General features: G+C 44.2%; 55 protein-coding genes (1 of these 55 only partly in view). 20 read left to right on the forward strand and 35 right to left on the reverse strand.

From position 1 onward, the window contains the following. From aroG to OCV50_RS21620, 8 genes are all read right to left on the reverse strand, one after another. Positions 1-179, reverse strand: partial view of a 3-deoxy-7-phosphoheptulonate synthase AroG gene (gene aroG, locus OCV50_RS21585; RefSeq protein WP_150868654.1) — the 5' portion only. The gene continues 874 nt to the left of window position 1, outside the view; only the first 179 of its 1,053 coding nucleotides appear in the window; it begins with the start codon at positions 177-179; its stop codon lies off the left edge, out of view. A 293-nt stretch (positions 180-472) separates the two neighbouring features. After that, positions 473-688, reverse strand: coding sequence for a DUF3820 family protein (locus tag OCV50_RS21590; RefSeq protein WP_261904644.1), 216 nt, complete (start codon positions 686-688; stop codon positions 473-475). 18 nt (positions 689-706) lie between these two features. After that, positions 707-1,372, reverse strand: a complete 666-nt coding sequence (locus OCV50_RS21595) for a DUF3313 domain-containing protein (protein WP_239840318.1) — start codon at positions 1,370-1,372, stop codon at positions 707-709. 98 nt (positions 1,373-1,470) lie between these two features. Continuing rightward, positions 1,471-1,821, reverse strand: coding sequence for a helix-turn-helix domain-containing protein (locus OCV50_RS21600; protein WP_239840319.1), 351 nt, complete (start codon positions 1,819-1,821; stop codon positions 1,471-1,473). Positions 1,822-2,041: 220 nt separating this feature from the next. Then, a complete protein-coding gene (cyoE, locus tag OCV50_RS21605; RefSeq protein WP_261904645.1) occupies positions 2,042-2,965 on the reverse strand; it encodes a heme o synthase in 924 nt (307 codons plus the stop codon). Continuing rightward, positions 2,958-4,007, reverse strand: a complete 1,050-nt coding sequence (locus tag OCV50_RS21610) for a COX15/CtaA family protein (protein WP_261904646.1) — start codon at positions 4,005-4,007, stop codon at positions 2,958-2,960. The genes cyoE and OCV50_RS21610 overlap by 8 nt, the downstream gene beginning before the upstream one ends. 52 nt (positions 4,008-4,059) lie before the next feature. Further along, positions 4,060-4,632, reverse strand: a complete 573-nt coding sequence (locus OCV50_RS21615) for a hypothetical protein (RefSeq protein ID WP_261904647.1) — start codon at positions 4,630-4,632, stop codon at positions 4,060-4,062. Next, complete coding sequence (locus tag OCV50_RS21620; protein ID WP_315974655.1) at positions 4,622-5,485, reverse strand: SURF1 family protein; 864 nt, start codon at positions 5,483-5,485, stop codon at positions 4,622-4,624. The genes OCV50_RS21615 and OCV50_RS21620 overlap by 11 nt, the downstream gene beginning before the upstream one ends. Between OCV50_RS21620 and OCV50_RS21625 the strand changes: the two genes are divergently transcribed. Beyond that, entirely contained in the window at positions 5,484-5,714 is a 231-nt protein-coding gene (locus tag OCV50_RS21625; RefSeq protein ID WP_239840323.1) for a DUF2909 domain-containing protein, read from the forward strand. The two genes, OCV50_RS21620 and OCV50_RS21625, sit on opposite strands and share 2 nt — an antisense overlap. A 51-nt stretch (positions 5,715-5,765) precedes the next feature. On the opposite strand, the gene OCV50_RS21630 is transcribed toward OCV50_RS21625, so the two are convergent. The 4 genes from OCV50_RS21630 to coxB are packed head-to-tail and all read right to left on the reverse strand — an operon-like array spanning position 5,766 to position 10,155. Further along, positions 5,766-6,650 (reverse strand): cytochrome c oxidase subunit 3, encoded by an 885-nt coding sequence (locus OCV50_RS21630; RefSeq protein WP_261904648.1) that lies wholly within the window; start codon positions 6,648-6,650, stop codon positions 5,766-5,768. Between the two features lie 39 nt (positions 6,651-6,689). Further along, positions 6,690-7,295, reverse strand: a complete 606-nt coding sequence (locus tag OCV50_RS21635; RefSeq protein WP_261904649.1) for a cytochrome c oxidase assembly protein — start codon at positions 7,293-7,295, stop codon at positions 6,690-6,692. An 8-nt stretch (positions 7,296-7,303) separates the two neighbouring features. After that, on the reverse strand, positions 7,304-8,950 hold the full coding sequence (gene ctaD / locus OCV50_RS21640; RefSeq protein WP_239840326.1) for a cytochrome c oxidase subunit I: 1,647 nt from the start codon (positions 8,948-8,950) through the stop codon (positions 7,304-7,306). Then, positions 8,947-10,155, reverse strand: coding sequence for a cytochrome c oxidase subunit II (gene coxB, locus OCV50_RS21645; RefSeq protein ID WP_261904650.1), 1,209 nt, complete (start codon positions 10,153-10,155; stop codon positions 8,947-8,949). Before coxB ends, ctaD begins: the two co-directional genes overlap by 4 nt. A 398-nt stretch (positions 10,156-10,553) precedes the next feature. Here coxB and OCV50_RS21650 point away from each other — a divergent pair, with 398 nt between their 5' ends. Beyond that, the gene (locus OCV50_RS21650) at positions 10,554-12,260 is read left to right on the forward strand and encodes a phospho-sugar mutase (protein WP_261905250.1); all 1,707 of its coding nucleotides are present in this window, start codon (positions 10,554-10,556) and stop codon (positions 12,258-12,260) included. 46 nt (positions 12,261-12,306) lie between these two features. On the opposite strand, the gene OCV50_RS21655 is transcribed toward OCV50_RS21650, so the two are convergent. The 4 genes from OCV50_RS21655 to yegD all read right to left on the reverse strand — a co-directional run bounded on the left by OCV50_RS21655 (position 12,307) and on the right by yegD (position 17,014). After that, the gene (locus OCV50_RS21655) at positions 12,307-12,936 is read right to left on the reverse strand and encodes a LysE family translocator (protein WP_261904651.1); all 630 of its coding nucleotides are present in this window, start codon (positions 12,934-12,936) and stop codon (positions 12,307-12,309) included. A 271-nt stretch (positions 12,937-13,207) separates the two neighbouring features. After that, positions 13,208-13,840 carry a fumarylacetoacetate hydrolase family protein gene (locus tag OCV50_RS21660; RefSeq protein WP_261904652.1) on the reverse strand — a complete coding sequence of 211 codons (633 nt, stop codon included), beginning with the start codon at positions 13,838-13,840 and terminating at the stop codon, positions 13,208-13,210. Positions 13,841-14,098: 258 nt separating this feature from the next. After that, positions 14,099-15,160, reverse strand: a complete 1,062-nt coding sequence (locus OCV50_RS21665) for a porin (protein ID WP_261904653.1) — start codon at positions 15,158-15,160, stop codon at positions 14,099-14,101. A gap of 501 nt (positions 15,161-15,661) precedes the next feature. Further along, positions 15,662-17,014: a molecular chaperone gene (yegD, locus tag OCV50_RS21670; RefSeq protein ID WP_261904654.1), complete on the reverse strand. Its 1,353-nt coding sequence runs from the start codon at positions 17,012-17,014 to the stop codon at positions 15,662-15,664. Positions 17,015-17,150: 136 nt separating this feature from the next. Between yegD and OCV50_RS21675 the strand changes: the two genes are divergently transcribed. Continuing rightward, complete coding sequence (locus OCV50_RS21675; RefSeq protein ID WP_261904655.1) at positions 17,151-17,459, forward strand: DUF1289 domain-containing protein; 309 nt, start codon at positions 17,151-17,153, stop codon at positions 17,457-17,459. A 98-nt stretch (positions 17,460-17,557) separates the two neighbouring features. On the opposite strand, the gene OCV50_RS21680 is transcribed toward OCV50_RS21675, so the two are convergent. Continuing rightward, entirely contained in the window at positions 17,558-17,902 is a 345-nt protein-coding gene (locus OCV50_RS21680) for a HopJ type III effector protein (protein WP_239840333.1), read from the reverse strand. A 248-nt stretch (positions 17,903-18,150) separates the two neighbouring features. Between OCV50_RS21680 and OCV50_RS21685 the strand changes: the two genes are divergently transcribed. Further along, positions 18,151-18,810, forward strand: coding sequence for a PilZ domain-containing protein (locus OCV50_RS21685; protein ID WP_261904656.1), 660 nt, complete (start codon positions 18,151-18,153; stop codon positions 18,808-18,810). A 71-nt stretch (positions 18,811-18,881) separates the two neighbouring features. On the opposite strand, the gene luxQ is transcribed toward OCV50_RS21685, so the two are convergent. The 5 genes from luxQ to OCV50_RS21710 form a co-directional block, all read right to left on the reverse strand. Next, a complete protein-coding gene (gene luxQ, locus OCV50_RS21690; protein WP_261904657.1) occupies positions 18,882-21,464 on the reverse strand; it encodes a quorum-sensing autoinducer 2 sensor kinase/phosphatase LuxQ in 2,583 nt (860 codons plus the stop codon). Further along, positions 21,464-22,558 (reverse strand): autoinducer 2-binding periplasmic protein LuxP, encoded by a 1,095-nt coding sequence (locus OCV50_RS21695; RefSeq protein ID WP_261904658.1) that lies wholly within the window; start codon positions 22,556-22,558, stop codon positions 21,464-21,466. Before OCV50_RS21695 ends, luxQ begins: the two co-directional genes overlap by 1 nt. 249 nt (positions 22,559-22,807) lie before the next feature. Further along, a complete protein-coding gene (locus OCV50_RS21700; RefSeq protein WP_239840337.1) occupies positions 22,808-23,131 on the reverse strand; it encodes a GIY-YIG nuclease family protein in 324 nt (107 codons plus the stop codon). Beyond that, on the reverse strand, positions 23,132-23,785 hold the full coding sequence (locus OCV50_RS21705; RefSeq protein WP_261904659.1) for a YceH family protein: 654 nt from the start codon (positions 23,783-23,785) through the stop codon (positions 23,132-23,134). A 62-nt stretch (positions 23,786-23,847) separates the two neighbouring features. Beyond that, positions 23,848-24,048, reverse strand: a complete 201-nt coding sequence (locus OCV50_RS21710) for a hypothetical protein (RefSeq protein WP_261904660.1) — start codon at positions 24,046-24,048, stop codon at positions 23,848-23,850. A gap of 195 nt (positions 24,049-24,243) precedes the next feature. Here OCV50_RS21710 and OCV50_RS21715 point away from each other — a divergent pair, with 195 nt between their 5' ends. From OCV50_RS21715 to OCV50_RS21725, 3 genes are all read left to right on the forward strand, one after another. Then, positions 24,244-24,558: a DUF496 family protein gene (locus tag OCV50_RS21715; RefSeq protein ID WP_032550242.1), complete on the forward strand. Its 315-nt coding sequence runs from the start codon at positions 24,244-24,246 to the stop codon at positions 24,556-24,558. Positions 24,559-24,664: 106 nt separating this feature from the next. Next, positions 24,665-25,291, forward strand: coding sequence for a D-Ala-D-Ala carboxypeptidase family metallohydrolase (locus tag OCV50_RS21720; protein WP_261904661.1), 627 nt, complete (start codon positions 24,665-24,667; stop codon positions 25,289-25,291). Positions 25,292-25,445: 154 nt separating this feature from the next. Next, positions 25,446-25,682 carry a hypothetical protein gene (locus OCV50_RS21725; RefSeq protein WP_261904662.1) on the forward strand — a complete coding sequence of 79 codons (237 nt, stop codon included), beginning with the start codon at positions 25,446-25,448 and terminating at the stop codon, positions 25,680-25,682. A 59-nt stretch (positions 25,683-25,741) separates the two neighbouring features. On the opposite strand, the gene OCV50_RS21730 is transcribed toward OCV50_RS21725, so the two are convergent. Then, positions 25,742-28,309 (reverse strand): hybrid sensor histidine kinase/response regulator, encoded by a 2,568-nt coding sequence (locus OCV50_RS21730; protein WP_261905251.1) that lies wholly within the window; start codon positions 28,307-28,309, stop codon positions 25,742-25,744. A 794-nt stretch (positions 28,310-29,103) separates the two neighbouring features. On the opposite strand from OCV50_RS21730, the gene OCV50_RS21735 reads away from it, so the two are divergent. After that, complete coding sequence (locus OCV50_RS21735; protein WP_239840342.1) at positions 29,104-30,540, forward strand: glyceraldehyde-3-phosphate dehydrogenase; 1,437 nt, start codon at positions 29,104-29,106, stop codon at positions 30,538-30,540. A gap of 203 nt (positions 30,541-30,743) precedes the next feature. On the opposite strand, the gene OCV50_RS21740 is transcribed toward OCV50_RS21735, so the two are convergent. Both OCV50_RS21740 and hcp read right to left on the reverse strand, forming a co-directional pair. Then, entirely contained in the window at positions 30,744-31,793 is a 1,050-nt protein-coding gene (locus OCV50_RS21740; protein WP_261904663.1) for a hybrid-cluster NAD(P)-dependent oxidoreductase, read from the reverse strand. A gap of 93 nt (positions 31,794-31,886) precedes the next feature. Further along, the gene (hcp, locus tag OCV50_RS21745) at positions 31,887-33,548 is read right to left on the reverse strand and encodes a hydroxylamine reductase (protein WP_261904664.1); all 1,662 of its coding nucleotides are present in this window, start codon (positions 33,546-33,548) and stop codon (positions 31,887-31,889) included. Positions 33,549-33,826: 278 nt separating this feature from the next. Between hcp and OCV50_RS21750 the strand changes: the two genes are divergently transcribed. Together OCV50_RS21750 and OCV50_RS21755 are read left to right on the forward strand one after the other, a co-directional pair. Then, entirely contained in the window at positions 33,827-34,057 is a 231-nt protein-coding gene (locus OCV50_RS21750; protein WP_239840345.1) for a hypothetical protein, read from the forward strand. Between the two features lie 88 nt (positions 34,058-34,145). Further along, positions 34,146-35,333, forward strand: a complete 1,188-nt coding sequence (locus tag OCV50_RS21755) for an alpha/beta hydrolase (protein WP_261904665.1) — start codon at positions 34,146-34,148, stop codon at positions 35,331-35,333. Between the two features lie 84 nt (positions 35,334-35,417). On the opposite strand, the gene OCV50_RS21760 is transcribed toward OCV50_RS21755, so the two are convergent. The 3 genes from OCV50_RS21760 to OCV50_RS21770 form a co-directional block, all read right to left on the reverse strand. Beyond that, positions 35,418-36,032 carry a LysE family translocator gene (locus OCV50_RS21760; RefSeq protein ID WP_261904666.1) on the reverse strand — a complete coding sequence of 205 codons (615 nt, stop codon included), beginning with the start codon at positions 36,030-36,032 and terminating at the stop codon, positions 35,418-35,420. An 88-nt stretch (positions 36,033-36,120) separates the two neighbouring features. Further along, a complete protein-coding gene (locus OCV50_RS21765) occupies positions 36,121-37,068 on the reverse strand; it encodes a LysR family transcriptional regulator (RefSeq protein ID WP_261904667.1) in 948 nt (315 codons plus the stop codon). Between the two features lie 8 nt (positions 37,069-37,076). Next, positions 37,077-37,523, reverse strand: a complete 447-nt coding sequence (locus tag OCV50_RS21770; protein WP_239840349.1) for an Lrp/AsnC family transcriptional regulator — start codon at positions 37,521-37,523, stop codon at positions 37,077-37,079. A gap of 231 nt (positions 37,524-37,754) precedes the next feature. On the opposite strand from OCV50_RS21770, the gene yjeH reads away from it, so the two are divergent. Next, a complete protein-coding gene (gene yjeH, locus OCV50_RS21775) occupies positions 37,755-39,014 on the forward strand; it encodes an L-methionine/branched-chain amino acid transporter (RefSeq protein WP_261904668.1) in 1,260 nt (419 codons plus the stop codon). 34 nt (positions 39,015-39,048) lie between these two features. Here the strand turns inward: yjeH and pdxR are convergent, their stop codons facing one another. Beyond that, positions 39,049-40,503, reverse strand: a complete 1,455-nt coding sequence (gene pdxR, locus OCV50_RS21780) for a MocR-like pyridoxine biosynthesis transcription factor PdxR (protein WP_261904669.1) — start codon at positions 40,501-40,503, stop codon at positions 39,049-39,051. A gap of 90 nt (positions 40,504-40,593) precedes the next feature. On the opposite strand from pdxR, the gene OCV50_RS21785 reads away from it, so the two are divergent. After that, on the forward strand, positions 40,594-41,256 hold the full coding sequence (locus OCV50_RS21785) for a pyridoxamine 5'-phosphate oxidase family protein (RefSeq protein ID WP_261904670.1): 663 nt from the start codon (positions 40,594-40,596) through the stop codon (positions 41,254-41,256). Positions 41,257-41,274: 18 nt separating this feature from the next. Here the strand turns inward: OCV50_RS21785 and OCV50_RS21790 are convergent, their stop codons facing one another. Next, positions 41,275-42,282: an AraC family transcriptional regulator gene (locus OCV50_RS21790; protein WP_261904671.1), complete on the reverse strand. Its 1,008-nt coding sequence runs from the start codon at positions 42,280-42,282 to the stop codon at positions 41,275-41,277. 156 nt (positions 42,283-42,438) lie between these two features. On the opposite strand from OCV50_RS21790, the gene OCV50_RS21795 reads away from it, so the two are divergent. The 6 genes from OCV50_RS21795 to OCV50_RS21820 all read left to right on the forward strand — a co-directional run bounded on the left by OCV50_RS21795 (position 42,439) and on the right by OCV50_RS21820 (position 49,029). Next, on the forward strand, positions 42,439-42,789 hold the full coding sequence (locus tag OCV50_RS21795) for an MFS transporter (RefSeq protein WP_239840354.1): 351 nt from the start codon (positions 42,439-42,441) through the stop codon (positions 42,787-42,789). Next, entirely contained in the window at positions 42,783-44,006 is a 1,224-nt protein-coding gene (locus tag OCV50_RS21800; protein WP_261904672.1) for an HlyD family secretion protein, read from the forward strand. Before OCV50_RS21795 ends, OCV50_RS21800 begins: the two co-directional genes overlap by 7 nt. Before the next feature lie 606 nt (positions 44,007-44,612). Continuing rightward, on the forward strand, positions 44,613-45,851 hold the full coding sequence (gene codB, locus OCV50_RS21805) for a cytosine permease (protein ID WP_239840356.1): 1,239 nt from the start codon (positions 44,613-44,615) through the stop codon (positions 45,849-45,851). Between the two features lie 9 nt (positions 45,852-45,860). After that, positions 45,861-47,138 (forward strand): cytosine deaminase, encoded by a 1,278-nt coding sequence (locus OCV50_RS21810; protein ID WP_261904673.1) that lies wholly within the window; start codon positions 45,861-45,863, stop codon positions 47,136-47,138. Positions 47,139-47,494: 356 nt separating this feature from the next. Next, complete coding sequence (gene cspE / locus OCV50_RS21815) at positions 47,495-47,707, forward strand: transcription antiterminator/RNA stability regulator CspE (protein WP_004740083.1); 213 nt, start codon at positions 47,495-47,497, stop codon at positions 47,705-47,707. 305 nt (positions 47,708-48,012) lie between these two features. Beyond that, entirely contained in the window at positions 48,013-49,029 is a 1,017-nt protein-coding gene (locus tag OCV50_RS21820) for a GGDEF domain-containing protein (protein WP_239840358.1), read from the forward strand. Positions 49,030-49,228: 199 nt separating this feature from the next. Here OCV50_RS21820 and OCV50_RS21825 read toward each other — a convergent pair whose 3' ends face one another. Beyond that, positions 49,229-49,822 (reverse strand): aldolase/citrate lyase/malate synthase family protein, encoded by a 594-nt coding sequence (locus tag OCV50_RS21825; RefSeq protein WP_150897190.1) that lies wholly within the window; start codon positions 49,820-49,822, stop codon positions 49,229-49,231. Between the two features lie 170 nt (positions 49,823-49,992). Here OCV50_RS21825 and OCV50_RS21830 point away from each other — a divergent pair, with 170 nt between their 5' ends. Next, the gene (locus OCV50_RS21830) at positions 49,993-51,525 is read left to right on the forward strand and encodes a DUF3612 domain-containing protein (protein WP_261904674.1); all 1,533 of its coding nucleotides are present in this window, start codon (positions 49,993-49,995) and stop codon (positions 51,523-51,525) included. A gap of 530 nt (positions 51,526-52,055) precedes the next feature. On the opposite strand, the gene OCV50_RS21835 is transcribed toward OCV50_RS21830, so the two are convergent. Both OCV50_RS21835 and OCV50_RS21840 read right to left on the reverse strand, forming a co-directional pair. Then, positions 52,056-53,654, reverse strand: a complete 1,599-nt coding sequence (locus OCV50_RS21835; RefSeq protein WP_261904675.1) for a DEAD/DEAH box helicase — start codon at positions 53,652-53,654, stop codon at positions 52,056-52,058. Between the two features lie 150 nt (positions 53,655-53,804). Further along, positions 53,805-55,157, reverse strand: coding sequence for a sensor domain-containing diguanylate cyclase (locus tag OCV50_RS21840; RefSeq protein ID WP_261904676.1), 1,353 nt, complete (start codon positions 55,155-55,157; stop codon positions 53,805-53,807). Positions 55,158-55,469: 312 nt separating this feature from the next. Here OCV50_RS21840 and OCV50_RS21845 point away from each other — a divergent pair, with 312 nt between their 5' ends. Beyond that, entirely contained in the window at positions 55,470-56,615 is a 1,146-nt protein-coding gene (locus tag OCV50_RS21845; RefSeq protein WP_239840362.1) for a DUF3541 domain-containing protein, read from the forward strand. Between the two features lie 75 nt (positions 56,616-56,690). Here OCV50_RS21845 and OCV50_RS21850 read toward each other — a convergent pair whose 3' ends face one another. Together OCV50_RS21850 and OCV50_RS21855 are read right to left on the reverse strand one after the other, a co-directional pair. Continuing rightward, the gene (locus OCV50_RS21850; protein WP_261904677.1) at positions 56,691-57,305 is read right to left on the reverse strand and encodes a class I SAM-dependent methyltransferase; all 615 of its coding nucleotides are present in this window, start codon (positions 57,303-57,305) and stop codon (positions 56,691-56,693) included. Further along, positions 57,305-57,577, reverse strand: a complete 273-nt coding sequence (locus tag OCV50_RS21855; protein ID WP_239840364.1) for a hypothetical protein — start codon at positions 57,575-57,577, stop codon at positions 57,305-57,307. The genes OCV50_RS21850 and OCV50_RS21855 overlap by 1 nt, the downstream gene beginning before the upstream one ends. Positions 57,578-57,671: the final 94 nt, after the last annotated feature.

The raw sequence follows: 57,671 nt of genomic DNA on the forward strand, positions 1-57,671 counted from the left end.
CACGGACCAACGATCACAAGCAGGCGATCATCTTTATCTTCCAAAATATTATGAATCGCTTTACGGCTTTCAAAAGTTGTAGAAGAAGCAACTTCTGTCGCAGGAAACTTTTCTAGTACCGCAACAGGGGGTAATAACTCTTTTACTTTATTAATTCGTACATCATCTGTTTGAAACATTGCTTACTTCTTCCTATTTCTATCCTTGAGCCGAGTGTACATTTTGTGTGCACAATTTTTACATCGGCGCTTATCGTCTTGTTCCCTGTAACTTATCTAGGAAAAACGAGAGTTTCAATCACTAATTTAAAAAAAACGCAATTTTTTTTATGTTTTACATTAAAAACACTTCGTACAATTAATTTTACATCGCAATTAAGCAATTATTTTACAGACACTTAGAAGACAATCAGCTTTACTACCATCAATATTTGAATAAAAAAACAGCTGACATTTGCCAGCTATTTTACGCTTTACATTCTTTTCAGAGGCTTAACTACGCTGTCTAGCCCTTCAATTTTCAACGCCAAACAGAGCTTCAACAAGTCTCCAAGCTCCCCGTTAGGGAAACCTTTCTTGTCAAACCACAGCAAATATTCTTCCGGAAGGTCTATCAGCACTCGCCCTGTGTACTTTCCAAATGGCATCTGTACTCGAGCCAATTTCATCAAATTTTCTTTGTCTAGCATCATGCTGTCTTATTCAGATTATTCTCTGTTAGCTAGAGTAACACCTAAACGTTCAACCCAGTAATTAATCGCATCTTTAGCGTCATCAAGGGAGTCAATCATCGTTGAGAAATCTTTGTTTCCTGCTTGGCGATCAATAGCGGCAAACAGTGGCGTGCCATCTTGCGCATCACTGACCAACAACTCAATACTGGCACTCCCCACATTGGTGTGCTCACCAGTGGCCACCTTAGAGATCGTTGACATGGCTAAACCGAAAGGCAACACGCTGCTCGTCACTGCTAAGATAGGATTAGGCGTTTCGACATTGCTCAACGCGATACTAATCCTCAAGCTACGACCATTAGGCTCACTAACAACCGTTTTGTATTGGGAAATTCTTTCGGTCAAGCGCTCTAACATGTGATCCGTTAATTCTTGGACGTCATCAGAATCTATCGAACCCTCTTCGGTCAACACGAAGATTTGGTCAATCACTACTGAATCATACTCATCTAATTTGTTCTGTAGGCGATCTACATCGCGCAGACCAATGCGAGCCCATACTAGGTCGACACCGCCGTCTGGACCTGAGGTGAAGTCTTCATAAGAAGTGAATTTAGTGGCTTTTTGGATTGGGCCACCAGCACACCCAAAAAGAGTCATACTGATGGCAACCAGAAGGAAGTATTTTAGAAATCGCATATAAGCACTCGGTCATTAACTGAATCAACAAAGAATGCTATACCATATATAAAAGAAATGTCGAAAATTTATTAGTAATATACGATCAATTTCTAAAGTTAGTTGGTTTTCACCGTGTGTGCATATTCAACGACCACCTGATTACCTTCAATATAAGCATTTTGGATCTCACCATCGACGCTCATTCTGCTTTGTAAATAGACGATCTTAGGCCCTTCACTGCCCTCTTTTAACGATGGAAGAATGTTCTTAGGTTCAAGGTGTAGCAAACGACAGAACTGACTAACAAAAGACATCGTCAGTGGTGTTTCACCTCTTAGCATTCTTGAGAAGGCAAGTTGATTCATGCCTAACTTCTTAGAAAATTCCATTTGAGTCAGTCGCATGCGCGATTTTTGTGACATCCAAGTTTGATAGAGTGCATCCCTATCCAGATCAGTAAACTCCATGGGGGTCCCTTTGTATAATTCAGACCTATTAATTGTGCTAATTTCTATTGAAATAATGTCAACGTAAGGTTAGTGAAACCCAAAGGTTTGGTTTTGTTATGAACTCAGTTTTTTACGAGAGTATGCCGCCTCTGATTGTGTTATCAACGACAAAGTACCTCGTATACACGCAATAAATACATACAAGGCACTTCGCCATTAACTCCAATATTGTTGCAGTTTATAAAAGGTAGTGATCAAGCAATAGTGCAGCAAACAACACCATTAAGTGATAAATGGAAAACTTGAAAGTTTGCATCGCGCTGCTGGGGTTACTGCGATACTTAAGAACCCAAGCATGATAGATAAACCCACCATTTAGCAGTAGCGAAGCGCTAAGATAAATCCAACCGCTCATCCCCACCAGTACTGGCAAAATACACACTACGCTAAGAAGCAATGTATAGAGCAAAATGGATGTCTTGGTGTATTCAATCCCATGCGTCACAGGCAGCATAGGAATATTGACCTTTGCATACTCATCTCTTCGATGAATCGCCAATGCCCAAAAGTGTGGAGGTGTCCAAATGAAGATAATCATCACTAACAACCAAGCGTGAGAATGCAACTCATTAGTTACAGCCGTCCAGCCCAGTAAAGGCGGCATCGCACCAGCAATACCCGCGATAACAATGTTTTGAGGCGTCGCTCGCTTGAGGTACATGGTATAAACCACCGCATAACCTAACAAGCTCGCAAAAGTTAACCAAGCTGTGAGAGCATTTACCCACACCACCAAAGCAACAAAACCGATAACACCGATCGCTGCTGCAAAAAGAAACACGCGAGTGCTACTAAGCTCGCCAGAGGGTAATGGTCTTCGACTTGTCCGACTCATCTGCCCATCAATTCGTCTATCAATGAGGTGATTAAAGGCCGCTGCTGATCCAGCCATGAGACCAATGCCAATAAGCCCCACGAGCGTCTGTTGAATGGGCAGTCCGTTAGGCACCGCTAGACACATCCCTACCAGCGCCGTAAGTAACATCAGCGCAACGACCTTGGGCTTGGTGAGAGTCAGGTAGACTCTCCATGCGGCTTTTTCTCGAACAGTAGTGTTAGACGATGGTACAAATTGATTATGCGTATCCGTTCTACTAGCCATGCTTACCTCCGCCTAATGCGCTTCCCTTCAATAAAAAGTCTCTCGTTTGGCGCTGCCACACTAAGAAATTTGTCACGACTAAAGTCACCAATAACAGTGCCGCGACCAAGTTGTGCATCACTGCAACCGAAATAGGTAAGTGGAACCAGACATTACTAATGCCAAGCCCTACCTGACAGAACAGCACAAAAGCTAAAATAGCACCGAGTTTTCTTTGACCATGCCCAGCTTGAGACCAGAGTTGATAAACCGTGATTAATACAACCAATACGGCGGCCATAGCACCAAACCGATGCATAACATGAATCGTCAAACGCGCTGGGTACTCCAATACACCAAACTCATAATTGTCGTGACCACGTTGCCAAAGATCGAACGCCTTATCAAAATCTAGGTAGGCCAGCCAGTTACCCTCACAAATAGGCAGCTGAGTACAAACGAGTGCCGCGTAATTCGACGAAGTCCAACCCCCGAGCAAGATCTGACCTATCACCACAACCAAACTTATACTTGCCCAGAATCGCAACCAAAGAGATTTGAATGGTGCAAACCCCTGCCCAACCTTATTTAATCGACAGTGCAACAAGCTAAGCAAAGAGAGTAAAGTAAACCCTCCCATAAGGTGTGCCATCACAATAACAGGCATCAGTTTCAGCGTGACCGTCCACATTCCGAGCAGCGCTTGAAAAATAACCGTTGCGGCAATAAGTAGCGGCAATCCAATTGGAGTAACGCGTTTAGATATGCTCCAAGCGGTAATCGCAAAAATCAGCAACCCTAACGTTCCCGCAAAATAACGATGCACCATCTCTATCCAAGCTTTATCTGCCTCCAGAACACGCTCTGGGTATTCTAGGTTTGCGTTAGCAACAGCAGATTCGCTCGATGGAACGACGAGTTTGCCATAACATCCCGGCCAATCAGGACAACCTAAACCGGCATCAGATAGACGAGTATAAGCGCCCAATACAATCACAATAAGCGTTAGAATCAAGCTCACTTTAACTAGTAATAGCAATGGCCTAGGGGTTGAATTCATCATCAATATCGCTCTCCCTACCTGTTGTGAAACAACTCGCTCTTCTCTTTAGCGCTTAGCCGACTCGAGACAATTTCAGTAACTTCCTCAAATCATGAATCAAGCCTTTTGATTGAGGCACCAACTCCTCTGACTGGCTCACACTCTCGTACACCATGACTAACTGACCTAAGGGATCAATCACTACGATCGAAGCTTCACCGAGTCGGTCTGTGAGCATTTTGTTGCCCGCCACTTGCGTAAAAGACGTCTGTTCATCAGCGCTGTTGCCTTTAAAACTCGATAAAAAAATCACCGGGGTAACGCGTTCACGATTTTTGCCAAGTGCTACATGACTCTGCTTGATGTAGTGAAGTTGCTGTTCACACAATTGGTCACATTCATTTGGTGCAATGTAACCAATCAACCACCCCTTATTTGGATCTTCAAAATCAATAGAGAGATCGTCGAGAGTAACCCTAGGTTCAACAAGCAATCCGCTGTTGGTCGCTCCTTCGTTATACCAATGCTGATCTAAGACGGTTTTGGCAATAATGGCAGGCAACGCGAAGATGACCACCAGACCAATGAGTAGCAATCGTCCTTTGCGGCGCTTTTTCTCAAACGCCGCTTGTTCATCACTCTTCATAGCGACTCTCCCCTTTACTGCGTTTGCTGATAAAACGGTAGCCAATCAACAGCATTAATCCCGATAACACTGCCGCCATTGAAAACCACTGCACTGAATAACCAAAGTGCTTTTCTGACTTCATCGCTGTTGGTCGCCATAGCAATTCATAAGGCCATGTTTCATCGTAAAAAGGTTGAAACAAGACTGGAAGAATATCTGTCGAGGTATATACCGATATCGCCTCAATATTCAGATTCTGAATACGCTTTGGTTCGGTCTCCTCTAGAGCCAACTCTGAGCTCAGAGGATTAGTAGAGCGGAAGTACAAGCGACCCGAGGTTTGTCGAGGTATTGCAGGCAAATCAATCACCGGAAGCTCACTACGCGTTTTGTTCGCTTTTACAAACCCTAAATCCACCAATATATGTTTGGGTTCTGAAAAGCCGGTAATGGGCATTAACTGATACAGAATGTAACCAACACTCCCTTTGTGAGTTTGGTTATCCAGCAAAAACATTGGTCCACTTTCCTGAGCAAAGTTAACGATCACCTTAGTTCCATTCAGCATTTTTAAGTACTCATCTTCGACGGTGCTCTTACTCAGTTCCATCGAAGAAAGCTCATTGCTCTCGATGCTGTTCACCCATTTTTTCCAATCTGCCAACACGGACGCCAGTGGCTTGCTCGGCTGGGTTGCTCTCATAGCTAAATGCTGTTCTAGTTGCTGCTTCTCGAAACCACGTTCCCTTTGCCATAACCCTAACTTGATTAATAGACCGACAGAAACCACAGTTAAGAAAGCAACCACCCACACGCCAACATATCGGCGTTGATTGTTTTGATGATTTGCTTCATTAGGGGTTAACACCATGGTTTCATCCACATCCGTAATCTTGTTTAAAGTCCTTTTAGTCGTCCTGCTGTTTGTTATTGCCTTTAACCTGATGAAAGCGCTGTTTCAGTTCTCGTCAGGTAAACATAATGGCAAACAGCTCAGTCACTTCCTCGGGCGACGTGTTTTCTTCTCAGCTATTGTGGTGGTTTTACTGCTCCTTGCTATGGCAACAGGCTTGATTACTCCCAATCCACGTCCTTACTAATCGGTTAAGCGTATATACCTTAATACCCAAATGCCTAAATACTTAGCCCCATTACAGAACATAAACGAAGATAAACAAGCCCAACCAAACCACATCAACAAAGTGCCAATACCAACTTCCCGCTTGGAAAGCAAAATGGTCTTTAGGCGTAAAGTGATCTTTTGCTACACGTCCCAACAGCACAATCAGGAAAATCGTTCCTAAGCAAACATGTAATCCATGAAATCCTGTGAGCAAAAAGAAGGTATTACCGTAAATGCCTGACTGCAGCGTCAGGTTCATCTCTTGATAGGCGTGGATATACTCTTCTGCTTGAAAGAACAGAAAGAAACCAGCGAGCACAATTGTTATTTCCAACCAAACAGTCAGAGCCATGCGTTTGTTCTTTTCGAGACTCAAGTGCGCCATATGGAGGGTTACAGAAGAGAGCAATAAAATGACGGTGTTTTTCAGAGGCAGCCCTTGCCAAGACATTGCTTGAGTCGTAACACCATCGGGGGTCGTTGTTAATGGCCACATCGACTGGAACATTGGCCACAATACCTCATGTGTCATCTCATTGTTCCCGGCACCACCCAACCACGGCACAGAGATCATTCGCGCATAAAATAGCGCACCAAAGAACGCGCCAAAAAACATGATTTCGGAAAAGATAAACCAGCTCATACCTTGTCGAAAGGAACGCGATATTTGCTCTGAGTAAAGACCACTTAACGACTCGGTAATCACATTGCTAAACCAACCTGCCAACATATAAAGCAGCACCGCAAAACCCAGAATCAAGGTGACTTTGCCAAACACTCCGCCAGCTGCGTCAGTGCCCATGTTTTGCACCGTTAACCCTGATCCCAAGGCGACAAGGAATAACGCTACAGCCCCAACCAAGGGCCAGTGACTCTGATGCGGAACAAAGTAGATTTCCTTTTTAGAACTCATTGCTCAACTCCTTTTGTTGATACAGGTTCTTGCGACGACTCAGTTTTTTGCGACTACATCCTGCTCTGATGACGTCCCATCAGTAATATTAAATAAGGTATAAGAGAGTGTTAGGGTATGAATCGACTCTGGAATATTAGGCTCAATATAGAAGATCAATCCCATCTCTGTACTCTGCTTTGCATTCAATGGTTGCTGGTTAAAGCAGAAGCATTCCATCTTGTTAAAATAGGTCGCTCCGTTCCCCGGAGACACAGATGGCACCGCTTGCCCAACTAGACTCAATCCAGACATATTGGTCGCGATGTAGTTAGTCTGAATCACTTCACCAGGGTGAACTTCAAGCACGCGCTTCTCTGGCTCAAATCGCCATGGCATGTCAGGTTTAATATGTGACATGAACTCAACTCGCACGGTGCGACTGTAATCAGGTTGCATACCTTGTGGCTGAACCGCGGACACCGTATTCGTTTTGCCATTGATGCCCAACGCTTCACACATCACGTCATACAGTGGTACCAAAGCAAACCCAAAACCGAACATGCCAATCACACTCAGCACCAAATAAGCCGTCAGTTTCTTAGTTGACCGCTTTGTAGTGTTATTTTGAGTCTGTGTATGTTCGTCTTGCGATTGCTTGTTCATAGCTCACCTCAGTCCACTTTTGGTGGATGTGTAAAGGTGTGATGCGGTGCTGGACTTGGTACTGTCCACTCTAGCCCTTCCGCTCTTTCCCAAGGTTTACTCTCTGCTGGCTCTCCACCTTTGATGCATTTAATGACTAACCATAAGAAAATCAACTGCGATAAGCCGAAGGCAAAGCCACCAATCGATACCACTTGGTTTACGTCTGCAAACTGGATGGCGTAGTCTGGAATACGGCGCGGCATCCCTGCTAAACCAAGGAAGTGCATAGGGAAGAACAGAACATTCACGGAAATGACCGACGTCCAGAAGTGCCACAAGCTCAATTTGTGGTCGTACATGTTGCCAGTCCATTTGGGAAGCCAATAGTAAGCCGCTGCCATGATGGAGAACACCGCCCCCGTCACCAGAACATAGTGGAAATGGGCAACCACAAAGTAGGTGTCATGATATTGAAAGTCGGCTGGAACAATCGCCAACATCAAACCAGAGAAGCCACCGATGGTAAACAGGACAATGAAGGCGATAGCAAATAGCATTGGAGTTTCGAAGGTGAGCGCCCCCCGCCACATGGTCGCCACCCAGTTAAATACCTTCACCCCTGTAGGCACAGCAATCAACATGGTACAGTACATAAAGAACAGCTCGGCGAAGACTGGCATCCCGGTCGTGAACATATGGTGTGCCCACACCAAGAAAGACAAAATCGCAATACTACACGTTGCGTAAACCATTGAATGATACCCGAACAAGCGCTTACCACTGAAAGCCGGAATAATCGCTGAAACAATACCAAACGATGGCAAGATCATGATGTACACCTCTGGATGCCCAAAGAACCAGAAGATATGTTGGAACATCACAGGGTCTCCCCCGCCAGCAGCATCAAAGAAACTCGTCCCAAAGTACTTATCTGTTAACACCATAGTTACCGCACCTGCGAGAACCGGCATCACAGCTATCAGCAAGAACGCAGTGATCAACCATGTCCAGACGAACATTGGCAGTTTGAACCAAGTCATTCCTGGTGCTCGCATGTTGACGATAGTAACAATCACATTAATCGCGCCCATGATCGAACTGATACCCATGATATGAACTGAGAACACAAACAGCGCCGTACTATCGGGCCCGTAGGTTGTCGATAAAGGAGCATAGAAAGTCCAACCAAAGCTGGGACCACCACCTTCAGTAAACAAAGATCCGATTAAAATGAGAAAAGCAAAAGGAAGGATCCAAAAACTGAGGTTGTTCATTCGAGGCAAAGCCATATCAGGCGCGCCGATCATCATCGGAATCATCCAGTTAGCAAGCCCCGTAAACGCGGGCATTACCGCACCAAACACCATGATCAATCCGTGAACTGTGGTCATCTGATTGAAAAAATCAGGCTCGACTAGCTGTAATCCAGGTTGAAATAGTTCGGCACGAATCACCATCGCCATCGCGCCGCCAGTTAGGAACATCGCGAAACTAAACCACAAATAAAGCGTGCCTATATCTTTATGGTTTGTTGAGTAGAGCCATCTCGCCCAACCTTTAGGTGCCGCATGATGGTCATGTTCGGGCGCGTCAATTACGTCATCTGCAGTATGGCTAGCCGCCAAATCTTCCGCCGGGGCTGATTTCACCGGCTTATCAATAGGTGAACTCATATCGCCTCCTTGCTATTCGACGTTGAACTCGAGTCGGTTGCGGCATCTTCGCCACCGCCCTCAACTTGCTGCTTGTAAGCATTAATATCTGACGCTTGAACAACGTCACCAGTGTCGTTCCCCCAAGCATTACGTTGATAGGTAATGACAGCAGCGATCTCTTTTTCAGTGAGTTGATTATCAAAGGCCTGCATTGCAGTTCCAGAACGGCCATAGACAATAACATCGATGTGCTCCGATACATTCCCTAGAGCAATCGGACTGCCTTTAATTGCAGGAAATGCCCCTGGTATCCCTTCACCATTTGCTTGGTGACACACAGCACAGCGGGATGCATAAACTTGCTCACCAATCGTATTCAATTCTTCTAAAGAAAGTGACGCGTCTAATGCCTCCTTAGCAGCCTGAGCCTCAGCAATCGCGAGGGCTTTCTGATCCACCAACCACGCATCAAATTCGTCTTCTTCCATGGCTTGGACCACAATTGGCATGAAGCCATGAGCACGCCCACACAACTCGGCACATTGACCACGATAAACACCTGGTTCATCTATTTTTGTCCATGCCTCGTTAATGAATCCCGGAATAGTGTCTTTTTTGACAGCAAACGCAGGTACCCACCACGAATGAATCACGTCATCTGAAGTCATCAAGAAACGTACTTTACGATTGATTGGCAGCACAAGGGGTTTGTCTACTTCTAACAAGTAGTGCGCGCCCTTCGCTTCGATACCTTCTATCTCTTTATCACTGGTTGCTAATAGGCTGAAATACTCAACATCTTCGCCGAAGTAGCTGTAGTGCCACTTCCATTGCGATCCTGTAATTTTGATAGTGATGTCAGATTGAGAAGTATCTTCCATAGCAATCAAGGTCTTGGTTGCTGGTATCGCCATGGCGATAAGAATAATGATGGGAATGACGGTCCAAATAATTTCAACTTTGGTGCTTTCATGAAAATGCGCGGCGACCGCTCCCTTCGACTTCCTGTGTCTCAGGATCGAATAAAACATCACCCCAAAAACAACAAACGCGATGGCGCAGCATATATAGAAGATCAGCATGTGCAGCTCGTATACCTTGCCACTAATCTCCGTTACACCTTGCGTCATATTGTACTCACTCGTCGCTTGAGCAAGTGGAGTCAGTAACAGTGACATACTACTAGTGACAAGCAGTACATACCTCAGCAGTAATCGTTTCAAAAGATCTCTCCTCTATCCATCCATATTGGATATGTGCGAGCTATCAAACGGCAAACGCCGACAAAAATTGAAAGGCTTGGAATCAGACCGACAGGCAATTGTTATTCGCAATTGCTAACGCTGCTACCTGTTAAAAGCTACGAGCAAACTCGATAAAAGGTTCAAAAACAGCGAAGTTGTTACTTTTTGTTATATTTATGTAAAAGGCTAGTTATCGATACTCAAATATTCAAGGTCACATTAGTTACTAAATGCTCAATTATTTAATTTGTGCTTCTACAAAAAAATCGAACCTTTATCACTGTTTGCACAAGTTTTACGATTGCCTTCAAGGTAATGCGAATGAATATCAATTAGATTAATGACCAAGCCGATTTAAAACGAGAAGGTTAATGAATATGCAAGATGCCATGAACTGGTTGGCGAGAGACCCAGATCCAAGAACTCGCGAAGAACTTCAACTGCTCATTGATGAAAAGAATCACGATGAAATTAGCGATAGGTTCAGTCAACGATTGGAATTTGGTACAGCAGGTTTACGCGGCAAAGTGGGCTGTGGTCCAAATCGAATGAACCGCTTGGTTATTCAAGAGACAGCGACAGGCTTAGGCCACTATTTAGCTGACCATGTCCCACAAGCTCTTCAACGTGGCGTTGTTATTGGCTACGACGGTCGACTGGATTCAAAACAATTCGCGACTGATACCGCGTCTGTCTTGTGTGCACTTGGATTTAAGGTTTACCTGACTAGCAAGGTAGCCGCGACACCTATCGTAGCCTTTGGTATCGAACGTTTTGGGGCTGCCGCAGGCATCGTGGTCACAGCGAGCCATAACCCACCGGAATATAATGGTTTCAAGGTGTACTGGGAAAATGGTGCGCAAATCATCCCACCTCACGATAGCGGTATCGCAGCGGAGATCGATATTGCTGCTACCAAACCTATCCCTCTGATGAGCTTAAGCGATGCAGAACAAGATGAGAAACTGGTTTGGTTAACAGAAGAGTATTATCAAGCTTATCGCCAAGCCGTAAATCAGGCTTCTTTTATCAGCAAACAAGGTTCAGATTTAGAAACGGTGATCGCATACACGGCGATGCATGGCGTCGGCGCACAAATGGCCGAAGATCTACTCCATGACAACGGCTTCCACAAAGTATTCAGTGTTGCCGAACAGCGTGAACCAGACGGGCATTTCCCAACGGTCAACTTCCCTAACCCAGAAGAAAAAGGGGCTATGGACCTAGTTGTCCAATTAGCGGAAAGTGTCGATGCCGATATCGCTTGTGCCAACGACCCTGATGCAGACCGATTTGCGGTTGCAGTCAAACTTCCAGACGGTGGCTACAAAATGTTGACTGGAGACCAAGTCGGGGTGCTTTTTGCGCAATACTTATCAGCCAAATCACATGCCAAAACGCAGCTTGTCGGTAACAGTATCGTCTCTTCAACCTTGCTAGAAAAAGTAGCTAATACGAACGGAGCAAAATACTTCCAAACGTTAACCGGCTTTAAGTGGCTGACCAACGTGGGTATGCAGCTCGAAGATGACAACAACGAATTCTTGTTTGCCTATGAAGAAGCGCTTGGCTACACAATGGGAACACTAGTTCGCGATAAAGATGGCCTTTCGGCTCTAGTGGTATTTGCTCAGCTTGTAGAAGAACTCAAATCACAAGGTAAGACGGTGTGGGATCTACTGGCTGACATTTACATGCAACACGGACTGTATACGAATGCTCAACGCAGCATTGCGCTTGATCCAACGGCCCCTTCCATCGGTTCTAAGCTACGAAGTCAGCAGCCAACGACCATTAATGGTATTGCGATAAAAGTCATTGAAGACCTGCAATCGTCGCTGCGTGTTACTGTCGGTGGTGCTACGGAAGCGATCAATCTTCCTGCCAGTGATGTGCTCATTTATCACCTTGAAGACGGATCTCGGATTATAGTTCGACCTTCAGGCACTGAGCCAAAAGTGAAGGTTTACTACGAGACCATAACTACTTATGAACAAGGTGAAAGCTACACCGAAGCGGTACAGCGCGGTGAAACTTATATGAACCAACTGATTAAGCAGCACCAAGCAGAACTCAACCGATAGATACAATAATGGACGCTCCGGCGTCCATTTTTATGTTTGATTAGCGCTAATTAAAGAACGAAGACAACATCCACAGTGACAAAATCACAAACACGCCGCCCATCACTTTCTGCTGATAGGTTCTAAACTTCGCGTTTTCCAATAGTGGCTTACCTAAGGTACCCGCTAATGCAACCAGCAAAAAGTTAAAGGTCAAACCCAACAGGTTGAGCAGCAAACCCAATACAAGCATTTGTTCACCCGATGTAGCTTCAATATTGGTTGAAACAAACTGAGGTAAAAACATCACGAAAAAGACAAGAGCTTTTGGATTCAGCAGATTACTGATCAACGCTCTTTGGTAATACGCTTTGGCTGCCGAATTGTCACTAAGCTCCGGCGCATCACCTTGATCCGAGCGCAGACAATCCCACCCCATTTTAAGCAGATATGCGCCACCTAATAGATGCAGTGCTTTTAGGGCGAGTGGGCTCATCGCTATCAATGCCGATACCCCCATCGCCGCCAAAACCGTCAAAATGATTCCTGACGTCGCGTTACCTAAGCTCGCAAACAATCCGACCTTTCGACCATAACTCATACTAGAGCTGGCGATCAGTAGCATGTCAGGACCAGGAAGAAGAAGCAATGCAACGACGGCAGTTAAGTAAACAGGAAGAATGGCTAGATCGATCATTAGATAGTGCGCTGACATAAAAAAGACGGCGGATTTTATATCAACAAAGCGCTTTACACTAGATGCAATCAGTTAAAACCTTGATCATTTAACGAATAAAAAACCATCTGGGAACAATTATTCAACGTTATTCGCTAATTACCTAGTATCTGTAGACGGGAGTTTGTTATCAGCAGCCCAAAAAGCAGGTGCGTAGAGCCTTTGAATTGATGGCCTATTTATCTGATTCTTTTACTTAGTTACATAGTTTCTTAGTTACATAGTTGCTCAGTTACTTGGCGACCCACTCGATCTCAACTAAGGTTTGCTCACCACACTTCAAGCGTCCCAAGAATAGATCGCCTTGATGAACCTCTCCTACGCCTTTAGGTGTGCCTGTCATAACCACATCACCATCAAGTAACGTAGTGTAGGAACTCAACTCTTCAAGAATGGTTTGTGGTGGGTAAAGCATCTGAGAGACATGTCCTTTCTGTACTCGAATACAATTGATAAAGAGCTCTAAGTTAAGATCCGACAAATCAAATCCGTCTAGGGATACAAAACGACTGAGTACTGCAGAGCCATCAAATGCCTTAGCTCTCTCCCATGGCAAGCCCTTCCCTTTTAAGTAGCTCTGCAATTCACGCTTAGTAAGATCTAAGCCTAAACCTACTGCGACATATTGCCCTTGTTCGACAATAAAACAGATCTCAGCTTCGTAATGGAGCGCTTCTTGATGAAAAGAGGTTAAGGTTGAGGTCACACAGGTACTTGGCTTGTTGAAGACGACCATATGTTCAGGGATAGCGTTGTTCAACTCTTCAATGTGATCAACATAGTTTCGACCGATACAAACCACTTTGCTTGGTGTTGCGGTAATTTTGGTGTCCTGCCACTGCTGTTCTGAATGAGTGTTGCTCATTGTCTTTCCCTGACCATTAATCGAGCAACGAGTTTAACTGATCAATGATGAAGAATCTTTGACAACCTAACAGCTTGTTTCAAATATCTGATCTTAAGCGCAGTCTGGATGCGCTTAACAAATAAGAAGTTTTTCGTAGATAGAATAAAGCAGCCCCTTCCAACCTTTCGATTGGAAGGGGCCTAGCAAGTGTTTAGGACAGTATCCTAAGAGGGGTAATACTCTTGGGAGTAAACACTATGCTGAATTAGTATTGGCTTATAGGTAGTAACGAGCACCGATAGTCCATTTGTCGTCAGACTTGTAACCAGATTCGCTTTTCAGATCAAATTGGTAACCGGTGTAACCAACGATGTTGCTAGTGAAGTTGTACTCAGCTTGCAATGCTAGTTCTTCACGAGAAGTTTCCGTTGCTGCACCTTTCGTTGCTTCACCTTCAACTGTTTCGTAGTTCACGCTTAGGTTTAGGCTGTTCGAAAGACCGTATGCAGCTAGAAGTTCGTAAGCAGTACTCTCTTCTAGACCAACGTTCATGTTTTCATTAGACGCGTAGATACCAGCTAAGTATAAACCTGAGCCGTAAGTACCGTATGCTGCAGATACAAGGTGAGATTCAGCGGTTTTCGAAGCTGAACCAAACTCTTTGTAGTCGCCAGTACTAAATGCGTAGCCTAGCTTAACGCCAGCAATAGAGTAACCTAGCGTAGCTTGAACACGGTCACCGTAATCAACTGTTACACGCGAGTGAACGATATCTGTTGGATCTGTATCATCATAAACATCTGTAGTTACAGTGTTGTCACCCTGCCAGCCTAAACCGAAACTAAATTCGCCAGCATCACCAAGTTGGATTGCGTTGCGGTAGCTCACCATCTTATCTGCACGACCAGTGCCTAAAGCACCGTGGTTGTCGTATAAGAAGTCATTCGCGTAAGCAATTGGCATATCTGTAACGCTTGCTACATCGTAATATGGTGCCCATTGAGTACCAACTACTGCACGGCCAAAGTCATCGTGAGTTAAACCAATGTAACCAAGACGAGTTGCGAATGTATCGTCACCACCGTCAAGGTAATTTAGTTGCCATTCACCTTTAGCGTCTGCTGTAAAGCCGTTACCAAGATCTTGAGTAGCGTTAAAGTTAATACGAGGAGAGTTTGAGCCTACTGAAGCATCTTCTTTCTCAGAACCGTTTACGTTTACAGAAACGTGACCACCAACATCAAATGTTGTGCCGTCTTCGTTGTAAAGTTCTACTGCAACTGCCTGTGTACCAAATACAGCGCCAGAAACAGCAAGCGCTAAAAGTTTCTTATTCATTGTCATATCCATTTGTAACTTGGGGTGTTTACTCACTAACAACCTCTAGCCGAAACCGAAGTTGTTACCTTCATTTAACAAGTGAGGCAACCGTAAGCGATGAATGACAAAAAAGTTGCATTAAAATATATAAAATAAAACAAACAGAACTAGATAAAACAAAAAACCACATAATAACAAAGCATTATAAAAACAAAACGCGCAGAAAAGTTGAAAACATATATAGTTATAAAAACTTATCTTTGAATTTAAAATCAAAATTTAGCAATGGATATTCACCTCACAATTTCCTCTATCAATTTCAAACTCCACCAGGAAACATTTCGCAACATTATGTAACATGCCGAATTTTTTAGCAGCGTGTAATTTATTAGCGTCCCCAATCATTCCAAATGGTTTATTAAGTCAAAGCCTGAACTCGCAGCAGTATTACCCAGATACAAAAAAGCAACCTTGGGGAAAGGTTGCTTTTCGCTAACAATATCATTGGCTTATTATGCTTTACTTAAAGCAAGTTTCTGCCCAACGAGCAAGCCCTGCGGTAACGGAACCAAAATAGTTGCCACTCACGATAGGTACATTAGGCACCGCTTGCTCTACTGCCTGACGAAGAATTGGAGAGCGTGCAGAGCCCCCTGTCATATAAATAACATCTGGTACTTTCTGTCCTTGTTGAATTGCTTCTTTAACCAATTCAATCATCTTAGCTTTTGGGGTATCAATCGCTTCAACCATCTGATCGACAGAGATATCAACTTCAACCAACTCCGACGCGACCTGAATTGCCGTTCGATACTCACGACTGTCTGCAAGGGCAATCTTAGCTTCTTCTGCACGTCTTACAATGCTGTAACCTAAGGTGTCATGATAAACACGCATTAGCCTATCAAGCTTTTCCGGTTCAGCCGCCTCTTTGCGCAACAGCTTCAACGCGGCTAGGTTTTCTCGGGAGTAAAAGTTCTTTTGGGCTTCAACATTGTTAATCGCAATTGGGTTCCAGAATTGCGTCAATGGCATATCGATACCAGATATGCTTTTGCTGGTCATACCGAAAGGATGCATCAAGCGTTTGAAGGCAAGATAGATATCCAGATCATTACCACCGACACGCTGACCACTATGAGCCAATAAGCTTGCACTTCGGTCGGCGTTCCCTGCCCAAGTCGGCCCCATCTCAAGCAATGAGCAGTCTGTCGTACCACCGCCAATATCAACGACTAGAACAGTCTGATTGTGAGTAAGCGTGCTCTCGTACTCCAGCCCCGCCGCTACTGGTTCAAACTGAAACGCAATATCTGAGAAGCCTGCTCTCGTCGCAGCTCGAGTCAATATACGCTCAGCTTGTTGGTTGGCTTCTTCACCGCCACGACCATGAAAGTTGATTGGACGACCGATTACGGCTTGGTCAATTGCACACTGCGTCGAGCGTTCAGCTTGCTGTTTAATGTTCGCCATCATGGCGCACACCAAATCCTCAAAGAAGCTCACTTGAACATCGTGTAAGCCACTAGCGCCCAAAAATGACTTCGGAGACTTCACGTAATAAACGTCTCTTGGATCTTCAAGGTATAGATCCAACGCGGCTTGTCCAAACGCCATATCTTCTGGTACTAAGTCGATACTTTCTTCTCGGTTAGCCGCAATGGCACGGCGCAGAACCTGCTCACCAATAGCATCACTTGGTTTAATGTTCAGGTGACGGAACAAGTGTTCAGAGACACTCTCACGTGTAGGAGCGAACACCGTAGAGGGAATATAGTAGTTATCACCTTCAAGAGGCAAAAGACGAGGCGCCCCTTCGATCATTGCAGCAACTGAGCAGTTTGCCGTTCCATAGTCAAATCCGATGAACATCAATCATATCCCCCAAGCTAGAAAAGGGGCGAGATGCTACCTGAAATGCCTGTAAATCGCTAGGCTAAACAGAACTATTCTTAACATCTATGCTCAGTATGTTACATTGCCACGCAAATGCTTCAGGAATTGAAAAATGAAAACACCTTGTATCGCAGCTTGTAAAAATAATGGCGGTATTTGTGGCGGCTGCCATCGAACAATGAATGAAATCATCGGCTGGAAAAGCCTTTCCGATGAGCAAAGAGAGCAAGTGATGCAAAACCTTTCGTCAGAAGGTGCAACTCACCAATGTCCTCAGTGCGACCAACCCGCACAATGTGATATAAGCGCAGGTAAAGAGACATGTTGGTGTTTTGAGTTAGAGAAGAGAGATACTAGCGGTGTGCCTAAACAAGGCTTGTGTATGTGTCGCAAGTGTTTATCTGCCCTGCCTATTGAATAGTATCAAGCGTAATGTCTATATATGACAAGAGGGCCGAAAGCGCCCTCTTGTTGTTTGTCGCAATAGCTTGTCGTTTATCGCAATAGAATGGCAGTTTACTATTTTTTTGCCAGCGCTGGTTCAGAGAAACGAACGCCCTGCCAACCGTGTTTAATGAAGTTACGGATGTTTTGGTGATCATCGTTTTCTGGAAACTCTAAAACATCATGACGATAGTACTGACCAAAACACGCCAGGGTTTGCTGCTCCGATAGCCCTTCTAATTGGCCAAACGCAAAGATTTTACATGAACCGTTGTTCTGCCCAGCTTGATTCACAACGTCTCCGTTTGCGAACTCACGCTCTGTGAATAGATAGCCGTTCTCGATCACCTGCATGGTATCTTCAAACTGAATACTTTCTGGCTCGCTGTCTAGTTTCGCCAAAAAAGTTGATAGTTCCATTTCTCTGTTCTCCATTAATTTCTTTCTGTAGCAGTGTATCGAGTTTGAGCGTGACTGCAAGGCTGGAAAGCACCCATGAATAATAAAATAAACATTGTTTTCAAAAACTTGCTCGTTTACTCGTCAGACCATAAAACGTGATTTGTTGACCTCTAAATCTCATCAATTAACATAATGAAACTAATGACATAACACGATCAGAGCGTTATATTGTTTCAACACTTGTTCAACACTGCTTATATGGAAATATGCCACAAGATAATAACCAAGAATTGTTTAGATATCTGAAACCAGGAACACGTACAGCAGGTGTTCTTGAATTTGGCCCACAAGATTCTATCCAAGTGAGTACTCTCTATATTGGTCATAAAGAGGACCAATATCTGGTGCTTGAGTTATCTCAAAAATCGACCGAGGCCCTAACCCTCAGAAAGCTCAATAACGTTGATATTATCATTAGAGCGATCACTGACACTGAGTTAGGCCATATTGTGGCTTTCAAGACCAGTGTTCTCTCTCATATCACTCAGCCAGCACATCTAATTTTTCTCAGACCACCTTCGAACTTCGCGACCAAGCCGATTCGCGAACATGAGCGCTACAAGATAAATCTAAGCAGTGAAGTGTCATTTGATACCTTAACGCTCGACGCGACACTGATCGATTTTTCAATTTCTGGGTGCGGTGTATTCTTGTCTCAGCAATCAGACATAGATATCGGCATGAAGATTAAAGTCTCTTCAATATTAGATGAACATCTGCCAGACGACTTAATCTATAAAGTGGTGAGTAAGAAACGTCACGGTCAAGGTTGGCTTCTTGGCATTCAATTCCCAGAACATCTTGATTTAGATGAAGAATTAAAGAAACTGCTGCTCGAGCTCGCTTTCAACACGGGTAACCTCTAACACATTGTAGTAATGACAATAGTCAAAAATTAAGAAAGGCGCATGATGCGCCTTTTTGCTTTTAATTGGCCTTACTCATTGCCAACGAGACGCTTAACTGGCTGATAATGCTCTTTGAAATGAATAAATGCACGGTGCAAAGACTCTTCTTTTATCGGCTTCACAATCACATAATTCGCACCGGCTTGCATAAAGCGATCTCGAGTTGAGATTTGTGCGTCAGCCGTGCAAGCATAGATCGGCGTTTGTAAGTGAAGCTCTTCCCTCAATTTGATCGTAGTCTCTACACCACCTAAATTCGGAAGTTGATTGTCCATTAAGATAAGGTCATAGGGCTGAAGCTCAGCATACGCCATGGCCTCTAAACCATCTTTCGCCCACGTTACCGACATTCCATATTTCTTACAAAATGCCTGCGCAATAAAGGCGTTGGTATGATTATCTTCGACCAATAGCACCTTCAGTGATTTATCAAACAAATCTCGTGGCGCTGTAGACTCATCCAACTTAGGGCCTGTAATTGGCTCAGTTCGATAGGTTACTGGAATATCGATAACGAATTCAGACCCAGCATCCTTACGACTTCTTACTCTAATATCGCCTTCAAGCATATCGACTAAATTCTTAACGATTGCTAACCCAAGCCCCGTACCACCGTATTCACGCGTCGTGGTTTCCTCAGCTTGAACAAAAGGTTCAAATACAGCGTCTAGTTTCTCAGGTTCAATACCAATACCACTGTCCTTAACCTTGATGATTAAACCCGCTCGGTTAGTGTTAATCGTGGTTTCTAAATCAAATGAAACGAACACACCTCCCGAATGAGTGAATTTCAATGCATTACTCAAGAGGTTAAACATGATCTGATTTAGACGAACTTGATCCGTGTAGATCTCCAGCTCCTCTGGTAGTCGGCTTTCAATATCAAAGCTGATCGATTTCTCGATACAAAGTGGTCTATAGATACTATCCAAGGTATTGATGAGCTCTGAAAGTCGGAATTCTTTCTTTTGGATATTAAACTGACCCTGTTCGATTTTAGAAAAGTCCAGAATATCATTGAGCACTGCAAGTAGGTGTTCGGCACTGTTACACAAAACATCCACTTTCTCTCTATTACCTTCACTTGTCACAGAGCGTTTCAATAGCTGAGACACACCCAAAATGCCATTTAACGGTGTTCGAATTTCGTGGCTCATTTTAGCGAGGAAATCCGCACGAACATTTGCAAGGTGCTCCGCTTCTTCACGAGCGCGATCTGCTTGACGCTCCGCTTCCACCAGCTTAGTGATATCTTGCCCCTGAACAACTACGCCAGTAATGCCATGCTCAACACGTATCGCCGACATGTTCCAACGAAATACTTTATCGCCAATCGGAACATTGATACCCGTTAACTTTGCGCCGTTTAAAACCATCAACACATTCGGCTGCATCTTTTTCTCAAACTCTTGAGCTAAGACGCCTTTAAAGTCATCATCCGCGAACATCGCCATACGAGCGGCTGGGTTCATCTGAATCAAAGTGCCACTTTCAGACCAAACCAAAATCGGGGAGTGTGCAAAGTTAAACAAGTCTTGGAATTTTTGTCTCTGTTCTGCTAGTCGCTCAAAGGTGTCTTCTAACGTGCAGCCAATGTGGTGAAACTCATAAATGTTCGAACCATCAAACTTATGGACTTCGTGGTTATCACTCGCAGAACGAGTAAATTCCATCAGTTTATTTAGCTCTTTAGACACACGCTTATGTATCCAACCTCTTGCGAAGAAAGACATGGCGATCAGAACGATAATTACAGCCGCGATAGCACGCTCATAGTTCTCTTCGAGCGCGATAAAGTTACTGTTCTTCTGGACTGCACGAATCGTTAGTGGTGTATCCACTGCGTTTATCTTGATTCTTGCAATCGTGACGAAATGTTCAGGAAGCTGTTCATGTACTCGGTAAGAGAGAACATCTTTGAGAGAGTATGGTTCATCCCCACTGAAGGTTGATGTGACGGGATCGCCATGCGCTTCAATGACAATATTCTCGCAGTTACTACCTTGCTGAATGGACTCTGCAAGAGAGAAGTTATTGTCTAAAACAATGGTGATATAGAGCTGCCCCAGCACCTCACCCGTCTTGTTATCCACGATAGGGGTTTTGCGTGCAAGCAGATGGCGTTTACCAATTTCCGTATCCAGCTCAAGAAAGTGCCAGTTACTACTGAACGCAACCTGAGAAGAGATATACTCCAAACTGCTCTCATCAAAGCCATAAAACTGACCATTGCCGTCATCCCAAGAGACGCCATCATGCGTTGTAACAAAGCGCATATCGGGTGCATGGTTGGGTTCTCGCTGATCAACGCCAAAGAAGAAATAGCTGAGTTCTTCTCTATCCCCATTGGCGAAATACTCCTTGAGCATGGTGCTGTGAGAGCTGCTATCTTGATGGATTTGTAGTACCGATAAACGGTAATCAAACATGTTTTGTATCAAACTGGACGTTTGCTGGACCGTTCGCTTGGTTTCTTGCTTTACGATGCTACTGCTGGTTTCATAGTTATGAATCAACACACCAATTGCCATCACGCCAATCACCAGAATAATAATTCGGGTGATGAGTTTCGCGAGTGTATTACGTGGCGTGGTAGCGTAGCTTTTCTTCATTATTTTCCTGAGTATCTAAAGGCTCGTTGTTTTAGTGCTTCTATACGTTCTGGGCTGTCTTCTTTGGTCACAACCTCGAAGTCTCCAGAGTAAACTGTTGGTACAGCATAGCCTTCTAAGTCCCATTTAATGGCTTCTGCCATCGCTATACCCGTGTCATCATTCATTCGCATCACAGTAACATCTAGCTCACCACGAGCCAACGCTTCTAATTCAGCGGAACCACCACCCCAACCATTGAGTTTGATATCTAAACCCGATTCACGGATGGCCTCAGCAGCGCCTAGCGCGACATCAGTGGCGCATGCGTAGATGAAATCGAGATCTTGATTGCGAGCAATGCTGATCTTAGCGGCTTTATAGCCACTCTCTTTATCAGACTTAGTATAAAAAGAAGACTTTAGTTTAAAGTTGGTCTCTTCACTCATTTCATGGATAAAGGTATCGCCACGGGCATCACTGATGTAGCCTTCTGAGCGATAAAGTACTGAGTACTCGCTCTCTTCTCCTGAATGCGTTTTGAAGTAGTCAGCAAGCTTCAAACTGCCTGTTGCATGATCAAAACCCACGTACATAAATGGCTGTCGCTCTTCCCAAGCTCGAACTGGTGTTGTGATGTTTTGTAGAATCAGCTTGGTATTAGTTGAGCTCAGAACGTGTTCAATAAATTTGCGATGGCGCGTTGTGTCGAGCGTGAAAATTAGATAATCCGTTTTGTTTTCTATCGCTTCTTGAAGAGAAATACTTTGCTGAGCCAAATCGGCGTTGACACGAGTAAAGACCTGATTTATTTGATAATTAATTCTGAGTTTATCCAAACGCTTTTCAAATGCTTGAATATTCCTCACCCAGTAATCTGAGATCTGCTGGCCAGGATATACGACCGATATAGTGATAGGTTCTTGTTGTTTGACTTGCAAAGGAACAGGGTGTTTTTGAACGGCTTGGTTCATATGTTCAGTCAGCGCTTTTTGCGCTGGGAACTTATCCAAAAACTCTTGGTATTCCCAATAGCCATTAAGCACATGCGTACCGTGGGAAAGGGCTGGCCCTGACAATAGCGAAGCCCCAAGCAACATAAGTGAACGTTTCATTATTTTCTCATTTTTTATGAGCTACTTTGGCTCATTTTTTACCTAGCCTGATGTCATATCGTTGTATGACTTTTAATACATTATGTAGGACAACCGTGAAAAATGATAGGCTCAAACAATAATTAGAACATCATTCCTATTAAAAATTATGAACTTGGTTTTAAATTAATACAGGGACTTAAGAATCAGCCAAAATCACATTCAGCCAAGTAATAAAGAGAGAATAAAGTCAGTGTCAAAGAGAAATAGCTAAGACTTGAACACTGGTTCAAAATAAACAATTTTCTCATCTTGAATATCGACGCACAGTTGCTTTGTAACCAGACATTCTTTACGCGGTTTAGAGAGTTGTTTTATGGAGTACTCAATTCTCAGTGCATGGCTTTTCGAGCCTGCGTTGTGGCTCCATTCAAGTGATAAAGGGCCTTTACCCTTGAGAGCTTTCGCTCCTTTACCTTGCTCATGCTGCTCGAATCGTCGAGACAGATTATTGGTGATGCCACAGTACAGGGCGTTGTGACGAGTGCGGATCAGGTATACCACCCAATCCGCATCTAATTTCTTGTCTGTCATCTAAATAAGAGATTCAACCAGAACTTTTAGTTCTGCTAACTCTTTCTTTAGATTTTCAACTTCTGCTTCTAAAGCTTCTACGCGTTCATTACCAGAACCAGATGCCATTGCTGGCGCTGCAGATGCCAATGCTTCCACGTCAACTTCACCACTCAGCAGGTGCTGATAACGAGATTCACGTTTACCCGCTTCTCTAGGTAGCTTAACAACAAGAGCACCCTCTTCACGAGCCGCTAATTTGTCTAAAACCGCTTCCACCTCTTTTACGTCTGTGAAGTTAGCCAAACGCCCAGTGCGTGTTCTTAATTCGCCTGGTGTTTGTGCACCGCGCAATAACATGCAGCAGATAATCGCACGTTCTTGTTCTGTAAACTGCAGATCACCAAACTCGGTGTTGCAGAAACGGTGTTGGTACTTACTCACACGGCTATTAAAGCCACTTTCGTCACTCACTAAGCGACGGGAAATCAGGCCATCAACAGCATCAAGCACGTCTGACTCAGAAAGAGATAAAACAGGCTCACGGTTGCTCTTCTGGTTACACGCGGTTGTTAAGCTATTGAGAGTAAGAGGATAGTGATCAGGGGTCGTCACCTCTTTCTCTATTAAACAACCAATAATACGAGCTTCTATTGCGGAAAGTTGCGTGTTCATTCTTTTTCCTTTTTTATTATTTTCAATTCCGTCTAAAACACATTCAAGGCTAACCCAACGGATTAGTGCTCAGACAGAATAGGGACTCTTCTTTTTCGGCCTTGTTCATCAATCACCATGATCTTAGAACGATTTAACTCAATTTCCACCACTTCTAAGTTGGTGCGTTCTTTTACATAAGCAGTTCGAAGCTTGTCTTGCTCGTTGCAAGCTTCTTGAGAGATCGCTTTCGATTCCTCGTTATTTGGTTCTGATTGGTTCATCTCACATTTCATATAATGCTTGCCTCTAAGCAAGATACTATCGTGAACTGTCCGAGAAAAACAATCAGCTGAGTAACAGAGTGATGAATAATTAAACAACCTTACTTTTGCTTTGATCTAAAGACTGTTACAACCGCATTCGATGTGCTTTAATCAGAATCAGATAACGTATATGACGATTAGGAAAAGGAATCTATGAGTAGCGTATTTGAAATTGTTAACCAAGCACGTCGTAAGAATAAGCTTAAGCGTGAGCTTCTAGACAACGAAAAGAAAGTTCGTGATAACCGCAAACGTGTTGATCTTCTAGACAACCTACTGGACTACATTAAGCCAGAAATGTCTCACGATGAAATCCTAGGCATCATCAAAAATATGAAAGCGGACTATGAAGACCGTGTTGATGACCACATCATCAAGAGTGCTGAAATCTCTAAAGCTCGTCGCGACATCAGCCGCCGCATCCGTGAACTAACGGAAGAAGACAAGCAAACTCAAGGCAAAAAATAAGCCCTCGAAGTCCAACGAATGATATTAGCCCACTTTGTTAAGTGGGTTTTTTTACCTCTAAATTTAGCGACTATACTCAAATGACTGCCACTGTTGGAGTCATTCTATGTATACCACTTTGTTGATTGCCGCCCTCTTATCTACTACTGAACCCCACACCGATGAACTAGAAAAACTCTACACTACAGAGCGAGAGATTAGCTACGACGACCTTGTTGTTGATGTCAGAGGCTATAAGGTTCCAACCAGAGCCGCTTTCCAAGGCTGGGTTCTACTCAATAACGCAGAGAAAAAAGTCGCTAACATCGGACAGCAACTCAGAGATGCAGGCATCAAAGAAACCATGCCTTTGCACCTGATCTTACTCCAAGGTACAGACTGGGTACTCAGCGACACCACACTCTTTAGCTTACCCAATGTTCAACATATGCCCAAAATGATCAAAACGCTTACGTTCATCCAGACTTTTATCGAGCCAGAAATTGGCGTTGTTATTCCGGTATCAGGGGAGCGAACCAGTAACTATAACCAACAAGCGGGAGGGGCTCCTCGCAGTAAGCACCTAGAGTTTTGTGCATTGGACTTAGTGCCATCAGAAGATATTTCACGCGAAGAGTTACATGTAAAATTAAAACAAATCCACGCTAAAAATGGGAAGGAACATAACGTCGGATTGGGCCTTTATGATGGCGTACGATTTCATATCGATACATGTGGCTTTAGGCAGTGGTAAGGACGCATCAAAGTCATAATGACACAAATACCCACTATGTCATTATGACTTCATTAATGAGGGCAATAATTATAAATTATTGATTAAAAAGATATAAAATAATTGGAACGAGTTTTGCTCTACTCATAATAAATCAAGATTATGAGGACGCATCATGAAACCAACTCAAACAACTTTTAAAACACTTCTTTCTGTTTCCAATGCTGGGCTAATCATCACTACACTACTAATGCTCGTAAGTATCATTATCGCCTACCCTCTTGCTGACAGCTTCTCCCTCGCGGCTCAAATAGCGGCTCATATCGGAACCATCGTGATTGCTGCACTTTTAAAGGTAAGTTATGTCGGTCGCTGTCTTGCACAGTATAACCTTGGAATGGAAGTGCGTTAATTGTCCTTTCCAACTGATCAATGATTCTGTGTTTTAACTTGACGGTGATCGCCACTTGGTTAGACGATTCCCAAGCTATCAAAAAGCTCGTACAACTGGTGAGATTTGTATGGCTTGGGAAGATAAGCATTCATACCTGCTTCAAAACAGTCCTTGATGTCTTCGTCAAGCACGCTAGCAGTTAATGCGATGATTGGTAGCGGTGCGATACCTTGCTCTTTCTCCCATGCTCGAATTGCCTGGGTCGCGGTAATACCATCCATGACTGGCATCATACAATCCATGAGTATCGCGTCAAATTGCTCGCCCTGAGTTACGACATCGACGGCTTCCTGCCCATTACTGGTGATGATGTACTCATAGCCCGCTTTTTCCAAAAAGAAGCTCGCAATTTTCTGATTCATTAAATTATCTTCAACGATCAGTATTCTTCGATTGAGTTCATGGACATCTTCCGATTTCGTCGGCTTATCCGCGGCTTGACTAACACCACTGTCTAGCGCGAGTAGACTGTTTGAAAAACGCTTTCCTAAAAATGGGACTGTGTGTGTCGAATGCACTGACTCGGTAATTTGATTGGTTTTAAACAAGTGATGCTGACAAACAATCACCTTAGAAATTGGATAGCGCTGTTTCAATGCAGCAAGGTCGCGATCCATTTGTTGATGCAACGTATGGCAATAGAGCAGAACATCACAATCTAGCTGTGAGTTCGAGATGTCATTAATCGACGGAACCACTTCAGACTGAATTCCAAAACGTTCACACTCTCGGCTTAATTGCGCTACATAGTTAAAGCTATTAGAAACAATGAGTGCCGTTTTCAAGTTATCGAATGTTTTCGGCTTACTTTCTACAGTATCAACATAAAAACTGAAGATGAACTTTGAGCCTTCGCCTTTTACTGACATCGCCGCAATTCGGCCATCCATAAGGTCAATCAACTGACGACAGATTGCCAAACCCAACCCCGTACCACCAAATTGGCGCGTGATACTGCCATCTTCTTGAGTAAATGGCTCAAATATAGAGTCGAGCTTACTCTCTTCTATACCAATCCCCGTATCTGCAACTTGGCACTCCACCATGCCTCTTGTTTCTGAACTGGGTGTATAGGTTACCGTCGTGCTGATCGCACCTGAGTCGGTAAATTTGATCGCATTTGACAACAAATTGGTCATTACCTGACGTAACCGGTGTTCATCAAATAACAACTGGTGCGGTGTATTCGCGTCTATGTTGATATTCAACTCGACATTCTTACTGATCGCTTTAGACAAAATAACACTAACAGAGTCATACACCACTTCACGTAGATCAGCCGCTTGAGGGGAGAGCAACAAATTACCTGATTCAATCTTCGACAAATCGAGAATATCGTTGAGCAACACAAGCAGAGTATGCGAAGAGGATTCAATATCAGACAAAACTTCTTGCTGGTTTGCATTCAATTGACTCTGCGAGAGGATCTCAGCCATGCCGATAATGCCATTGAGCGGGGTTCGAATCTCATGAGACATATTCGCTAAAAAGGCACTTTTGGCACGGTTAGCTGAGATAGCATCCTCTTTTGCTTCAATCAAATCCCGGTAGTGTTGTTGATTGTCGCTCATGATCTCGTTGACCTTGTCCGCAAATTGAGTCAGCTCATCATGTCCTTCTGTTTCAATGGGCTTATGCTCCCCTGTGCCACGATTTTGGTCCGACATACCATCAAGAATGTAAGAGAGATTTCGATTCAGACGTAGCGACGTCGTTGACGTCAGCCAAAATACCAACGACGCCAAAGTAATAACAAACATCGTCGTCAGTGTGGTGCGGATCTTTTGCTCTTCAATCCGCGCAGCAAGTTGCCCTTGAAGCTCTGCGGTGTAGCTATCCACCACTTGCAACGTAACAACATGCCTTTGTTCTAAGCCAGAGACGTAATGTTTGATCTCCTGTGAATCAAATTGCCTCTTAAATATCCGCTCTCTGAAATCAATACTCTCTTGATACTCCTTACTAGCAAACACATCAATGAGCTGTCGGAGTCGTATAGAAGAATCACTGTTTCGGATAAAGGCATTGAGATATTGGGATTGTCGATGAATAGTACTGAGATAATGATCAAGGCTGTCTTCTCTCAACTCCGGATAAAGGTAAAGCTTGTAACCAACCCACGCTTCTTTCTGCGTCCAAAACACAAAGTTATTGAGATCACTAAAGATCTTCCCTTCTATCTTGATACTGTCATCCGCAAGAAATATATCGACATCATTCAGCTCAACCAGTATCTCCTGCAATACATCAAATGCTAATACGCCAAGATACGGCCTTTGTGCGGGCGACGGTTGTTGGAGCTCGATCAATACTTGATTAAAATCTCGAAGTGAATTGGCGATATCCCATTGAGCAGAAAGCCCTTCTAATTGCTTGTTGTACTGGAGAATAAGATCAAATTCTTTGTTCGCAGAGGTGTAAGCACTTTCTCGGATTGGGGAGGAGTTTGGTAGCCTGAGTAAACGATATATATCGCCAGACAACGCACTAAAGGCTTGAAGCGCCTCAACCCTGACTCGAGTCGCTTCTAAGTTCGTTACCTGCTCTCTATTCTTTAACGCCTCATTTATCGTAAAACCGAGCATAAAGAGAATCGAGATAGAGGACAGCAAAATCAACCGCCACCTAATTGATATATTTATCATTTCCGCTAAATCACTCCCTTCCTTGAAAGCAATGTCACCAGTCTAATTTTAATAATAGGACACTCACGGCGTTTAATTGATCAAATATGCAACTTGTACCGAACAATTCCATACAAACAATCTATAAGTCACCACAAATCCATAGACTAAATCGCAATTACTCATCGCCATTGTTGCTATTGTGAATCTTGTTAGTATCCGATTTGACAGTAAATAAAGCGTCACAAGCGGACTTATCTAGTAAATAAGTCGAATATTTTTCGTGTTAAATCCTTAAGAATTCCTCGCAATAGGCTAATTTGAGCGAGCTATAGACTTAGGTGGACACATTTCCACCACATTGTTAACTCATTCCATTTATTTGAGTATTTTGATCACACTTTAAAATCCCAAAAAGCAACCGTTTGCATTCTCTTTTTGATCTAAGTATTTTTCGACAAAAAATAAGTGCTACAAATTGATAAAGTCAATAGTGTTGCATATCACAAAACTCGACGTTATAACCAAAAATTCTAGCTAAATCAGCCAATATAGCTGGATTTAATTTTACTAGCAGAATAACAAGCCTTACCTTACAATCCCGCCACATAAAAATTACAACTTAAATACAAGCCTAATTCGTGCCAATAAAAGTGACAATTTAAGATCACAGCACAACGGTTTATCCCCCAAGCAGGTAAGCACCCTACACTCGCCAAGCCTGCAAAACTTAACGTGAAAGGTCCCAAGTAAAGATGAGCCCTGAAAAGCACCTCCTAGACTGGCAAACTAGTCAAACTATTGCTGAATCTATCGCCCCAACTCTTGGTCAGCTATACCGTCAAAAAGGCGTTGAAGTCATTCTCTTCGGAAAGACTCTAGTTAACGCAACGACTATTGACATCATCAAAGCTCACCGACTTTCAAAGCACTACACAGGCTCCCCGCTTACCCCTTCACAAACACAACCAATTATCCAACACCTACTCTCGATGCGCTTATCTCCTTGCCGCGTTGATGTAGGTCGCCTAGCGCATCAATACTGGGAAAACCACGATGATGTTGCTGCGATGGATGACTTCCTTCAAACGGCTCTAGTTGAGTCACTAGAAGGCGAAGCGATGACTAAGCCTCGTGATGTTGTGTTGTACGGTTTCGGTCGTATCGGTCGACTACTGACTCGTATCCTTGTTGAGAAAAGTGGCCCAGGTTACCCACTTCGTCTACGTGCTATCGTGGTTCGTGGTGGTAAAGATGGTGATCTAGAGAAGCGTGCTAGCCTACTGCGCCGTGACTCAGTACATGGCCAATTCAACGGCAGCATCGTTATCGATAGTGAGCGCAAAGCAATCATTGTTAACGGTAACTTCATTCAAGTTATCTACGCGAACAAGCCAGAAGATGTTGATTACACGGCTTACGGTATTGATAACGCTCTGGTTGTTGATAACACAGGTGTGTGGCGTGACGCAGAAGGCCTAGGCCAGCACGTTGCGTGTAACGGTGCAAGCAAAGTACTTCTTACTGCTCCAGGTAAAGGCGACATCAAGAACGTTGTATTTGGTGTGAACGAAGACGTTATCAAACCAGAAGATACGATCATCTCAGCAGCAAGCTGTACGACAAACGCAATCACTCCGGTATTGAAAGCTGTACACGACAAGTTTGGCGTAACATCGGGTCACATTGAGACAGTTCACTCGTTCACAAACGACCAAAACCTGATTGATAACTTCCACTCAGGCGATCGTCGTGGCCGTGCAGCTTCACTGAACATGGTTCTGACTTCAACAGGTGCAGCGAAAGCGGTAGCGAAGGCGATGCCTGAGATGGCTGGTAAGCTAACTGGTAACGCAATTCGCGTACCGACACCAAACGTGTCAATGGCAGTTGCTAACCTAAACCTAGAAACAGGTACAACGAAAGAAGAGCTAAACACGTACCTACGTGAAATGGCGCTATCTTCTCCACTTTCAGCACAAATCGACTACACAGATTCAACGGAAGTGGTATCAACTGACTTAGTCGGTTCTCGTCACCCAGGCGTTGTCGATGGTGTTGCAACAATTGCACAAGACAACCGTGCTGTACTTTATATCTGGTACGACAATGAGTTCGGATACAGCTGCCAAGTGGTTCACTGTATGGAACAGATGATGGGCGTACGCTACAAAACTTACCCAGCGGTTTAATCCTCTAGGTATAAAAAGCTCCACAACATAATAATCATATAGGCGAAGTTCGTATGAGCTTCGCTACCCCCCTTTCATCGAGTACTTTACGGTCAATTCTTGGAAGGTTGCCACTTGGTTCTGCTCTCTCTAACCGAACTAAGTGGCCTTTTTCATCTCAGTGATTCAGATACTAACATCACTAAAACATCTAATATGCCGAACTACCCGAGTTCGACTTCTAGCTCACTCTCAATAGTGCTTGAACATGCCAATACATAGCCTTGTTCAATCTCTTCTGGGGTAAGCGTTTCTTGGCTGCTCGAAGTAACACTGCCCTTCGTGACTTTGCATTTACAAGAGCCACAAATACCACTGCGGCACGCAATGATGATCGGCACACCCGCCTTCTCTAATGAATCTGCTAGTGGCGTTCCTAAATCAGCTTCAACTTTCGCACCAAACGCAGGGACGAACACTTCAACTGACCCACCTTGCGACCCAACTTCTGTTTCGTCCGTAGACTCCAGTTTCGAGATTGGCGTAAAGCTTTCTTGGTAGAAGTTAGCCATGTTGAATTCAAGCTCAGTCAAGTAACCTTCTACGTCTTCCATGAAGCCAACTGGCCCACATAGATACACGGTTCTTTCTAGAATGTCAGGAGACAGGCGAACCAACCAACTCTTATCTAAACGTCCTTGAGGCGCGGTTGTGCCTTGGTTATCTTTCAGTAATAGTTTTAAGTTAAAGTTCGGATGCATGTCATCTAACTGACTGAGCTCTTCAAAGTAGATGGTTTCATGCTTGCTGCGAGCCTGATGGATGAAGTCAATTTCAATCGCGGGATCGTGCTTCAACCAATACTTAACCATTGAAATCACTGGCGTAATGCCACAGCCAGCACTCACTAAAGTCACTTTGTTTGTCGCACTTGGTTTACAATCAATACAATTAAATTCACCCGCCGGTTTGAGTACCGTTACTTCATCCCCTTCGTCTAGTTCATCGACAATGAAGTTTGAGACTAACCCGCCCTCGACACGTTTTACCGTCAATTTTAAGCGGTTATCATCCGTATCTGAGGCAATGGAGTAAGCTCGATAGTCCATTTTCTGTGGCATATTCAAACCAAGCGTAATAAATTGACCCGGCTTGAAGTTGAAGTGGAGATCTTGTGGAATAGAGCCCAATTCAAAGCTAACCGTATCCGGCGTTTCATGCCACTTTTTAAGACAAACCAAAGAGATTGAATCGCTATCAGACCAAGCGTACATAGTTATACTCACTTTTATAATTTGGGATGAACGACAAAAGCCTCGGGCCACAAATAGAATCTCTCAATTAGGCTCGAGGCTTGGTTAGCGAGATTAAGCCGCTAGGATTGTTTTAAGATCTTGTTCAGGTGTAGAAATAGCACGCATGTCGAACTCATCTTGAATGATCTTCAGTAGGTTCTCGGTTAAGAACGCAGGTGCGGTTGGGCCTGTGTAAATCCCTTTAACACCCAGTGCAAACAGAGTCAGTAGGATGACAATCGCTTTCTGCTCAAACCAAGAGAGTACTAGTGTCAGTGGAAGCTCATTAATGCCGCAATCAAACTCTTGCGACAGTGCAAGTGCAAGTTGAATCGCAGAGTAAGCGTCATTACATTGGCCAACATCTAGAAGACGTGGGATGCCGTTAATGTCACCAAACTGGTTCTTGTTGAAACGGAACTTACCACAAGCAAGAGTTAGGATAACTGAATCGTCAGGCGCTTGAGCCGTAAAGTCGGTGTAGTAGCTACGCTCAGCTTTATCACCATCACAACCACCCACTAGGAAGAAGTGTTTGATGTTGCCTTCTTTTACTTGCTCAACAACAGCCGGAGCCGCTTCCATAAGCGCATTGCGCCCAAAACCAACCGTGATCATCTGTTCGATCTCGTCGTGTTTGAAGCCCTCTTGCGCTAATGCACAATCAATAACTGCGCTGAAGTCATCGCCTTCAAGGTGAGCAACACCTGGCCAACCTACAATGCTACGTGTGAATAGACGATCTGCGTACGCGCCAACATCTGGGTTAAGTAGACAGTTAGAGGTCATCACAATCGCGCCTGGGAAGTTAGCGAACTCTTTTTGTTGGTTCTGCCATGCGCTACCGTAGTTACCTGCTAAGTGTGGGTACTTGCTTAGTTCTGGGTAACCGTGAGCTGGAAGCATCTCACCATTGGTGTAAACATTGATACCCTTGCCTTCCGTCTGTTGCAGGATTTTTTCTAAGTCATGTAGGTCGTGACCAGAAACAAGGATACAGTGACCTTTCTTAGTTTTAACGTTCACAGCTGTTGGCTGTGGGTGACCAAAAGTATCGGTTTCGCCTTTGTCCAACATCTCCATTACTTTGTAGTTCATCAGACCAATCTGCATTGATGTATCAAGCAGCTGTTTTAGATCTGTTGGATCAGTACCTAAGAACGCCATGATTTGGTGGTATTCAGCGTGGATGTCTTGGTCAGTTTGACCAAGTACACGTGCGTGTTCCATGTATGCTGCAGCACCTTTCAAGCCGTATAGGCACAGTAGGCGTAGGCCAATCACGTCTTCGTGTTGCGAGTCATGGCCACGGTTAACCGCTGCTTGTGGTGCAAGAGCCAGTAACTGACTGCTATCCGTAGGAAGATCGAACTGAGCAGCTGGAGACAATGCAGGAATTTCAAAACCAACGAGCAGTGCAGCAGCACGAACTTGCTGCTCTAAACGCTGCTTGTACTCGTGTGACTGTTGAGCAAATTCGATGATACGCTCAGGGTCGAAGTTAACATTCGTTAATGTCGCGAAAAATGCTCGTGGTGCCCACTCATCGATTTCCGTGTCAATAACGTTGCAAGCGCGGCCTAGATTGGCCCAAAAAGAAACCCCTTGCAGTGAGTACACCAACACATCTTGCAGATCAGAAACTTCAGAAGTTTTACCACACATACCTTGTGCAAATGAGCAGCCTTTAACTGTCGGTGTTTGAATAGTTTGTTCACATTGAATACAGAACATATTGGGCTCCAGTAATAGTCGTTTGTTGTAAGTTCTTGGCTCACAATGATTTATTTTTCCTACACCCTAGAGCACCTTCCGTGCCAACTTTTAAGTTATTGTTTTATATATGAAAATAGTTATATCCATAATAATGGTGCGTATTTATGACTACAAAATCCCACTAAAAATAAACACACCTAGGTCAATATGACTGCAAATAATTTTTTGAACACCGTTCATGTTTCGTTCAGAAAAGCTTTGTTAGAGTGACAGCATAGAAAAAGAGGAAATGAATTATGAAAAATATCTTAGTGACTGTTGCAGCTCTCTTCACTGGTCTTATCGCGCTATTCACCAGCTTGCTGCTTGCTATCCCTCTAACGATTGCAGCCCTCATCACAGGGAAAAAAATTCAGAAGCAGATGAGCCAACAAGGCTTTACATCTCGTATGAATAACCACTACTCGTCAAATCGAGATGCCGGTGTGATTGAAGGCGAATACGAAGACCTGTCGAACAAGCGATAACACAACGTTTCGTTAGCTTTGTTACAGTGGGCATTAGGCCCACTTTTGAACTCACACCATCTACAAGAAACCGATTAATAGATCAGGCATGAACAAAATCATTAAATTCAGCTTACCGACACTCGCATTGATTGGCATATTTGGTTGTTCTCATGAACCTATTGTTCCCGCATATCAAGCTTCTGGTGAGCTTCCAGCTTATCAACAAGATAATTTTGAACGCTATCAATCAGATACACAGGAATGGTTAGCCTCACACCGTATATTTGTTTCGCAAGATCACCAGAAAGAGATTGAGCTAAACTCTCCAACCGAATATCAGCCACAGCAACCAAACGGCCAAGCCGTGTTGCTTGTTCACGGCTTGGGTGATTCCCCTTACTCATTTCACGACATAGCAACTTATCTTGCTCAGCAAGGCTATCTGGTACGTACGGTGTTACTCCCTGGTCACGGAAGTCGCGTCGCAGACCTAATGTTACCTAGTTTGGAAGACTGGCAGGAGGTTGTGGATCACCACACCAAACTACTTCAACAAGAGTATGACTCTGTATGGCTTGGAGGTTACTCTACCGGTGCAAACCTCGTCACATCACAAGCAATAAAAGACGATACTATTTCGGGTCTACTGCTGTTCTCACCAGCGTTTCAACCGAAATCTTCGGCGGTGCAATTTGCTGAACTGGCGAGCTACTTCGTCACATGGGCAGATCAGGATCCTGAAGACAATATGCTGCGCTACAACTCTTTACCCATGAATGGGGCATCGGTTTACTATCAAACTTCCGAAGTCGTACGCAACGATCTTCAACAAGGACAATACGACAAACCGGTCTTCGTATTAATGAGCGAAGGCGATAGTGTAATAGACACGCAATATGTAGAAAGCGCCTTTACCCAATCTATGCCAAACCCAAGCAATGTACTGATCTGGCAAGGGGAGCAAGATTTAAGCGACCCTAGATCTGTGCGCTATAGTATGAAATTGCCAGAACAACGCATCTCTAATGGCTCACACATGGGATTACTCTTCTCGCCACAAAACCCATATTACGGCATCAATGGCAGTGAGAAGATCTGCTCTAATGGTCAAGCTGAAGGGTTAGAGGAAAAGTGCCAAGCAGGCGAGGAAACATGGTATTCCGCATGGGGTTATCAAGAGCCAGACAAGAACCACGCTCGGTTAACTTTCAACCCATACTTTGAAGATAACATGCACAAGCTCAGCGATATGATGGCGTCTAGCGGTACTATGGCAAATACGCAGAAACAATGATCTGCAGAGAGAAACCATCGGCATCACTTTCAAAAAAGGCTCACCACAAACATGGTGAGCCTTTCCGTTTCTAAAGTGTCTTTACTAGATTGTCCACACCACACGTGCAGCTAATAAGATCAATACCACACCCGATAGCCTATCTATTAACTGGGCTTGAGAACGAATGCGATCAACAATTAATGGGCTTGAAAGCACCAGTGTGATGAAGGTATACCACAAACCATCCACAATCAGTGGAGTCGAGACAATGATAACCTTATTCATCAGCTCATTCCCCAAAGCGACAAACTGGCTAAATAGAGCGATAAAGAACAGGGCAATCTTTGGACTCAGAATTGAGATAAGAAAGGCTTCACGAGCAGACTGCATATACGTAACTGGTTCCCCGCCTTCCAATTTTGCGGCGACACCGCCTTTCGAACGCAGCGCATTAACTCCAAGATATGCCAGGTAAGCAGCACCCGCTAAGCTAATGCCTTTAAACAAAAGTGGTGACTGTTCAAGGACGACCGCCAAGCCGATAATAGTGGCAAACGCATAGATACCGATACCTGCGGCGTGTGCCCACGCCGCAATCAAACCATTCATTCGTCCACCAGCAAGGCTATGCTTTGCAATCATTGCCAAGCTTGGCCCCGGTGACATCGCCCCCAATAAGCAGATTGCTAAAAGAGAAAACCAAATCGTTATTGTCATTATTCCATTCCTACACTCAATTTCTGCGAAGCTGTCTGTCCTCGCTGACTATATTGTCACCTTAAGTTGAACGAGATATAAATTGAAATCAAAGATAATCATCATTGCCATGATTTGAATTCATACTGATATTGTAACTGGATTTTTGCATCGCGAGGTACGCCTTCTCCCGTACCCATTTATGAGCAGAATCGTTATCAAACTTAGGGTGCCACATCAGCCAATAGGTATGACTGTCCGTCTCAAAAGGCAAAGAACGGTAGGTCAAAGGTTGATGGCGAGCTAGGTTGTACGCAATATGCTCTGGCACGATCATCAAATAATCATCTTGGCTAAGCACATTACATGCTGCGGAGAAAAACGGTACTTTCAGTGCCACTCTTCGGGTATAGCCTAACTGCTTCAACGCAATGTCAGCTTGAGTATCTTTATCACCACCGCCGGTCACCTTGATGTGTGCAAAATTGACCAAATCATCGATACTCAATGCTTCTTTTTGCGCAAGTGGGTGCGAGCTGCGCATCAGACATACCGATTTATCTTCACCGAGCTTCATGCTTGAAACATGCTCTGGTTTGCTAGGAAACATACTAGATGCCAAGTGGATCCCCATATCGTGAAGACATTCAAGGTAACTGGGATCCCATAATCGATAAGCGAGATTAATCTGCGGTGCCACCTCAGAAACATCGGCAACAATATTAGGGAGTATGTATTGAGCAACATAATCACTCGACGCAAGTACCAACTCCCCTTTCCACTCTTTAGGATCAAAAGGTTGGTCATCAAGAAGGTGGTCAAACTCTCCGAGCAAAGCATCCAGTTTCTCTTTAAGTAACAGAGCACGAGAAGTCGGAATGAGTTTATTGCCGTCTCTTACCAGTAAGGGATCGCTACACAGTTCCCTTAGTTGAGAGAGCTGACGACTGACCGCAGATTGAGTAATATGGAGTCTTTCCGCAGCACGACTCACATGACACTCTTCAAGCAGAACATGCAGCGAACGCAGCAGATTAAGGTTAATGTTGCCTAACATGAAACGCCTTACCGAGTTTGCTTATTAAAAAATTCAGTGAGCACTGTATGGGTCATCAATTGGCGAAGGTCAGCGTAACTGTGCAGCTGATCGCGAATTCGATTAAGGTGCTCCATACTTTCAACTTCCACATAAAGCATCATGTCTGTCTCACCACTGATGGAGTGACACCACTGAACACCATCAATCTGGTAGATAGATTGCGCATACGATTCGCAACTGTGGTCACTGCTTGAGAGATCAAACTTTAAAGAGATGTAAGCGCAAACATTCTTTGACGAATTCGCATCCGCGACTCGCGCGTAATACCCTTGAATCACTTGATCACTTTCAAGTTTCTTCATTCTTGCATTGACCGCCGAACGGGATAGATTGACCTCTCTTGCAATATCACTGACCGAGCAGCGCCCATCATTTTTTAGAATATCGACGATTTGACGATCAAATTTATCCATTGTGCTCACGACTTCCATTGTTCTAGTTATTTCAATTTCCTAATTTGACACAAATTTCAACGTTAGAACAGCCGACACTTTCACTTCTAAAGACCAAAACTCCGTTAAAATGACACCTAGTTACGACGTTTCGCTAGCTGCAATCTCTACAATGACGGGGTATGCTTTTGTGATAAAACATAGCGCTGGCGAATCGGATACCAGCCAAGAAAAGATCTTCAAGGATGGCGAATGACACAACTCAAGCAAGAAATTACCCTGCTTTCCGGTATAGGGCAGCTTTCTACGACTCTATTAGGAACCGGGCTATTCATGATTCCCGCAATTGCAGCGGGCATCGCTGGACAGTTGTCACTCCTCGCTTGGTTGCTCCTTTTTATTGCGATTTGCCCAATCGCTCTCACATTCGCAGCACTTGGAAAACGCTATCCCAACGCCGGTGGAACTGCTTACTTCGTTCGCCAAGCTTTTGGACAACGCATGGAAACCGCGGTGGCCTGGTTATTTGTAAGTGTGATTCCTGTTGGTATCCCTGCGGCTATCGCCTTAGCCGGAGGATTTGCCCAGCAACTATTGCCCACGCCGCTTAACGCACCACTCACGGCCCAATTTTTAACTGTGGTATTGCTGATCATTGTGAACCTGCTAGGCAGCAAATCTTCAGGTCGACTACAAACTGTTATTGCTCTATCTATTTTCGCTCTCGTTAGCGCTTTTGTTTGGAAAGCAGATATCGGAATAACGGATGTCGCGATTCCAAGTGTCGATTCGAACTCAATGTGGGCTATTGGCTCTGCCTTAGCAGTCATGTTCTGGTGTTTTGTTGGTATTGAAGCCTTTGCCCACATGGGGGAAGAGTTTAAGAACCCGCAAAGAGACTTTCCAATCGCTATCATCGCAGGCTGCTTTGTTGCAGGGCTGGTTTACTGGGCATGTTCAGTAGTAATTTTAAAACTCGGTGCGTATGGCTCTGCTGAGTTTGATGCGACAGCGATTCCATGGATCACAGAGCAACTGTTTGGTGCTGGTTTCAAAACAGTCATTAGTGTACTCGGATTTTTTGCCTGCTTTGCCAGCCTCAATCTGTATACACAAAGCCTGTCACGCATGATATGGGCACAAGCTCGCCAACATAAACCACATGGAAAAATGGCGCAGCTCAATACTCGTGGAGCGCCATTTTATCCGACGATTGCTATCGGTGCTGTAGCACTATTATCTTGTGTGATTGGAGAGCTCTCTTCCTTAGATCTCGAGTTTTTCCTCAAACTTGCTAACGGCATCTTTGTATTGGTTTACCTGTTAGCCATGCTTGCAGCCTGTCGATTACTGTCAGGGGCAGGCCAGTATGTCGCTATGTTGTCATTGGCACTGTGCACCTTAGTCTTCATCTGTTTGAGTTGGTCAATGCTCTATGCCTGTGTCGTTTTTGCAGCCCTACTGTTGCCATGGCGTCGCTGGCTAGGTCGACCTCGAGTTTCATTAGAGTAACAACCTAGCGTTCAACAAGATCTTGTCCGCACCATTACTCATGATAAAAAGCTTGAGCAATGGTGCGCATTTTTTGAGGTATTTCATTCAATGGAACGTTCCCGAATCCCAATACCACCGAACGCCAGTCACGATCATTGTCTTTCGCGTATTCGTAAAAACTAAACGGACGCACGACAATATTTTCTCGCTCAGCCCTTCTACTCCAATCGTGCTCTGAAATCCCGCCATACCATTTCACGGTTACGTGTAAGCCCGCCGCTTGGCTTATCACTTCAAGGTCTTGTCCGAACTCACTCTCAATTGCCGTTAACATGGCCTCATACTTCTGTTTGTACGAGCGACGCATTTTTCTGATGTGCCTTAGCAGATCGCCTTCATTAATAAAGTCTGCCAGAGCTTCCTGGGTATGTGTGGGTGAATCACCGGTAATGGCGTCCTTAACTTCCAAACAACGGGGTACCAACTGTTTAGGCACCACCATATAGCCGATTCTTAAGCCATTAAACATCACCTTGCTGAGCGAACCGACATAGATCACGCGCTCGTCTTGCTCTAGCTTCCCCGCTAGCCCCTGCATACTGGTGTATGGACGATGCGCAAACTGAAATTCACTATCGTAGTCATCTTCAATAATCCAAGCTTGATTCTGTTTTGCCCAATCGATGATCTTCAGCCTCTGCTCTGTCGTCAGTGTGGTGCCCATCGGGTATTGATTGCTCGGCGTAACATAAAGGGCCTGAGCTTGGCTCGCTAAAACCTTATCTAAACACAGCCCTTGTTTCTCACGCACAGGAACAGGCTGCATCTTGAGTTGTAAAAGATCGATGATCTTGTGAACCTGACGATAGCCGGGCTCTTCCATCAAGACTTCATCTCCCGTTTTAAGCGTCGCCATTAAAGCCATTGAAAGCGCCTGCTGCGCACCAACAGTGATGATGATTCGACTGGGATCACAATGCACAGAACGGCTGCTCGCCAAGTAATGGCTCAATGCCTCGCGAAGCGCTATGGAGCCTTGAACCTGCTGGTTACCTGCTAGGCTTAAACGCGTCACATGCCGCTGTAGTAGGCGCTGCCATTTAGCGAATGGAAAGGCGCGCAGATCGGGCACTCCAGGGGCGAAGCCCTGATTGACATCAAAAGGAGTGATTCCGATCGATTCACTGAGTTCCCTACCCTTCAAGTCCTCAGTTTCAACCGGAGGCTCTGGCGCAGCTAAATAATGTTCAGGCTGCTCGATTGAAACAAAATAGCCTGCACCTTTACGACTCTCAATGTAGCCCTCACTCATTAACTGTTCATAAGCAAAAATCACAGTATTACGGCTGACATCAAGCTCTATGGCTAGCTTTCGAGTAGAAGGCAGTTTATTCCCTTTACTCCAAAACCCACGCACGATCTTTTCCCTAATAGCGTGAAATAAGGCACTCTGCCGCGTTGCTTTGCTGAGATCTAATGACAGATCTCCAATATCAATTGGCTGCATAACTGGATCTAAACACTCTTCAAAACTGGCTCTATTTATATAACCAGTTAACCGTTAGTTTGAATAAAAAGCAATCAAGGAGATGTCATTATGCTATCGAGAACCAACAGAACAAGAATCAAAAAAGGAACACACAAAGCGGAGTTTGATCAACAAAAGCTATACAACATTATTGATGAGAGTCTTATTGCTCATATTGCTTTGGAAGGAGAACAGGGCCCCGTGGTCATCCCGATGTTGGCGTGGCGCGTTGATAACCATGTTTACATTCATGGAGCTAAAAACAGCCGTCTGCTCAGAGGATTAAAAAAGGGGGGGCAGACGTGCCTGACCTTCACCCTATTTGATGGCTGGGTGTTGGCTCGTTCCGCTTTTCACCACAGTGCGCATTACCGTTCGGCCGTTGTATTTGGAGCCTTTGAAATCATTGAGGATGCCGAGGAGAAAGACCGACTCCTCAATCACTTTGTTGAACAGATCGCTCCCGGCAGAACGGAAGAAGTTCGCTTAAGTAGCCCACGAGAGTTAGCGGCAACGGAACTGCTGGCAATCCCGTTAACCGAAGCCTCGGTTAAAATTGGCAAGCACGGTGTCAATGACGATGAAGCAGACCTCGAGATTCCGGTTTGGGCAGGTGTACTACCGTATAGAACCGTCGTCGGCCCGCTTGAAACCGTACCTGAGCTGGAAGGTAAAATAGACCCACCGGATTATTCCGCCGCCTACGGTTCACGCTGGGTGGACGCGCCATAGGGCAATAATGACCGAAGTTTAAAAGTGGGCTTGAAAACGATCGCGATACTGCTTGGGTGTTAAACCTCTATGTTTTTTAAACATCCGGTTAAAGCTAGCAGTATTGGTATAACCAAGACGTGTCGCGATCTCGTCAATCGGTGTGGAATAACGTAATAGTTCAACTGCAACATTGCTCAGTGCGTAGCCCGTAATAGTAGAAAATGTGACCCCTAACCGATGCAACCTGCGCTGGAATTGTTGTTCAGATAAGCCAAGCAGGGATGATACCTTTGAAAGGGTTGGTAATCCAAAATGTCGGCTGTAGTTAATCATCTCATACAGCACCTTATGCTCATCTCCAGCATCAGGCATATTCAAATAATTATCCAAGTCGTGGTAGTTCATCGCCAAATTTGCGCGACCAGATGAGCGCACTTGGTTTACCGATAACCTCAGATTACTCGGTAGCCAAATTTCCGTTCTAGACTGCCCCCATTGTATTGGACAACCAAAATACGCTTGGTAAAGCTCAACATTTTTTCGATGACCAGCGATCGACACGGTGGATGGTTTGAAATCTTCACCCAGATACATCCGCAATATTTTGGTCATAAAGATGGCGACTCGAATCGAATCATGAACTTTACCTTGCGAGCCGTAGGCGGGATTCTCATAACACCATTTAATCAAAGGGCCCACTTCCGTACCGTATAGGTGCGCACCAGACTGTAAACAGTGAAGGCTTAGGTTTACGCGGCGAATAGTAGAAGCAAGATCATGCCCTGAGAAGAACCAGTTCGCCAAGGGACCTAGCTTCTCAACATTAACCTTTTGGCCGATTTGTAAAATGATGTCTGGGTTCTGTGTTTGATGTTCTAAGTTTTGATACCACTCGTCCACTTCTCTTACAGGTATCAGATTCATCGGATTATCAAACACCGATCTTGGAATACCTAAATCCTCAATGTTAATTATGTTCTTAGCCGCGACTTGTTGATAAAGGCTAAAAATACCGAGAGCACGCAAAAAATTAACGTTCTGCATAAAACCACTCATTCATTATGGACACGAAACAATTTTAATATCACAAATAACAAATCACATCAAAAACCACCTCATTTAGAAATAATCTGTAATTTTGCAACTTTGTTATCTGACTTAACTCACAATTGTGTTTCTTAGTTAATGTAGGGTTTGTCAATGAGTCTTCTTAGTGTCCCGTTTGTTGGAACTGGTGCCGATACAGCACTGCACGTTGTCGCTGGTATTGTTCTTGTCGCGACTATTGCGGCTGCAGGTTACGGTTTCTGGCGTGTTCATGAATTACCAATTAATAAAGCACACAGCAAAGAGCATCACCAGTTGGGGCTGATCACGGCACTCACTTGGATAGGATTTATCTGGCATTGGGTGTGGGTATTAGCTGTGATTCTTGCGTTTGTCGATATGGAAAAAGCAATTATCAGCCTCAGAGATACTTGGCATGCACCTTCGCCAAAGAACCCAGCAACGCAAGACGATGATAACAAAGAGGAGAAGCCAGCATGTTAGAAGGTTTAGCAATTTGGGCGCTTTTCATTTATCTACTCAGACTCGTTGGTATGCCTTGGAATAAAGGAACCAAAGCCTTCGCTTACCTTGGTGGTACGTCTTGGTTATTGTTCGTATGGGTTGGATTAATCAACTATACGCCGATGGATCTGTCAGGTGGTTCTGTCGTCCAATCACCACATATTCAGTTACGCCCTGATTCAACTGCCGTCTCTGGTAAAACAACTAAGGTGCACATCACACCGAACCAAGATGTAGAGCAAGGCCAGCTTATTTATGAAATTGATGACACCAAATACGTCATTGCACGTGACAAGGCAGAGATCCAACTTGAATCTGCACGAGTTGCTTTAGAGACTGCGCGTCAAGAAGTCAATATCGCTAAGATTTCGTACCAGTCATCACTGGAAGACATCAATTCGACTGAAGCAAAAATAGAATCCGCGAAAACCGACCTTGTATTGCAAGATAAGACTCTTAAACGTTATTTGCGCCAAAACAGTGTGGTAGAGCATACAATTACCGAGTCAGACATCGATCAGCAAACAGCGACTGTTGATTTGGCAAAACACAACCTGACCACATTGAAGTCTGAGCTTAGTAAGAAAAAAGTAGATGCTGAAAATGCCAAACTAAACATCCAAAAAGCCGAAACCAATGTCACTAAAAAGCAGACTGATGTAGATACCGCCGTCTCTACATTGGCACAAGCTGAGTGGGACCTAAAAAGTACCAAAGTTACCGCACCAACGGATGGCTTTGTTACCAACTTCATTCTTCGTGAAGGTCAGAGAGTTTCTATGATGCCTCGTATTCAGATGTACACCGAAGAGAAGTACGTATTGATGCGTGTGAACCACCAAGCGATTCGTAACATTAAAGTGGGGCAGCCAGCTGAATTCGCAACAGCGGTGTATCCGGGTAAGATCTTCTCCGCAACGGTAGAAGGAATTGTTGAGGCCACAGGTGAAGCTCAAGCTACACTGCTGGGGATAGATGAATCAGTGCGAGCAACGACAGGTAAGAACTTACAGAACAAACATCACTTCGTTCGATTGAAGATTGAAGAGACCGAGGGTTATGACATTCCCGTTGGTTCAGTAGGTCTTGCATGGGTCAGTGGTGAGAAACCCATTGGTTTCATGGCATTCCTAGATGTGATTCGCGGCATCATTATCCGAATGAAGTCTCAGCTGTACTTCTTCTATTCGATATAAGCCCAAAAATCGAAACAACCAAAGACGAAAGGTCAGCATTTAGCTGGCCTTTTTTATTACTCAACACATTGCATTTATGTATCAGTTGCAAATTGGCAATGCAAAATGCAAAAACAACGGTTAAATACGCATCAAATTGATATAAAACAGGCGAAAACAGGGCTAAAAAAGTTGGCACACTACCTGCAACAGTATAACTGACCCTTCTTAAGCCGAGGGTCACCTAGCCAACTGACGTTGTTAGTGAACCTACATTGTTCACACTATATATAAGCCAACTGCCTCTTTGCGGTTGGCTATTTTTTTATCTAAATTTCTGCAACACTTTACAGACAAGCATTCATTTCAATAACAGCCACTTTTCACAACCAAACCCTACCTAGTGAAACACAACTCCTATTGGTAAACGTTTCCCTGATAAAAAACCAAAAAACATTAAACTTCTAACTCATTGTTAATATTAAATATTGATAGATTTTTCTGACTTTTAGACAACTTAATGACAAAAATAACATTGACTACGTGATTTATATCACCATAATGCGCACGTTTGCCTGAAATACGGCGTGCGGAATTAATTTATTTTATCAATTGCGGAGGTAAAAAATGGCTGCGGATAACAACTACAGTCTAGGGCCGGTTCCAACATCGGCTAGGAAAGGAGTCGCTTCATTAACAATGGTAATGTTAGGTTTGACTTTCTTCTCCGCAAGTATGTGGACAGGTGGTTCACTCGGTACTGGTCTTTCCTTCAATGATTTCTTCCTCGCCGTTCTCATCGGTAACCTAATTCTCGGCATTTACACTTCTTTTCTTGGCTACATCGGCTCTTCTACTGGCCTCTCTACTCACCTTCTCGCTCGATTCTCTTTTGGTACTAAAGGCTCTTGGCTTCCTTCTGCTCTACTTGGCGGCACGCAAGTGGGCTGGTTTGGTGTTGGCGTAGCGATGTTTGCCATTCCAGTACAAAAAGCGACTGGCATTGATACCAATACTCTAATTATTGTTTCTGGCTTGTTGATGACAGCTACGGTGTACTTCGGGATTAAAGCGCTAATGGTGTTATCCGCGATTGCTGTTCCTGCAATTGCCATTTTGGGTGGCTACTCAGTGATGACTGCAGTAGATAGCGTTGGCGGCTTGGAACAGCTTCAGCTTATCAAACCGGAAACCCCAATGGACTTCTCAATGGCGCTAGCAATGGTTGTTGGCTCTTTCGTGAGCGCGGGTACTCTGACTGCTGACTTCGTCCGCTTTGGTAAAAAACCAGCAAGCGCAGTGCTAGTTACTATGGTGGCGTTCTTCATTGGTAACTCACTGATGTTTATCTTCGGCGCTGCGGGCGCTGCGGCTACTGGCCAGTCAGACATCTCTGATGTGATGATCGCTCAAGGCCTACTGCTTCCTGCTATCATCGTATTGGGTCTGAACATTTGGACAACCAACGAAAACGCGCTGTACGCTTCGGGGCTTGGTTTCTCAAACATCACAGGTCGCTCAAGTACACTGATGTCTATTATTAACGGTATCGTAGGTACGATTTTCGCGCTGTGGCTTTACAATAACTTTGTAGGTTGGCTAACGTTCCTATCACTGGCGATTCCACCAATTGGTGGCGTAATCATCGCAGATTTCTTTGCTAACCGTAAACGCTATAAAGATTTTGCAAAAGCAGAGTTCCAAACCGTGAATTGGGCTGGCATTATCGCAGTTGCCATTGGTGTGGCTGCAGGTCACTTCCTACCAGGTGTTGTACCTATCAACGCGGTATTGGGCGGTGCGATCAGCTACCTAGTGCTCAACCCTCTTATGAATAAAAACGCTCTGAAATCTCAGACGGCTTAAGGAAACACTATGACAACCTTATTGATCAAGAACGCGAAGCTTCAAGAGCAAGATGGCTTGAAACAAATTCTGATTGAAAATGGTCAATTCAGTCGCATTCTAGACAATGATGATCAGCTTGATCATCAAGGTGACACTCTCGACGCTCAAGGTGGCATCGCGGTGACTCCTTTCTGTGAGCCACACATTCACCTAGATACGACACAAACAGCAGGTGAACCAAACTGGAACATCTCAGGTACACTTTTCGAGGGTATCGAACGCTGGGCTGAGCGCAAAGAGTTACTGTCAATCGAGGACGTGAAAACGCGAGCAAAACAGACACTGAAATGGCAGATTGCCAATGGTGTTCAACATGTTCGAACGCACGTTGACGTTTCGGACCCAACACTTATCGCACTTAAAGCGATGATTGAAGTCCGTGAAGAGATGAAGGAGTGGGTGGACATCCAGATCGTTGCGTTCCCACAGGAAGGCATTCTTTCTTACCCGAACGGAAAAGAGCTGCTTGAAGAAGCGGTTCAGCTGGGTGCAGATGTGATTGGTGCAATTCCTCACTTCGAATTCACTCGTGAATACGGTGTTGAGTCTCTTCACTACGTATTTGAGCTTGCTCGTAAGTATGACCGCTTAATTGATGTTCATTGTGATGAAATTGACGATGAGCAGTCTCGTTTCGTTGAAACCTTAGCGGCTCTTGCACACAAGTTTGAGATGGGCGATAAGGTGACGGCAAGCCACACGACGGCTATGGGCTCATACAACGGTGCTTACGCATCTCGCCTATTCCGTCTACTTCGCATGTCTGGTATCAACTTTGTGGCAAACCCACTGGTGAACATCCACCTACAGGGCCGCTTCGATGACTACCCGAAACGCCGAGGTGTAACGCGAGTTAAAGAGATGCTCGCATCAAACATTAACGTTTGTTTTGGCCATGATGATGTTTTCGACCCTTGGTACCCGTTAGGCACAGCAAATATGCTGCAAGTACTGCACATGGGGTTACACGTAACACAGGTGATGGGTTATGACCAAATCAACCAATCACTAGACCTTATCAGCAAGAACTCTGCCCGCACACTGAATATCCAAGATAATTTCGGTATTGAAGTCGGTAAACCAGGTAGCTTGCTGATCCTTCCTGCTGAGAATGGTTTTGATGCAGTACGTCGCCAAGTGCCTGTTCAGTACTCTGTACGCCACGGTAAAGTGATTGCAGAAACTCAACCTGCACAAACCAAAATTAACCTCGATAAATCAGAAGCGGTTAACTTTAAACGTTAGTATCGTCTACACTAATAGGAAAGGAAGCGAGTTAGCTTCCTTTTTGTTTGTCGACTAGAGTGAAAACGTAACTGCTGCAAACTCAGCAAGCCCTTATTTTTTCTGCCCTAAGCGGCAAAAAAGTCGCCAAATTCGTAATGAATGTGTGTACAAAGATACAGACTGTGTTAACATGCTCTTGCTCTGTTAGCCGGAGTTATTTAAGTTAGAACCAAAGTAAAATTGACAAGTAAAATCGTTACCCGTTTTTGTAAGTAGTTTTTCCTTATTTCTTAGCAATATTAAATAATTCAATTATCAGCGCATTGCATTAATGCAATCAACAATTTAGTAATTTTTTGAATAAGGGACAAATTATGTCTAACACAAATACTGGTACTGTAAAATGGTTTAACGAAGAGAAAGGTTTCGGCTTCATTTCTCAAGATAACGGCGGTGCTGACGTATTCGTTCACTTCCGTGCTATCGTTTCTGAAGGCTTCAAAACTCTGAAAGAAGGCCAAAAGGTTTCTTTCGAAGTTGAAAACGGTCAAAAAGGCCTACAAGCAGCAAACGTTGTTGCTCAATAATAGCTTTTAGCTAAAAAGATTTTAAAGCGCTGGTTTTTATACCGGCGCTTTTTTGTATCGGTTCGTCACACATTACCGATTCCTCCCTCTCCCTACTTTGCATTCACCAAACCAATGCTTCTCAAACCACTTTTGGTGATATGTTACCCAATAAATACTTTGCAACACAAAAACCCTAGTAAAATCGGGTAATTTATATAACCCGCATCCACTAATCGTATAATTTTTAAAGCAAATAGAGCGAAAATCCGCTAGTCTTGAGCTTACGTTAGATTTAGCTGGTTTATATATCTACAAGTAAAATAATGAAGAAAGACGAATTTCAGAAATCCACCGCAAATTTAAAGAAAGCGGTGCCACTTATGATGAAAAATAGAGTATCCACAACGCCTGCAAACTACGCCTTGTGGTACACCTATGTAGACAACGCCATCCCACAACTCAACAAAGACATGGATGGCGTGCTAGAACATTATGGTATCTGCCCTCCCGCTCTCGGCGAGCAACTTTACAACGACTATGTCGCAAGTAAATCCGAAACCACCATCAATGATTTGCGTGCCAATCTAGAGCTGTTGGTTTCTGAAGTATCGAGCTCGATGAATGATACTCTGACCGATACTTCGGCATTCTCTGAAATGATCGATAAGAGTTTCGCAGATTTATCTCAAGTCGATAACAACAGTATGTCGATTGATGAAGTGATGTCTCTTGTTCATCAGTTAGTTTCTGAATCAAAAAACATTCGTCACTCAACCCAATTTCTTAACTCTCAACTGAATGCCGCGACTTCTGAGATCAGTAAGCTGAAAAGTCAGCTAGTTGAGGTTCAAAAAGATGCACTCTTTGATAGTCTAACGACCCTTTATAATCGCCGCTCTTTTAATAAAGACCTTCAGATGTTGTGCGAATCCGATCAAGCGTTGTGTTTGGTATTGCTAGATATCGATCACTTCAAAACCTTTAATGACACCTATGGGCACTTATTTGGTGACACTGTTTTAAAGGGTATCGCACGCAAACTGAAAGTAACCTGCCGTGATGGCATCTCTGCTTACCGTTTCGGTGGCGAAGAGTTTGCTTTAATCATCCCAAACAAGTCACTGCGTATCGCTCGCCAAATCGCCGACACCTGTCGTCGCTCATTAGAAAAGCTCTCGATTAAAGATCGCCGCAGTGGCGAGCAAGTAGGTAATATCACCGCTTCGTTTGGTGTTGCAGAGTTGAAGTTAAACGAGACTGCCGATTCATTAATTGAGCGCGCTGATAAGCTTTTATACGAAGCGAAGTCTCTAGGGCGAAATAGAGTTATGCCGCTATAGGCCAAATCATTCAGCTTTAAGCTAGATACTGTCCGTCAAATAGCTATGGACTCGAACTGTAGATATCAAGCAACGCAGCAATAAGCAAAGCAATGGTAGCTTGTATCAATAATCAACAAAGCCCCGTCAATATAGACGGGGCTTTGTTTTTATCAGTTATAGATTAGCCGTTTCGCGTTGTCAGTGTTACTCAAACCACTTAAATGTTGTAGCAGTAGTTTAGACAGTAATCTTCGCCACTTTTTGCGCGAAATTCTTTGTCTTCACTGCATGCTTTAGGTTTACCCTTCTCATCGCCTTGAACTAAGCTGATCCAATGGCGCAGAGCCGCGGTCTCACGTTGTTCAGATTGCGTTGCCTCCATAGGTGACTGACCGAATGTCGTACACGTTTCTAGCTGAATATCGTCAATGTCTACCAGTTCAATACGCCCTGTTCCCTTATGACAACCAAACATGACTTCAAGGTGACTACCGCTACCATCGCGGAACAAAATTGAATCTGGGTCGCATTTTTCACCCATATATGCCACGAACTGCTTAGGGTGCTTAAGTCCACTGTGTTGACCATCTTTGAAATATGCCATGATGTGGCGGTAATCGATTACATAGCTGGTTACGTCCTGATGCGAGCCATTCTCTAACGGGAACAGACGATCAAGTAGCTGTTTTGCTTTAATCTGTTTTTCCGTTTGCTGGTTAGCACTGATCGTCTCCACGGCAAAGACAGCTTCAGCGATAAATGGCTTAGATTGTTTTTGGATTTCTGTTTTATCGAATGTCAGCATATTCATAGTCTTTCCCTCTTGACCAGTCCGATGAAAAATCATCGATTTTCATAGCAAATGTGTGTCCTAGAGCAATTATTCCAAACAAACGTTTAATTTCTTCGTCATTTTGTGAATTGCTTAGTTTGTAGACTAGCGCTTTTTTACCTACAATTTCACAACAAAAATTTTACAATGTGAATTTTACAAATATGGCCTTGTCAAAAAGTTTAGTTCGTCAGTCTCATTTCCTAGGTACAAAGATACGTAACCTAAGGAAACGCAACCATTTAACTATGGAAGATCTCTCTGCGCGTTGTATAAGAGTGAACCCAGAGTACGCACCCTCTGTCTCCTACCTCTCCATGATTGAGCGAGGAAAGCGCGTCCCGAGTATCGATATGCTTGAAGTGATCGCTGAAGTTTTCCAGAAAAACCCGACTTGGTTTTTGGACGATGAGCCAGAGCAACAAGCGATCACGCCAGATAAGGGCAATCGAGGCGGGATAAGCGGAATGGCTTTGGAGCCGAGTTTCTTATTCTCCAATGACATTCTTCAGATTGCCATTCCAGAAATGCTCTCTCAAACGGGCATTTCCGGACGGCAATTTGCACATCTACTCATTCGAGCACATCAAGAAAGCAACCAAAACCACTTTCCAGATTTAGAACGCGCAGCGGAAGAGGTGGGGCTAAAACGTCTTAATTTGAGCGTTGAAGACCTTATCGATATTGCACGTGGGTTAGGAATACAGATCCGATGGGTTACACGCACACCACAAGATGTCGTCGATGAGCTTGGCATCAATGCGAAACAGTTGGTGACATCCTTCTTTGAGCCACCAGGTACTATTTATCTCAATGAGATCCTTAAAGAGTACCCAACTCGCCTTAAGTACGACCTTGCTGTTTACATTGGTCATTGCATCTTGCACAGCAAAGAAGGTTTGAAAAGCGTATTGTCGGTTGGTAATAACAACACATGGGATGACGCTCAAAGCAAAACCTCTTCTCAACTGAATTCGCAAGACATCCTACAAGCATGGCGAGACTTTGAATCAAGTTTCTTTGCTGGTGCTTTACTCTGCCCGAAAGTACCGTTCAGGCAACTACTGGATAGAACGGGTTATGAAATCGACGTACACAAAAGAGCGGGGGTTTCCCCCTCTGTTGCAATGCGAAGAATGACGGTAGTATCGCCCTACCCTCACTGGCACTACTTCGATGCTTACGGCCCAGGAAAACTCAAGGCAGTCTATCGAGGTAACGGGATACCACTTCCGTGGGGCAACATGCGAACAGTAGCCGACCCATGTCAGCACTGGGCAGTGTTCCGGAGATTATCAGAGCCTAGAGACGGTAGCTCAGCACAGATTTCTATCCTAAATGTAGGTGATGAGCCAAGGATCTACTGTTGTGAATCCATCAACATGACTGATCCAGCGGGCAACAATCGTGTGCTGTGTGCGGGGATCGACCTCAACCCTGCGATTGATGCTCAAGGTGGTGATTCGAGAGAGATAGCAGAGCAACTAAAAGCGTCATGCGTTAATAATGGCGGTTCGGTAGCGATTCCACGCAATATTAAGAAAGATCTTACGACCATCGCTAAGATTCTAAATATCAATTGGATTGAACGAGGGATAGAAACAGAAGCTCGACTCATCTGTTCCCGAGGCGGAGAGTGTCCACGTCAGCCAAGCTGTTATTCAAAGTGTGGAGAAAGTTAAGAGTTAAGCGTGAAGAAGGTTAAGTGTGGAAAGGGCTAATAGCGTCATTGGCAAAGTGGCTAATCAGAAACGCTAGGCAAAAAAAAAACCAACCACAATAAACGTGATTGGCTATATATTTTGTGTGAACAATAAAGGTTCACTAACAACGTCAGTTGGCTAGGTGACCCTCGGCTTAAGAAGGGTCACTTATACTAATGCAGTATGCGTGCCAACTTTTAAAACCCCATTTTACTACGCATCAGCACACTTATTAGTCGTTTATGGCTTAGTAATTTGCAATTTGAAATTGCATTTTGCAATCAATATTAATAACGCTAGTGATTATGTTGTTATTACGATGAATTAATGAATGTTCTGTAAACGGCTTTCAAGCACGAGCAATCCTCTGTATACATAATTAATACGTAATATATTGAAAATAAACACCTATTATCTTAAGTCCAACGAAATGTCTTAGGGCAAAAAAAACGCAAACATGATGAAATCAGTTTGCGTTTTTTTGTTAACAACAGATGTGAGCGAGTCCGTTACTTATTGTTGGCACCTGCTCTGGATTTGTTGCGATTACCCGTGTTCGATTTACCTGCTGTTCCTTTTGGACCATAGCTTGAGCCGTAACCAGACTTACCTTGAGTCGCTTGGTTGGCTTTACCACCACGTTTCGCTGTAGACGGCTTCTTCCCAGCTGTCGCTGGCTTTGAGCTTGAACCTGTGGCACTCGTAGGCTTTTTACCTTTACCGCGCTTAAAGTTACTCCCATTATTCTTAACAGTGGCGTCATCACCACCTTGAGCTTTATGAGCAGTCGCTGGTTGGCGCTTGGGTGCAGGGCCGGTGCCCGGAGCGTGGCGCTTATTCTTGCCCACAGGCTTATGACCACGAGCGTTGTCCGCTGAACGCAGGCCGTCCGAATGTTCTGTCTTTGGCTTCTTAGGTTTTTTCGGTTTCTTTGGCTTAATTGGACGAGTATCCAGCTTGGATTCTGGCAATTTATTAACTGGGCTAAAGCCCTCTAGCTCACGACGCTCTAAAACTTGTTGGATAAGGCGTTCGATACCGAAAAGCTCAGAGGCCTCATCAGCACATACTAAAGAGATAGCCTTACCTACTTCGCCCGCACGTCCAGTACGACCAATACGGTGTACATAGTCTTCAGAGACATGAGGAAGGTCGAAGTTAACAACTTGAGGAAGCTGAGGGATATCAATACCACGCGCAGCAATATCCGTTGCAACCAAGACTCGTACCTGACCCGTTTTAAAGTTTTCTAGAGCTTTTGTTCGCGCACCTTGGCTCTTATTACCGTGGATTGGCGCGGCAGTAATGCCTTGGTCGCCAAGAAAACGAGCGAGCTTGTTTGCACCGTGTTTGGTTTTGCTAAACACTAGAACTTGCTGCCAATCATTATCTTTAATGAGTTTTGCCAGCATTGGTGCTTTCTTTTTCTTGTCTGCAGGGTAAATACTCTGCTCTACCGTTTTCGCCGTGGAGTTTGCTGGGTTTACTGAGATCTCAACAGGGTTATTCACCAACCCTTTTGCTAGGCTGCGAATCTCATCCGAGAAAGTCGCCGAGAAGAGCAGGTTTTGACGCTTTTTAGGCAGGAAAGCTAAGATCTTGCGAATATCACGAATGAAACCCATATCTAACATGCGATCCGCTTCATCGAGTACCAAGATTTCTAGCTGGTCGAAACGGACTGCATTTTGATTATATAGATCAAGCAAGCGCCCAGGTGTGGCAACCAAAACATCACTACCTTTGCGAAGCTTCTGCATTTGAGGATTAATCTTCACGCCACCGAATACAACCGATGAGTTAAGAGGCAAATTAATCCCATATTTCACAACACTTCCATTCACTTGCGCAGCCAGTTCACGAGTCGGTGTTAACACCAAAGCACGAACCTGATTAGCTCGAACACGTGGGCCTTTAGAAAGCAGTTCCAAAATAGGTAATGTGAAGCCGGCGGTTTTACCTGTACCAGTTTGAGCGGCTGCCATTACATCCTTTCCTTTTAAAACCGCTGGAATCGCTTTTTCTTGGATAGGTGATGGCTTGTCATAGCCTTGTGCTTCAATCGCTTGCAGAATAGGAGCAGAGAGGCCTAGGGAGGTAAAACTCATAGAATAATGTCTCAGTTAACGAAAAGGTAAGCTCAGTGCGAAGTTCGCCTGGGCTGAGTAACGCTAAATCGTGATCAACTTCGCGTTACAAAGCGCGGTATTCTGAGGCTTTTAACCCAATTCAGCAACTAAATTCTAATTCGAACTCTACTAACTTGCGCGCTTTCTCTGGTACATTTTTTCATCAGCCGCTTTCAACAGCTCATCAACATCACCAAACTGCTCCGAGTAAGCCACCCAACCAATGCTGACACTCAGGGAAATACGCTGACCATCAAACTCAACAGGCTCATCATTAATGTCTTGTTCAAGCTTGTTGCGGATTGCCGTCAGGTGCACTTCGCTATGAACTCTAGGAAGTAGTAACAAAAATTCATCGCCGCCAATTCGCGCCACAATGTCAGAACTTCGAAGTGTGTCTTTAATTCGTTTCGCCACAACGACTAAGACTCTATCCCCTGCGGCGTGACCGTAGGTATCATTAATTGATTTAAAGCGATTCAGATCAATGTTCATCACTGTAAAGCGATCCAAAGGATGGCGCTGTGCATTCTTAAACGCGAGGTTTAAGCTATACATAAAATAGCGACGATTCGGCAGCATAGTCAGTTCATCATGCATTGCACGACTGTCTGCGACGGCATATAAGCGATAGATGGCTAAGAATGCCAAAGCCAAAAGCACCAGTAGCGAGTAGCCTATGATTCGTACTACATAAATACGCTGCCATGGTACATCCATTAGAATATTTTCTTGTCCAGAAAGAGCGAGATACCAGCCCCCATAAGGAAAGTTGGCCATTTCGGTTGCAAACGCATGGCTAAAGACTTCGCTGTCGCCATAGAACACTGAGCCGCTCTTGCCACCGCTATTAAAGCCACGAATCGCCAGCTTATAGTGGCTTTCCAGCTGCAACGCACCGACATCTTTGAGCAAAGAATCCAAAGAGATCACAGCACTCGAAACACCCCAATACTGGTGATTAAACGGCGGATCCATAAAAATCGGCGTGCGAGTGATAAGAGCCCATCCCCCTTGAAACAATTCGAAAGGCCCAGAGATAAAGGTTTGTCCTAACTGGCGAGCGAGATCAACCGATAACCACTGTTCAGGGTGATCTCGATAATCAATGCCGAGTATTCCCTCGTTGCCTTCCAGCGGATAGACGAAACTCAGCACATCGTCTTTCGCTATACCAATCAACTGAATGTGCGCGCCATCTTGAATAATACTGTCTGCAATTTTGTTCCAATCTTCAGGGCTGCCTTTGGGATCAATAGCCACTTGTGTCGACATTCCATTGAGCAGATACATATCAGTAACAATCACTGCCTCAATTCTCGACCTCACTATCGCAAGTTGTCTTTTAGCTTCGGAGAATGCTTCATTTTTTAAAAAGTTAATCTGTTTGTTATGAAACATCTCAACCGCTACTACGGTTGTAAGCAAAAATAAACAAGACAATATCCTGGCAGACCACTGCTTACTTGAACGATACGGCATCTTCGTTCCTCCTGCTCTGTCTATTCTTGTATGTTACTGCAGCAAAAATCAGTCCATTTTTACTCATATCGCAACTTTTTGCGTAAGTTGCTTCCATAGTAAGCTGCTCGCAGAAGAAAAATCTATAACTTGTAAAGTTCCAGTGCCAATATTGAGCTTTTCATCACCAACGACATTCACAAAACCAATTGCTAGCCTTTCATTTCTCATTATGAGCAATAAAAATAACAACATGCTGACTAAAGACTTACACTTTTCAGTATGTTCAATGTTACTTTTTCTTTTCTTATTCTTCAGTTGGATACTTTTGATATGAAGCTAAAAACAATAACACTAGGCGTTCTTCTATCCACTTCTGTCGTTACGGGCTGTTTTGCGCAACAAAGCACCACCAACAAAACCGTTGCTCCTCAAACAGCACAAAGTCCTCAACTACAGAACACTCAACAACAAAGCTTTAAAGCATCCGCAGATATCATTAGAAACACGTACGAAAGCCAACTCTATACGCTACCTGCTTTTAAAGAGGGGCATTATGGTGTTCGTATGTTCCGCCAAACCCAAGATGAAAAGTATGCTGCAGCCGTTTGGAGTGACATGGCACGTGTTGCGAGTAAATTGAGTCGACTGTCCAATGATGTGTATACCCAAGAACAAATCGTTCTCTACTCTGAAAAGCGTATCGCTTCGTATGTTGATGAAGACGACGAGCGCAGCGTTCGCCGCTACAACATCACCAAACACATGCCAGAGTATCTGTTTTTGGGTGTTGATTTGCTCGGTTCAATGGCTCGTGCGAATGAATATGGGTTAGAACACCAGAACGATGACAAACTAAGAGAGATCATTCGCCGCTACGACTTCTCAAAATACGCGACAAATGAAGAGATGGTCAAAGCGTGGGCTGCTCAGCTTGCAAACCAAGTCTACTGGCTACGCCAATTAGGGGAACAAGATGTGGTGAATGAGTTCGTTGAAACGTTCAAATCTGCTTACCCTGACAGCCAAGACAAGCAACTCTCTACGCAACAGTTTGGGAACAAAATCTACGGGATGACACACATTATTTTCGGTGATTCAGAATACTATCAACATCAGGTCAGCGAGAAAGAGCACCAATGGATTTACGACTATTTCCGTGAAAACATCGATACCATACTGCTACGAGCCAAAGAAGACGTGATCGCTGAAGTCGGTCTAACCTTTTTATTAGCGGGTTTAGAAGATGACCCAGTCGTAGAGAAAACACGCCTGGCCATTCAAGCGTCTATTGATAAACAACAAGGGATGATTCCATCCATCACTGGCGACTTCGATCTAGAATATGGCGAGCATCGAAATGTGCTGGCGATCATGCTACTCGACTGGCAGCAAGTGAATGAGGCTCCAACGTTCAAAAAGCATCCAAAAGTATTCAGTAACCTGCCGTATGGTTTAGTAGAGAACAAGCCACATTAAAGATTCGTTTTAAAAACACGAGTACTAAAGCCAACACATCAAACCCAAGCATCGTTCCGCTTGGGTTTGTGCTATTTATTGCGACTTCCTCTTATTCATGACAATCGTAAAATCACCATCGCAGTAGCCATCTATCAACGTGACATCTTCACAAAGCGTTTTACAGAACCGGTAAACACCTTGCGGATGATAACTGACAAGCAACTGCCGAGCTGGATAGTAATGTTTGTCTAATAGGTTAAATACCAGCGTTTTATTGGCTAGCCCATACATTCTAGTGATCATCGATGTCAGATAGTGCTCGTTTTTAGAGGCATAATTAAGTGAACCACTCGCCACGACCACATCATGAGAATTCAAAGGCATGGTACTGATGTCGCCACGGGTAAAAGCACACATAGGATTTTGGTGTCGCGCTTTGGCTTGCTGATAAAATGTCGCATGTTGCTCGACGCCAAGGTAAGAAGGGATCGAGTATTGTGCTGTCAGAAATGGATACAAATCCCCGTAACCACACCCGAGATCAAGTACCGTCTGGCCTTCAAACTCAACACTATTAGCAATCACCGAAAAGCGAGCATGTTGAGATTCTCGGTCTGTCCAGCCGAGAGAACGCGCCCCATCGTCAGGCCAACGCTTCGACTGCTTTCTGTGATACCAATATATTCTAAAACGATCGAACCAATGCATTACTGAGTATCGCTAGAAGTCGGTAGATAACTGCCAATTTTGTAACCAATCGCATAGCCAACGACTGCTACCGTAACAAAAACCATTGCAGAGAAGACATAAGCAACACTCGCCATTACACCGCCCCCCCAAACCACGCTAAATACCAAGCCTAAATACGCTTCTTTAGGCCATTGCGTCACTGGAAAGTGGCTATCACCTGCCAATAAAAAAATCAGAGCCGATACTAATGAAGTTGCAACCAATAAGCCGACACATACTCTTGTTTTCATAATAAGCCTTTATTAAATAACGCGATAAAACAATACGTTGAAGGTTTACGCACGTGAGAAGTATATACGAGATAGGGTCACCTCACTATTCCCC

Source organism: Vibrio fortis (genome assembly GCF_024347475.1).
In the GTDB taxonomy this organism is placed as follows: Bacteria; Pseudomonadota; Gammaproteobacteria; order Enterobacterales; family Vibrionaceae; genus Vibrio; species Vibrio fortis.

Coding starts and splice junctions, on each gene's coding strand:
- OCV50_RS21855 (WP_239840364.1), bottom strand. CDS start 57,577: ATGAAAACAAGAGTATGTGTCGGCTTATTGGTTGCAACTTCATTAGTA.
- hcp (WP_261904664.1), bottom strand. CDS start 33,548: ATGTTCTGTATTCAATGTGAACAAACTATTCAAACACCGACAGTTAAA.
- OCV50_RS21825 (WP_150897190.1), bottom strand. CDS start 49,822: ATGAATATGCTGACATTCGATAAAACAGAAATCCAAAAACAATCTAAG.
- OCV50_RS21850 (WP_261904677.1), bottom strand. CDS start 57,305: ATGCATTGGTTCGATCGTTTTAGAATATATTGGTATCACAGAAAGCAG.
- OCV50_RS21685 (WP_261904656.1), top strand. CDS start 18,151: ATGCCACAAGATAATAACCAAGAATTGTTTAGATATCTGAAACCAGGA.
- OCV50_RS21665 (WP_261904653.1), bottom strand. CDS start 15,160: ATGAATAAGAAACTTTTAGCGCTTGCTGTTTCTGGCGCTGTATTTGGT.
- OCV50_RS21765 (WP_261904667.1), bottom strand. CDS start 37,068: ATGTTAGGCAACATTAACCTTAATCTGCTGCGTTCGCTGCATGTTCTG.
- codB (WP_239840356.1), top strand. CDS start 44,613: ATGGCTGCGGATAACAACTACAGTCTAGGGCCGGTTCCAACATCGGCT.
- OCV50_RS21720 (WP_261904661.1), top strand. CDS start 24,665: ATGTATACCACTTTGTTGATTGCCGCCCTCTTATCTACTACTGAACCC.
- luxQ (WP_261904657.1), bottom strand. CDS start 21,464: ATGAAGAAAAGCTACGCTACCACGCCACGTAATACACTCGCGAAACTC.
- OCV50_RS21795 (WP_239840354.1), top strand. CDS start 42,439: ATGAGTCTTCTTAGTGTCCCGTTTGTTGGAACTGGTGCCGATACAGCA.
- OCV50_RS21680 (WP_239840333.1), bottom strand. CDS start 17,902: ATGGAACTATCAACTTTTTTGGCGAAACTAGACAGCGAGCCAGAAAGT.
- OCV50_RS21630 (WP_261904648.1), bottom strand. CDS start 6,650: ATGAGTTCTAAAAAGGAAATCTACTTTGTTCCGCATCAGAGTCACTGG.
- OCV50_RS21600 (WP_239840319.1), bottom strand. CDS start 1,821: ATGGAGTTTACTGATCTGGATAGGGATGCACTCTATCAAACTTGGATG.
- OCV50_RS21615 (WP_261904647.1), bottom strand. CDS start 4,632: ATGAAGAGTGATGAACAAGCGGCGTTTGAGAAAAAGCGCCGCAAAGGA.
- OCV50_RS21725 (WP_261904662.1), top strand. CDS start 25,446: ATGAAACCAACTCAAACAACTTTTAAAACACTTCTTTCTGTTTCCAAT.
- OCV50_RS21755 (WP_261904665.1), top strand. CDS start 34,146: ATGAACAAAATCATTAAATTCAGCTTACCGACACTCGCATTGATTGGC.
- OCV50_RS21620 (WP_315974655.1), bottom strand. CDS start 5,485: ATGGTGTTAACCCCTAATGAAGCAAATCATCAAAACAATCAACGCCGA.
- OCV50_RS21730 (WP_261905251.1), bottom strand. CDS start 28,309: ATGCTCGGTTTTACGATAAATGAGGCGTTAAAGAATAGAGAGCAGGTA.
- OCV50_RS21635 (WP_261904649.1), bottom strand. CDS start 7,295: ATGAACAAGCAATCGCAAGACGAACATACACAGACTCAAAATAACACT.
- OCV50_RS21715 (WP_032550242.1), top strand. CDS start 24,244: ATGAGTAGCGTATTTGAAATTGTTAACCAAGCACGTCGTAAGAATAAG.
- pdxR (WP_261904669.1), bottom strand. CDS start 40,503: ATGCAGCCAATTGATATTGGAGATCTGTCATTAGATCTCAGCAAAGCA.
- OCV50_RS21660 (WP_261904652.1), bottom strand. CDS start 13,840: ATGAGCAACACTCATTCAGAACAGCAGTGGCAGGACACCAAAATTACC.
- OCV50_RS21840 (WP_261904676.1), bottom strand. CDS start 55,157: ATGCCGTATCGTTCAAGTAAGCAGTGGTCTGCCAGGATATTGTCTTGT.
- OCV50_RS21710 (WP_261904660.1), bottom strand. CDS start 24,048: ATGAACCAATCAGAACCAAATAACGAGGAATCGAAAGCGATCTCTCAA.
- OCV50_RS21835 (WP_261904675.1), bottom strand. CDS start 53,654: ATGAGTTTTACCTCCCTAGGCCTCTCTGCTCCTATTCTGCAAGCGATT.
- OCV50_RS21655 (WP_261904651.1), bottom strand. CDS start 12,936: ATGATCGATCTAGCCATTCTTCCTGTTTACTTAACTGCCGTCGTTGCA.
- OCV50_RS21695 (WP_261904658.1), bottom strand. CDS start 22,558: ATGAAACGTTCACTTATGTTGCTTGGGGCTTCGCTATTGTCAGGGCCA.
- OCV50_RS21740 (WP_261904663.1), bottom strand. CDS start 31,793: ATGTACGCTTGGTCTGATAGCGATTCAATCTCTTTGGTTTGTCTTAAA.
- OCV50_RS21735 (WP_239840342.1), top strand. CDS start 29,104: ATGAGCCCTGAAAAGCACCTCCTAGACTGGCAAACTAGTCAAACTATT.
- yegD (WP_261904654.1), bottom strand. CDS start 17,014: ATGTTCATCGGATTTGACTATGGAACGGCAAACTGCTCAGTTGCTGCA.
- OCV50_RS21610 (WP_261904646.1), bottom strand. CDS start 4,007: ATGATGAATTCAACCCCTAGGCCATTGCTATTACTAGTTAAAGTGAGC.
- OCV50_RS21625 (WP_239840323.1), top strand. CDS start 5,484: ATGGTTTCATCCACATCCGTAATCTTGTTTAAAGTCCTTTTAGTCGTC.
- OCV50_RS21750 (WP_239840345.1), top strand. CDS start 33,827: ATGAAAAATATCTTAGTGACTGTTGCAGCTCTCTTCACTGGTCTTATC.
- ctaD (WP_239840326.1), bottom strand. CDS start 8,950: ATGAGTTCACCTATTGATAAGCCGGTGAAATCAGCCCCGGCGGAAGAT.
- yjeH (WP_261904668.1), top strand. CDS start 37,755: ATGACACAACTCAAGCAAGAAATTACCCTGCTTTCCGGTATAGGGCAG.
- OCV50_RS21785 (WP_261904670.1), top strand. CDS start 40,594: ATGCTATCGAGAACCAACAGAACAAGAATCAAAAAAGGAACACACAAA.
- OCV50_RS21595 (WP_239840318.1), bottom strand. CDS start 1,372: ATGCGATTTCTAAAATACTTCCTTCTGGTTGCCATCAGTATGACTCTT.
- OCV50_RS21675 (WP_261904655.1), top strand. CDS start 17,151: ATGAAAACACCTTGTATCGCAGCTTGTAAAAATAATGGCGGTATTTGT.
- OCV50_RS21705 (WP_261904659.1), bottom strand. CDS start 23,785: ATGAACACGCAACTTTCCGCAATAGAAGCTCGTATTATTGGTTGTTTA.
- OCV50_RS21590 (WP_261904644.1), bottom strand. CDS start 688: ATGCTAGACAAAGAAAATTTGATGAAATTGGCTCGAGTACAGATGCCA.
- cyoE (WP_261904645.1), bottom strand. CDS start 2,965: ATGGCTAGTAGAACGGATACGCATAATCAATTTGTACCATCGTCTAAC.
- cspE (WP_004740083.1), top strand. CDS start 47,495: ATGTCTAACACAAATACTGGTACTGTAAAATGGTTTAACGAAGAGAAA.
- OCV50_RS21810 (WP_261904673.1), top strand. CDS start 45,861: ATGACAACCTTATTGATCAAGAACGCGAAGCTTCAAGAGCAAGATGGC.
- OCV50_RS21800 (WP_261904672.1), top strand. CDS start 42,783: ATGTTAGAAGGTTTAGCAATTTGGGCGCTTTTCATTTATCTACTCAGA.
- OCV50_RS21700 (WP_239840337.1), bottom strand. CDS start 23,131: ATGACAGACAAGAAATTAGATGCGGATTGGGTGGTATACCTGATCCGC.
- OCV50_RS21760 (WP_261904666.1), bottom strand. CDS start 36,032: ATGACAATAACGATTTGGTTTTCTCTTTTAGCAATCTGCTTATTGGGG.
- OCV50_RS21820 (WP_239840358.1), top strand. CDS start 48,013: ATGAAGAAAGACGAATTTCAGAAATCCACCGCAAATTTAAAGAAAGCG.
- OCV50_RS21770 (WP_239840349.1), bottom strand. CDS start 37,523: ATGGATAAATTTGATCGTCAAATCGTCGATATTCTAAAAAATGATGGG.
- OCV50_RS21650 (WP_261905250.1), top strand. CDS start 10,554: ATGCAAGATGCCATGAACTGGTTGGCGAGAGACCCAGATCCAAGAACT.
- OCV50_RS21845 (WP_239840362.1), top strand. CDS start 55,470: ATGAAGCTAAAAACAATAACACTAGGCGTTCTTCTATCCACTTCTGTC.
- OCV50_RS21790 (WP_261904671.1), bottom strand. CDS start 42,282: ATGCAGAACGTTAATTTTTTGCGTGCTCTCGGTATTTTTAGCCTTTAT.